Source organism: Pseudoalteromonas sp. SR43-7, from assembly GCF_014163785.1.
GTDB lineage: Bacteria > Pseudomonadota > Gammaproteobacteria > Enterobacterales > Alteromonadaceae > Pseudoalteromonas > Pseudoalteromonas distincta.
The window spans coordinates 57672-114558 of sequence record NZ_JACJDY010000002.1; the positions used below are offsets into that span (position 1 = coordinate 57672).

A 56887-nucleotide genomic window follows, 5' to 3' on the forward strand; every position below is an offset into this window, starting at 1 on the left:
AGGTAATGTAATATCAGCGAGCGCCGCATTAGCAGCTAAACTTTGCAGCTCGCTTGCAAGCGTTTCACTTTCGAACTGCCACGATCCCGCAAGTGCTTTTAACGTCACGCCTTGCGTATTTGTAAAACTAGGAGCTGGGTTTTTAGTCGTATCTTGATAACGTGAATCACGCATTTTTTCTGCGCTTGGCATGTTTATCCAAATTTGAAAGCCATGCAGACCATCTATAGCATCAGCGAGTGGCATTTCACTGTGCATGACGCCGCGCCCTGTGCTCATCCATTGCACATCGCCTGCTTTAATTGCTTCTTTGTTACCCATTTGGTCACGATGTTCAAAGCCACCTTTTAGAATATAAGTAAACGTTTCAATTCCTCGGTGCGGATGCTCAGGAAAGCCTCCCATATAATCTTTTTTGTCATCTGACTTAAGTTCATCAATCATCAAAAATGGATCTAAATATTTACCATCAAACCCAGGTATACGGCTAATGTTCACGCCATCGCCATCTTGAGTTGCATAAGCTGTAAGTATTTTTGATATTTTCATTTTTTAATTCACTCTAAAGAATAAGTTTATGAGGCTATTAAATCATTCATTAAACAAAACAACTATGTCTTTAAATCGAGCTTAATGTTCTAAAAAATAGAACGACATTGATTCATTGGTTACATTTTCAACCTTATAATTACTATGGTTATTTGGAGTGAATTTGGCTACAATTGTTATTGCAAAATACGAAACTAAGGAATGGTTATTTTTACTTATTCTCTCAAACATCAGCTTTATCGTTTGCTTATATTGCTAAGTATTCCGGGCACCGCTGTAATTATTTTTACTCTGCTGCTTGAACGCCACCACTCTATTGAGCAAAGTGAAAAAAAAGTAGAAAACATTGCTAAGCAATTAATTTTACAGCAAAAGCACTTAGTCGATGATATTGACCGTTTAGCGCGTTATTTGGCTAAAGAGGAAAGTAAGAAAGAAAATTTAGCAACGTCCTGCCCTTATTATTTTAATCAATTTAGAGCTATTTATGCCCATGTTGCCAATATCGGGATTATAGATCCAAATGGCATTGTTATGTGTACAACAAGCGGATTAGCCAAAACAATAAGTATTGCAGATCGTGCGTATTTTCAAAATGCCTTAAAAAGTAACCAATTGTCAGTAGGTTATTTTCAGCACGATAGAAACTTGCAAAAAAACACCCTTAACTTTGCGTTACCTATCATTAATAAAAAAAATGTAATTCAGGGCGTTGTAGTTATAGTTGTTGCGCTTGACTGGTGGAACAATGCTTTTAATAATATTGAACTGCCGGCTGGCTCTATTGCTGCAATCGCTGATTCTAATGGAAAAATTTTAGCGCGTTACCCACCAACAACTGCAGCCCTTGGCGATAATATTGCAAAGACTTTATTAGCAACTGATTCTTCGATTGATAATAAGGCATCAACAAAAATAAAATCTATTGAGGGTGAAGATCGAATGCTTCATCACTCTATTATTTATAAAGATCCAAGTAATAACAGCTTAAATATACATATTGCACTTCCTATTACGCATGCTTTAAAGCAAATAAATAATAATTTTTTTATAGCGATTGGTGTGTTTATTTTATCACTGCTAGTGCTATGTTTAATTGCACGTAAGCTGCTTAAAACCAGCATTATCGACCCAATTAATAATCTAACAAATGCAACAAACGTGTTGGCTAAGGGCGAAATGCCGTCACAAAAAATACAGCCAAATAATCCAGAGCTAAATACTCTCTATCAGCGCTTTAAATCAATGGCGCAAACCAGGTTAACAGCCGAGGCTAATTTAAAAAACAAGCACGATGAGCTTACCAGCTTGCTTAATACTCTACCCGACAGTTACGTTAGAATTAACATCCATGGCGATATTCTCAACATAACGGGGCAATTTAAGCCTCAAGTAAACCCAAACAGCACTGCAGCACCTCATTTATCATCAATACTTTCTCACAACAATGTGCAGCTTTTGTTATCGCAGTTATCTAAGCTTGATGTTTCGAGTAATTTAGAATTTACACTTGAAAAATCAGATCCTAAACGTAGCTTTGAAGCACGTATTAGTGCAATGCAAAGTAAAAATGAATACGTTGTTGTGCTAAGGGATATAACACAACGAAAAATAAATGAAGAAGCACTCCACCTTGCCTTGCTAGTGTATAACAACAGTAGTGAAGGCATGGCAATCACCGATCCAGCGGGTATAATATTTGATGTAAACCCTGCGTTTTGCAAAACGACTTTATATAGTAAAGAAGAAGTTATTGGGCGCTCCTCTTCAATTCTTTCATCAGGAAAACATGATAAGAATTTTTACAATAAAATGTGGTCTGAATTACAGCAAACAGGCCGCTGGCAAGGCGAGGTTATTAACCGTAAAAAGAACGGGCAGCTTTACTCTGAGTGGCTCACAATCGATACGGTTTATGATACAAACAACGCACCTATTCGTCGAATCGCGATATTTACAGACCTCACTGAGAAAAAACAAGCCGATGAAACAATTTGGCGACAAGCCCACTATGATCACCTAACTGACTTACCAAATCGTTTAGAGTTAAAGGAGCGATTAAATCAACGATTTTCAAATGTTGTTACTCCCGACAATCAATTGGTTGTCATGCTTTTAGATATTGATCACTTTAAAGATATTAATGACACATTAGGCCATCACTATGGTGATAACTTATTAAAACTCGTATCGCAACGCATAGTTCAGTCGGCAAAAAATGCTGAGTTTGTGGCACGTATTGGTGGTGATGAGTTTGTTATTGTATTTAATCGTATAAAAAGTACGCGTCATATTAATCAAATTGCCAGTAATATTTTGCTTAGCCTATCGTCGGCTTTGCATCTTGAAAACGAAGAGTTATTTATTAGCGCCAGCATGGGCATAGCATGCGCCCCTAATGATGGTGAAAATACTGAACAGCTTTTAAAAGCAGCCGATCAGGCTATGTATAAAGCAAAAAGTAATGGTCGTAACTGTTTTGAGTTTTTCTCTGCTGACATGCGCGAATATGCACACGCACGCATGGTGCTATTAAAAGACTTACGAAGTGCCATAGAACTTGAGCAGTTTGAGTTGTTTTATCAGCCCATTGTTGCTTTGAATGATTTACATATTCATAAAGCTGAAGCACTTATTCGTTGGCAACATCCCGAAAAAGGCCTAATTAGCCCTGTCGTATTTATTTCACTTGCTGAAGAAACCAGGCAAATAAATGCAATTGGCCAATTTGTATTTGCTCAAACCTTGCAAACGCTTAAAGATATAAAAACCCTAACCGATGACACTTTTCAAATAAGTGTAAACGTGTCGCCAGTGCAGTTATCCACGCCAGAGAGTGGTATAGATGAATGGTACGATATGCTAAAAGCTGCAAAATTACCTGCATCCTCAATTGTGGCAGAAATAACTGAAGGCCTAATGATTAACCCCGAAGCATTAACGCAACGTCGCTTAAAAGAAATAGTAAAATCAGGTATGCAGCTTGCCCTTGATGATTTTGGTACAGGATATTCGTCACTCGCTTACTTACAAGAAATGGATACCGATTATTTAAAAATAGATAAACGTTTTGTTGATAATATCCAAGTAGGCAGTCAAGAACTTGCACTGTGTGAAGCAATAATTGTTATGGCGCATCAACTGGGCTTAAAAGTAATCGCCGAAGGAATTGAAACTGAATTACAAATGCAGCTATTACTTGAAGCCGGATGTGATTACGGACAAGGTTATTTATTTTCAAGACCTTTAAATAAAAGCAGCTTTATGGCACTTCTAGCTGATAAAAAAGTCGCTTTATTAAAATAAATAAACAAAAAATCACTGTTACGCAATAAATAATGCGTCTGCGCGGTCAAGTTAAGCAATCAGATATAAGTAGTAACAGGATTTTAAAATGGCAAAAGCAACATTAGAGCAATGGCGAATGTTTAAAGCGGTTGTGGATCACGGCGGATTTGCAGGCGCAAGTGCGGCTGTACATAAAAGTCAGTCAACCGTACACCATGCTGTTCAAAAACTTGAAGCCGCCTTGCAAATTAAGTTGCTTGAAGTAAAAGGTCGTAAAGCATTTTTAACCGATAGCGGTAAACTAATTTTACGCAGAGCTGAATTTTTAATTGAAGAAGCAACTAAAATAGAATCGGTAGCGAGCACACTAAGCGAAGGCGTAGAAAGCACATTAAAAATAGCTGTTGATGAAGTTTTCCCACACACCATTTTATACCAGGCACTTGCTAAAACGAGTGAACTTTACCCGCTTTTAAAGATTGATTTAGTAGAAAGCGTGCTAACCGGTGCAAACGAATTACTACATAACTCAGTGGTTGATTTAGCCATTTCATCAATTCCTATCTATGGAATTAGTTGCAGTACGTTATGCGATATAGAGTTTATAGCCGTTGCGCATAAAGACCATGTATTACACCAACAAACTGAACAACTCAACTTTCGCGATTTAAAGCTACACCGGCAAATAGTAGTTCGCGACTCAGCAACCCACACCAGTCACAATGATGGCTGGTTAGGTGCTGATATGCGCTGGACAGTCAGCCATTTACGCAACTCTATTGATATGGTTAGTCAAAATTTGGGTTACGCTTGGCTGCCAAAAACACAAATAGCACATTTAATTGAAGATAAAACGCTCATCCCACTTAATTTAGACCAAGGTACAACCCGTACCCTTAATTTATATTTAATGTGCAACGACAACGACAGGCTTGGTCCTGCAGCACAAGAGTTTAAAGAGCAGCTTACGGCTCTCACTAACTTAGCTAGCTATTCGTTTTTTACATCGAGGTGATCTGCCACATAGGCGCCTCGCTGCCCACGCTCTTTAGCTGGGCCTATAGTACTGTCTTTACCTGTTTGCTGTTCAGTTGCAGCATTAATAACAGCACCTAATGTGATTATATAAGCGCTGATGTACAACCACATCAACATGATCACTACACCACCTAGTGAGCCGTAAGTTTCGTTGTAACTAGAAAAACGCGATACATAAAAAGAAAAACCTATAGATGCCAAAATCCAAAGCACAGTAGCAATAGACGAACCCATCGTGATCCAACGCCATTTGGCCGGTTTACGGTGTGGGGCATAACGATATAAAAGTACCAATGCAAAATTAAAGGTAAAAGCTAATAATGGCCAAGAAATGAGTTTAATTAATAAATCGATACTTTCTTTTAGCCCCACTAAATTAAGCACAATAGGTAAAATACCAATAATTAATAACGCAAAAATTGCGACAACAATCGCCCCTACTGAAAATAAAAAGCGTACTAATTGAGCTTTAAAAAATGAACGCTTTTCATATTCACGATAACTAATATTACACGCAGTAATAAGTGCTTGGCTGCCCTTAGAACTACTCCAAATGGTAAGTATAAGCGTACCAATTGCACTTAAGCTCAAGCTGGCACTTGATGTTTTTGCAAGGCTAGAAACCTGAGATAAGATTAGTTCACTGGTACTTGGTGGGAGCAAAGTAACTATTTTACTTAAGTGATCACTAATATCTGCGGGGGATGAAAAGTACGCATACACAGATACCATCGCCGCAATGGCCGGAAAAATAGCAAGTAACGCATAAAATGCCACACCCGCTGCCACTATAGATAAGTTATCTTCACTCATTTGCTTAAAAATGCGCTTAACAATATCCCACCAACCTATAAAAGGGATATGACCAGGCTGCTCAGCTTGCTGTCCTCGTTTAGCTTCTTTCATTCTAAACCTCAATATTTGTATTACATTACTACAGCAAAATGTTTGCCAAGTTAAATAAAGTATTTGGTACTAAACTTGCTGTTACCTAATATTAACGATTATAAAAACCAAACACGGACGATAAGCCATGCCTAGTAGCCAATCAAACATTATAGCTTTAAACAATACGCTTCCCAGCACACAAAGTTTTCAAGGCGATGTGTTTACGTGGCAGTTTTTTCATGAACAAGCTGTGCAATTACTTCATGCAACAGCGCAAATATTACCCACACTATTACTCGGTATAATACTTTTAGCATTAAGCTATTTAATTGCAGGGCCACTTTCTCGATTGCTTATAAAGCCTATTGACTACATGACTGACAGTAAACTAGTTCATCTAGTTGTTAGGCGCAGTATAAGCACTTTAATTATTTTATTTGGCGTGTACTTATTCCTGCGCTTAGCAGGGCTTACCGAGTTTGCTGTTGCCATTATGAGTGGCACGGGACTAATAGGGCTTATATTAGGTTTTGCCTTTAGAGACATAGCTGAGAACTTTATCGCTAGTTTATTACTGAGCATACAAAGGCCTTTTAAAATCGACGATGTAATTGAAGTAGACAATCGTTTAGGTGTTGTTAAAAAAGTAACCGCAAGAGCAACCACACTTGTTGATTACGATGGCAATCATATTCAAATACCCAATGCGACGGTATATAAAAATACTATTAAAAACCTGACTGCCAATCCAAAAATGCGCGGAAAAGTAGAAATTGGTATTGGCTATGATAACGATATACGCAGCGCACAAACCCTCGCCCTAGATATTGCCAATCAACAAAATGCGGTGCTTAGCGATCCACCTGCGCAGGTTTTAATAAAAAACTTAGGCTCATCTACTATTAATTTCGTTTTGTATTTTTGGGTTAATAGCGAGCAGCACAGTCCATTAAAAGTAGCTTCCCAGCTTATGCGCGAATTAGTCAATGAGTTCACAAAACAAAACATCAGCATGCCTGATGACGCACGAGAAAGAATTATACTCACCGACCCTAGTGAAAATGTTTCTAATTTAGAGGAAAAACAACCATCGCAAGTGCAAAGCGAAAAAAGTGAAACAGTTGATCAAACTAAAACACTTGATGATGTGAGCAGTGATACCGACGAAATACGTGAACAAGCAGAACAATCAAGAGACCCAGAACAAGGGAAAAATATTATTTAAAGATGCTTAAATTGTATTAACTAAAATTTAGACACAAAAAAGCCCGCAGCGTTAACTGCGGGCTTTTTATTGAATGAGTGAGTCAGCCTATAAGCCGGGTTTTGTCCTTTCCGAAGAAAGTGATAATCATTCGTCTAGGCCATAAATCGCTCTATGGCTCAAGCAACCTACCCGGTTCTCACGTGGGCCACGCGTTCATTATTTAAAATGATAGAACCCTATTTGGTCTTGCTCCGAGTGGAGTTTACCTTGCAACCGACTATTACTAGCGGCCCGGTGCGCTCTTACCGCACCCTTTCACCCTTACCAATCGAGATTGGCGGTCTCCTCTCTGCTGCACTTGTCGTGGGCTCACGCCCCCCAGCCGTTAGCTGGCACTCTGCCCTATGGAGCCCGGACTTTCCTCCCCCTGATCATTTTCGTCACAGGCAGCGATCATCTTGGCTGACTCGGCGCGCAGTATACATGAGGCTAATACCAAGCGCAGTAAAATTTACTCTTTTTCTTCAATAATTGTTTTATATAAAGCGTTTTTCTTCATACCAAAGTATTCGGCTACAACGCCACAGGCTTTTTTCATTGGCATTTCACTCTCAAGCAGTGCCAACATTTTGCGCGCTTCAGGCGGAACATCGTCTATTTGCTTTGGTTTGCCCGCAAGCATCAGCACTATTTCGCCGCGCTGCTTGGTAGGATCATCTGTTAAAAACTGTTTAAGCTCACTTACACTACCATTAAAAAATGTTTCAAAGGTTTTGGTTAGCTCTTTAGCAAACACGACTTGCTGCTCATCACCAAGGGCTAGTGCTAAATCATCAAGGCTTGCCATAATACGGTGCGTACTTTCGTACATTATGCTGGTAATGCCTGAGTTAACAGCTTCGGTAAAAAAGTCTTGGCGAGCTTTGCTTTTAGCTGGCGTGAAACCAATAAACTGAAAGCGGTCAGTTGGTAAGCCTGAACAACATACGGCTGTAATTGCAGCACATGCACCTGGAACAGGTGTAACATGAGCGCCTTGTTCGCGACATAGATTTACCACAGCGTAGCCTGGATCACTAATTAGCGGTGTACCAGCGTCAGATACTAAAGCAATATTTAAACCTTGATTAAGTTGATCAATAATTTGCTGTGCTTTTTGCTTTTCGTTGTGGTCGTGTAATGCAAACGTTTTTGCCTTAATTCCAAAGTGGCTAAGTAGCTTACCGGTATGGCGAGTGTCTTCAGCAGCTATTAAGTCAACTTGCGATAATGTCGCAATGGCACGGTGACTTAAGTCGTCATAATTGCCAATTGGGGTGGCAACAATGTAAAGAGTGCCAATTTTCTGTGAATTCTCCTCATTTAACATTGAGGTCTCCTGCGTCAGTCAGTAATATAAGCAAATCGCGTTAACGTATTGGGAAATCATTGTGCGACTTAAACTAGTTAGTCTATTAATTATATTGTCAGGGTTATCGGCGTGTAGCACAACCGAAAAACCAACTAAAAACAGCGATAACGTAAGTAACCGCACTAATGCACCGCAAAATCAGGCAACCAGTGCGCAATCTATCTACCAATTGGCGCAAAACCGCCAAGGTGCCGATAAAATACAGTTATTGTATAGCGCCCGTGATGCCGCAATTAGTGAGCAAAACTGGCCTTTGTTAGAGAAAATAGGTAATAAGCTTGAATTAACCGCAAGTGTTGATCAAATCCAAAACCGTCTTTATATAGCATTTGCACAAAAACAACAGAATAAGAATGATCAAGCTTTGGTGATTTTACAATCGCTAGACGGACAACTTACTCAACCTGAGCATTTTGCTTGGCATCAGTTTTTAACAGCCAGTATTTATGCATCGCAAAATTTTCCAAAAAAAGCTGCCCCTTATTTCTTTAGAGCTTCTGAAACAGCCACAAAAAATAATATAGAAATCCCTCAGCTCAATCAAAATTTGTGGGATAACTTAAAACAGCTCTCTTCATATGCGCTTGAACGTTTTAACCGTGGTTCGGTTATCCAGCAAGGCTGGGTAAACCTTGGTCTATACTATCAAGTATATGCAAGTAGTGGCGTGGAGCTAGACCAAGCAATTAATAATTGGCGCAGGCGCTATATTGGGCATCCGGCTTCTTCTGTATTACCTGAACAAGACGAAATGCTTACTGAGCTCGCCCCTATTAATATAGAGCGTTTAGTTGTGTTGTTTCCACAATCAGGCCCTAACGAACGCTTAGGTGATGCGCTTAAAGCCGGTGTGTTAGCTGCACTTGATACGCAAACTATCAACGACACTATTTTTATTGATGAAAACCTAAGCACTGAGGAAATCGCAGCGCAACTTGAAGAAATAAAGCCTGATTTTGTAATTGGTCCTCTACTTAAAGCAAATATTGATAAACTAGCCAATGCACAAACTCTTATTGATACTCCAGTACTGCATTTAAACACATTTGATGGTGAGCGAATTTCGCTTCAGCATTATTACTTTGCATTGAACCCTGAGCACGAAGTACAGCAAGCTCTGGAACACTTTTTAACTAAGGGCTATCAAAAGCCTATGCTGCTTGCGCCAAATAATGCAAATGGCCAACGTTTAGTTGATTATTTTAACCTACAGTGGCAACGCTACAGCGAAACCAAGCCACAAATCGGTTTTTATAATGATAAAAAAGATATGCCGAACACAATTACCAGCTTATTAGAAGTTGATAAGTCAAAAGATCGCATACAAACAGTTAAAGCATTATTTAAGCAAGAAGTAGAAAACGAAACGCGTTCACGCAGTGATATAGACGTTATTTATATTTTGGGTGATGCCATAGAAACTCGCCTAATTAAACCTTACCTTGATGTAAACGTCAGTACATTTGCTGATCGTATCCCACTTTATGCAAGCTCTAAAAGTCATAGTAAACAAATTGACAGTACAGACAAAGGTGACTTAGACGGCCTATACTTCACTGAATTACCGTGGATGCTTGATTTACAAATTAAACAACATAATTTACGCCAGCAGTACAACTCTCTATGGCCTGAGCAAATTGATATTAGCCAACGCTTATTTGCAATGGCGTACGATGCAGTATCAATATTACATGACATTAGACAGTTAAGCGTAATGCCAGGCAACCAATATAGTGGTTTAAGCGGTAAGCTATCTGTTAATACCAGCGGCCATATAGAACGTATGCTCGACTGGGCTCAATATACAAACCGTCGCATTAAGCCTGTGCAATTAGAAACACAACGCCCGGTACCATTGTTTATGCAATCAGCGGGTGATATACAAACTATAAATTAAACTTTATTAAGTTAAGGGGGCGGCATGTCGTGGTTTAAAGAGCTGTGGCACAATAGTCGCGAAAAAGGCCAGTATTATGAGCTTGAAGCGCAAAAATACTTAGTTACTCAGGGCTTAACACCCATTGAACGTAATTATTACTGCCCCTTTGGCGAGCTTGATGTCATTATGAAAGAAGGCGACACCCTTGTATTCATTGAGGTCAAGTTTCGCAAAAATAATGCCCGTGGTGGTGCCAACTATGCACTTAGCCCACAAAAACAAGCTCGATTAAAACGTAGTATTTATCATTACTTAGCAGCTAAAAATTTAACTAACCAAGCACTAAGAATTGATTATGTAGCCATTACAGGAGAAGCATCTCCTAATATTAATTGGCTTAAAAATGTATTTTAAACGCAAATACAAAGATAAATTATTGGTAGGCTATGCAAGACACAATTAAAGAAATTTTTACAGAAAGCATTCAAGTTCAAATCGCTGCTGGTGAAGTGCTACCTAGTGCGCTTGAGTCAGCTGCATTTACTATTGCACAAAGTCTGATCAACGGAAATAAACTCATTTGCTGCGGTACTGCAAATTGCCACATGCTCGCTCAGCATATGGCGGGTGTATTGGTTAATCATTATGAAACCGAGCGTCCTTGTTTACCTGCAATCGCTCTATCGCAAGAAAACGTTAATCTTGGGCAAAGTACTCAGGTAGACGATCACGATACATTTGCTCGTCAAGTCCGCGCTTTTGCTCAGCAAGGTGATTTATTGCTTGTACTGGCTATAAACGGTAACGAAAAACATGTTATTTCTGCCGTTGAAGCTGCACTAACTAAAGATATGAAGGTCATAGTTATGGTTGGTGATGATGGTGGCGAGTTGGTTGGCCTACTTGGCCCTAACGATGTTGAAATTAGATCGCCATCTAAACGCCCTAGCCGCATTATCGAATCCCATTTAGTTAACTTACATTGTTTAAGCGAACTTGTTGATTTAACGCTTTTCCCTCAGGATGAAAATTATGTTTAAACGCTCTCTTATTGTTTTAGGTACTGTTGTATTACTACAAGGCTGCGCAGCCGCTGTTGTTGCAGGTACAGCCAGTGCAGTAACTGCAGCGAACGATCGCCGTACCATTGGCTCTCAAATTGACGATAACAATATTGAAATAAAAGCGAGTATTGCACTTAGCGAAGTAGAACGCCTTGAAAAGTTCGCCAATATAAGCGCTGTAAGCGTTAACGGTATTGTTTTACTTGTAGGCCAAGTATCTAATGAAGAAATGAGAAACGAAGCACAGCGTACCATTGAGGGCGTTTCAGGTATTCGTAAGATACATAACCAAATTCGTATTGGCTCAAATATTGGTATTACTACACAAACGCATGACTCTTGGTTAACTTCTAAAGTAAAAGCTCAGTTACTAACAGCAAAAGACATTAGCAGTAATAATATTAAAGTAGTTACTGAAAACGCTGAAGTATTTTTAATGGGCTTAGTGTCTGACTCTGAATCTACTCAAGCTGTAAACATTGCCCGAAATGTATCTGGCGTAGAGCGTGTAATTAAAGTATTTGAATACTTGTAAACACAAAATACAGACATAAAAAAACCGCTTATTAAGCGGTTTTTTTTTCGCATTTACTTATTATTTAATAACGCGTAAATGAGAGCCTTTTTTCTTCTGTGGCTTCTCTGGTGGTGTTTCATCAATAAATTCAGCTGATGAATCAACACTTTCAAGCTCAGGCACAAAATCGTCTTCGTCCTCTAAAAACTCATCTGCAGTAAAGACTGTTCCTTCGCCATTTTCACGCGCGTATATTGCAAGCACAGCACCTAGAGGCACATACACTTGCATTGGCTGACCACCAAAGCGCGCATTGAAGCTAAGTTGGGTTAAGTCTAACGAAAACTGTGTGACCGCTGATGGACTTATGTTTAAAACAATTTGTCCATCTTGAACAAACTGTGTTGGCACTTGTACATTTGCAAACCCAGCGTCTACCACTAAATGCGGTGTACACTCGTTATCGACTATCCAATCAAAAAAAGCACGTAATAAATAAGGACGATTAGGCGTCATTATAAACGGATCTCACGCTCAGCTTCAGTTAAAGAGGCTTGGAATGACTCACGTTCAAATAAACGGATCATGTACTCTTTAAGCTCTTTAGAACCTGCACCATTAAGCTCAATACCAAACTCTGGTAAACGCCATAATAGTGGAGCTAAATAACAGTCTACTAAGCTAAACTCTTCACTCATAAAGTAAGGTGCTTCGCTAAAAATAGGTGCTACAGCGAGTAATGCTTCTGTTAGCTCTTTACGAGCTTGAGCAGCATCTGACGTGTTGTTACTGATTTTATCAGCTAGGCTGTACCAATCAGTATCAATACGATGCATCATTAAGCGACTACGACCACGCATTACCGGGTAAACAGGCATTAGTGGAGGATGAGGAAAACGCTCATCAAGGTATTCCATGATGATGTTTGCCTGGTATAAACCAAGCTCACGGTCAATCAGTGTTGGCACTGTGCCGTAAGGGTTAATTTCGTGAAGTGCTTCTGGCAAGTTATCTTTTTCAGCCAAATGAATATCTACACTTACACCTTTTTCCGCAAGTACAATACGTACTTGGTGGCTATACATACAGTTAGCACCAGAAAAAAGGGTCATTACAGGGCGCTTATTGGCAGCTACGGCCATGCCTATACCTCCATTAAATAACTAAAACAGCAAAAGGGGCTTAAGCCCCTATTGCAAAATTACCTTTAAAAATGTTCAACTTAATGAACATCTCTCCAGTATTCTTTCTTAAGCATAAATGCCAAGATAAATAGAATTATTAAGAATCCTATTACCTTAATACCTAGCGCTTCCGATTCAAGACGTGAAGGTTCACCCACGTACTCAAGGAAGTTTGTTAAATCACGAGCCGCTTGGTCGTATTCATCTACGCTTAATTCACCCGTACCATCAGTTTCAGTAGCAATAACTTTGGTCACAGTGTGGCCATGTTCTTCTACTTCTTTAGTGATAGGCGTTGGTAAACCTTGTAGTTCTTGAAGAACATGAGGCATACCTACCGATGGAAAAACAATATTGTTAACTCCAAACGGGCGAGATTCATCTTTATAAAACGATTTTAGGTACGTGTAAATATAATCTGGTGATTTTACACGTGCAATTAGAGTTAAATCCGGCGGAGCCGCACCAAACCATTTTGCTGCATCGTCTTTTGTAATTGCGTTGGTGATATGGCTACCTACTTTAGAGCCGTCAAAAATTAACTGCTCTAAACCAACTTCTGTTGGGATACCGATATCACGAAAAGTACGCTCATAACGTTGATACTGCATTTGGTGACAACCAAGACAGTAGTTCATGAACAACTTTGCACCGCGTTGTAAAGATGGTTGATCAGTAAGGTCGTTATTCGCTTCCATTAAAGGAACCGACGGACCTGCTGCCATAACCATGTTAGGCAACAAGTTTACTGATAAAGCAAATAAACCAATAATAAGCTTCTTCATCATTTCGTTAACCTCTCTGGCAATGGCTTAGTTTTTTCGTTCTTACTGTATACAAACAACAGTACGAAGAACATAAAGTAAGTCACAGTACAGATTTGAGAAATAATCGTTTTCATATCAGTTTGTGGAGTTGCACCCACCCAACCAAGAAGAACGAAAGTTACAACAAAGCCTGCAATGTTCCATTTATGGAAACCACAACGGTAACGAACCGATTTAACTCTACCACGGTCTATCCAAGGTAGTAATGCAAGTACTACAATCGATGCACCCATCGCCGCAACACCAATTAACTTATCAGGGATTGCACGTAAGATTGCATAGAATGGCGTAAAGTACCAAACCGGGAAAATATGCTCAGGTGTTTTAAGTGGGTTAGCTGCCTCGAAGTTTGGACCTTCTAAAAAGAAGCCATTCATCGCCGGCATAAAGAACACAACCCAACAAAACAGTATTAAGAAACCAACCACACCCACAATATCTTTAACTGTGTAGTAAGGGTGGAACGGTATCGCATCAACAATGTCTTTTTTGTTAGTGTAATACTCGTGGAATTTAAATTTAGGCTTATCTTCTTCAGCTACTGAGCCTTTCTTACGTTTAATCTCAATACCTTCAGGGTTATTTGAACCCACTTCGTGTAGAGCAACAATGTGTAAGAAAACTAAGATTACAATAACCAGTGGTAGTGCAATTACATGTAATGCAAAGAAGCGATTAAGCGTTGCACCTGATATTACGTAGTCACCACGGATCCAAAGTGTTAAGTCATCACCAATAACCGGAATGGCACCGAATAATGAAATGATTACTTGTGCGCCCCAGAACGACATTTGGCCCCATGGTAATAAGTATCCCATGAATGCTTCAGCCATTAGCGCTAAGAAAATGAACATACCAAATAACCACAGTAATTCACGCGGTTTTTGGTAAGAACCGTAGATCATGCCACGGAACATATGCATATATACAACGATGAAAAACGCTGATGCACCTGTTGAGTGCAAGTAACGTAGTAACCAGCCATATTCTACATCACGCATGATGTACTCTACCGAGGCAAAAGCACCTTCAGCAGACGGAACAAAGTTCATCGTTAACCAAATACCTGTTAGGATTTGGTTTACTAGTACTAACATGGCTAGTGAGCCAAAAAAGTACCAGAAGTTAAAGTTTTTAGGTGCTGGATACTGTGCAATGTGCATGTTCCAAACACGTGTCATTGGGATTCGGTCGTCTATCCAACCAATAATCTTACCAAACATTAGGCTACCCCTCTTTCTTCGCCCACTAAAATAGTGGTGTCATCTAGAAAAGTATAAGGTGGTATTTCTAAGTTTAATGGTGCAGGTACCGATTGAAATACTCGACCAGCCATATCAAATTTAGAACCGTGGCACGGGCAGTAGAAACCGTCATCAGTCCCTTCTACTTTCTCACCAAAATTACCTTGTAAAAAGCCTGGTGAACATCCTAAATGCGTACAAATACCTACAGCCAAAAATATTTCTGGACGTAATGAACGGTAATCATTTGTTGATGATTCTAATTGTTGTGGCTCTTGCGATTGCGGATCACGAAGTTGACCTTCATGTTCTTTCATCTGCTCAAGCATTTTTGGGGTACGTGATACAACCCATACAGGTTTACCACGCCACTCGACACGTATTAATTGTCCAGGCTCAAGTTTGCTGATATCTACTTCTACAGGCGCACCCGCAGATTTAGCTCGCTCACTTGGATTCCAAGACGCAATAAAAGGAACAGCAGCCCCAGCCGCACCAACACCACCTACAACAGAGGTAGCTATGGTTAAAAAGCGACGTCGGCCATTGTCTACAGGCGCATTGCTCATCCACTTATCTCCACTATGATTCTCAACACTTGCTATATTGAGAACATCAGTTACAGCAGGTTAATTATTCGAAATTTTTAAAATAGAAGCGATCATAATTAAAACCCTTGATTAAAACAAGGTTATTCAAAGCCCCATGCTCGAATAAACCTGACTTGATCAAAAATTTGATTAAGCTAGCTCGAGAATAAAGCCGAACGACTATAATAACGCTTCTGTAAAAACAATATACTGACCGAGATCAACACCACTAAGAGGAAACAGTAAAAACTGTACATAGTGTCGTTAAACTCACTCATTTTACTTCCACGCCAATTGTAGCAAAAAATTCCACCAATTAACTGATGGATTTAAACTAATTACGATAATTATTTAACTTTTTTGCAGCTATCTGAGTGTTTTTTAACTTTCGTTCGATTAATACGCAGTTATTGATAAATTTGATCATCATTAATTACAGCAATACCAAGTATGGCGACCGCTATAAACAAATTTAAATTAAGTAGCAAATGTAAACTTTTTGATTTGAAAACAAAAAACCCAGCATAAGCTGGGTTTTTGAATTCTTGATAACGTATAGATTAACGTTTTGAGAACTGTGGACGCTTACGCGCTTTCTTAAGACCCACTTTCTTACGTTCAACTTTACGTGCATCACGTGTAACAAAACCTGCTTTACGAAGTTGTGGACGTAGTGACTCGTCAAACTCCATAAGTGCACGAGTGATACCGTGACGGATAGCACCAGCTTGACCAGTTGTACCACCACCAGAAACGGTGATGTAAAGGTCAAATTTTTCAGTCATATCAACTAGCTCAAGAGCTTGATGAACAACCATGCGTGCTGTTTCGCGACCAAAATACTCTTCTAGAGAGCGTTTGTTGATTACGATGTTACCAGTGCCTGGGCGTAAGAATACGCGAGCACTTGAACTTTTACGACGACCTGTACCGTAGTATTGATTTGCCATGATGGTGCTCCTTAAATGTCTAGAACCTGAGGCTGTTGTGCAGCATGGTTATGCTCAGTACCTGCGTAAACTTTAAGTTTACGGTACATAGCGCGGCCTAAAGGACCACGTGGCAACATGCCTTTTACAGCTTTCTCGATGATCATTTCAGGCTTTGCAGCTTGAAGTTTATCAAAAGTAGTAGACTTAAGGCCACCTGGAAAACCAGAGTGAGCGTAGTACACTTTATCTTTGAATTTGTTACCAGTTACAGTAACTTTTTCAGCGTTGATAACGATGATGTAATCACCAGTATCTACGTGAGGAGTGTATTCAGCTTTATGCTTACCGCGTAGGCGGTGAGCGATTTCAGTAGCGATGCGACCTAAAGTTTTACCTTCAGCGTCAACTACGTACCAGTCACGTTTTACTGTTTCTGGTTTAGCAACAAACGTTTTCATTTATAAAAATCCAATGTTTTTCAATTAAAACCACAAGTAGTTAATATTAACTACTGCTCTAAGTTTGCTATAACCCCTTCGAGTTTTAGACTTTTGCGCCGCTCACAAGTGGCTAGACTATATGAGGACATAGAACGCAACGTGGCAGACGCGGGAGTATACCAGCACTTAAAACACATTGCTACTCGCCGGTTGTTTTTTCCACAAGAAATTTCAGAAATAAGAAGTACTATATATGTACCTCTTTTTTTATAGTTGCCCTATTACACATTTACTTACTTATTTAAACTAAATGCTCTCTAGCTAAATATTCTAAGGATTGCATTTCTTGTAAACGACTAATACAACGCTTAAATTCAAAGTTTAAATTACCTTGGGTATAAAGGTCGGTAATAGGTTTTTCAGCCGATATAATTAAAGTTACGTGGCGCTCGTAAAATTCATCCACTAAAGCAATAAAGCGTCTAGCAGCATCATCATTAGTTTGCCCTAGCTGTTTTACGTTAGAAATAATCACCGTATTGTATAAGCGGCTAATCTCCATGTAATCGACCTGGCTACGTGCTGTTTCGCACAATTCACTAAACTCAAACATCACAACGCATTTAGCTACTTTACGCGTTTTGATTAAACGACCCTCTATCTCTATCGGCTCATCTAATTGTCCTGGCTCTGGCGATAACTTATCGAAGTACTCAAATAGATTCTTATCCGCATCTTCATCTAACGGACTATGAAAAATTTCGGCTTGCTCTAAAGTACGTAAGCGGTAATCAATACCTGAATCTACATTAACTATCTCGGTATTTTTTTTAACAAGCTCGATTGCTGGCATAAAACGCGCTCGCTGTAAGCCATTTCTATAAAGTTCATCAGGCACTATATTAGAGGTTGCTACAAGTACTATGCCCCGTGCAAATAGCGCTTCCATTAAGCCACCTAATAGCATGGCATCAGTAATATCTTGTACAAAAAACTCATCAAAGCAAATAATGTCTGTTTCAGCTTTAAAAGTGTCAGCAATTTTTTCTAATGGATTAGCCGTATTATTTAGCTTTTTAAGCTCGTTATGCACTCGGTGCATAAATCGATGAAAGTGCACACGCATTTTACGTGTGCCCGGTAATGATTCGTAAAAAGTGTCAACTAAATAAGTTTTACCACGCCCTACTCCCCCCCAAAAGTACAAACCTTTTACAGGCGCAGGTTCTTCTTTACTAAATAACTTAGCAAAAAAGCCTTTTTGTTTTGGCTTTGTCTGAGTTAGGTCATCGTATAGACGTTGTAAATGGCGCACAGCATTTTCTTGTGCTGCGTCGTGTACAAAGTCATCTCGCTTTAAGTCTTGTTGGTATGTTTGCCAAGGAGTCATATCTATTTACAGTTAAAACGCAGTTTAATTTGCAAAGCATATTAACACGCATCATAACTCGGGGTATATTACACTTAGTATGATTTATAATTGAATCGGCATTCGTTAGTTATTTTCCCAAAGGGGTAGTTTTTATGGGCACAGTTATGTGGGTAGGTTTGATTGTTATTGTTGCTGTTGTAGCATTTTTTATTGGCGCATTTGTTACTAAAAAACAGTTCAAACAAGATGAATTAAAAGAGCAAGCAGAGCAAGCTGAAAATGCGTTAGAGCAGTATCGTCAAGATGTAGCTGATCATTTAGCGAATACTGGTAAGCTCGTAAATAAAATGAAAGAAAACTATGATCAACTGCTTAGTCACGTTGAAGAAACAAACCAGCTTCTTCTAGAAGATAGAAATAAAGCACCAGCTGAACCATTCTTTTCAAAAGAAACAACAGAACAACTGCAGGCTTCATTAAAAGAGCGTCAATGCGATCGTTCTACAGCGGCAGCACAACCAGCTGATTATGTTTCAGGTGAATCAGGTTTATTTGCTGGTCAAAATAAAGTTTCAGAACATTCTAAAGCATCTTGATGAACTTTTTTTTGACCCCATAGTCTTTAGATATAACAGCTTTGTTGTTTTATCTTAATAAACCGAAAAGGGCTGCTGTAAAGTAGCCCTTTTTGTTTTGCTTTATCTTAAGTGGAGTTACCCCTGACTATGAAAATGAAATTATCACTTATCAGCGCAGCTATTCTATCTACAAGCTTGTTAATGAGCCCAGTAGCGTCTTATGCAAAAATGCCAATTGCAGTAAATGGTCAACAACTACCAACTCTTGCCCCCATGCTAGAGAAAATATCTCCAGGTGTTGTAAGTATCCAAGTTTCAGGCTCAAAAGAAGTACGCCGCCGTGCGGATCCGCTTGAATACTTTTTTGGACAGCAACAGCCTCGCAGTCAAAAGCGTCAATTTAGTGGATTAGGCTCTGGGGTGATTATTGATGCTGATGAGGGTTATGTAGTCACTAATAATCACGTAATCCAAGATGCCGAAAAAATGGTAGTAACCCTCGAAGATGGCCGTGAATTTGAAGCAACTAAAATTGGTACTGATACAGAATCAGACATCGCTCTTTTACAAATAGACGCTGATGACTTAACTGAAATAAAACTCGCAAATTCAGATAGTTTACGAGTGGGCGACTTTGCTGTCGCTATTGGTAACCCATTTGGACTTAGCCACACAGTTACATCTGGTATTGTTAGTGCTCTTGGCCGTAGTGGTTTAAATATTGAGGGCTACGAAGATTTCATTCAAACCGATGCTGCTATTAACCAAGGCAACTCTGGTGGTGCATTAGTTAACTTAAACGGTGAATTGATTGGTATTAACACTGCTATTTTAGGTGCTTCTGGCGGTAACGTGGGTATTGGTTTTGCCATTCCATCAAACATGATGAAAAACTTAGTTGATCAAATTGTTGAACACGGTGAAGTACGCCGTGGCTCGCTAGGTATTTCTGGCCGCCCACTTGATGCAGGCCTTGCTAAAGCGCAGCAACTTGACGTCAAACAAGGTGCTTATGTAATGCAAGTAATGGACGACACTGCCGCAAGTAAAGCAGGTATAAAAGCAGGTGACGTAATTGTTAGCATTAATGGCGGCGATATTAGTGGTTTCCACGAGCTGCGCAGCAAAATTGCTACGCTAGGTGAAGGCCGCGAAATAAAACTAGGCATTTACCGCGATGGTAAAATTAAAACTGTAAAAGTAACTCTTGATGGTGCATCAGGTGTTACAGCGACAGGCGAAGAGCTGCATCCTGCCTTCCAAGGCGCGACACTTGAAAACGTGCAAAAAAATAGTAATAAAGGTATTGAGGTTACGTCTGTAGACCCTCGCTCACCTTCTGCCCGTGTTGGCCTTGAAGAAGGTGATATTATTATGCAAGTGAATCGTCAACGAGTAGAGACTATTCGTGATATGAATAAGATTATCGAAAACACCAAAGGTAATATCGTACTTGGCGTGCAACGTGGTCGTGAGTCTATATTTATTTTAATTCAGTAATAAATAGCACTATTAATGTAATAAAAATAACAGTGGCACTTGCCGCTGTTATTTTTTTTATGTCATCATAAAGAGATTGCTCACTTACATAATAAGAAAACTGTGCTGAAATTAATAAAATTTATTCTTCCCCCTTTATTTGCAGGTCTAAGTATTGCTTTTTTAGTGGTTTTTTTCAGCCCTAATATGCGAGCCGCCTTACTTCCTAATGTTCCCCTTCCAAGCGCGATGAGTGCGAGTCACTTGAGTTTTTCTGATGCAGTTAAACGAGCAGCTCCTTCTGTAGTTACTATTTTTTCAGAAAGCATTTCCAAAGAGCCTCGTTATAAAAGAAAAAACACGGTACAAGAGCTAGGCTCTGGCGTCATTATGTCGCAAGACGGTTATATTCTTACTAACTACCATGTTGTGAATAATGCAGACCAAATTATGGTTATCTTAACCGATGGCCGACGCTTTTTTGATGTGCAACTAATTGGTTTTGATACCATTACTGATTTAGCCTTACTTAAAATCAATGCAGATCACCTCCCGGTAATTCCCGTAAACGATAGCTATGTATCAAATGTAGGCGATGTTGTACTTGCTATAGGCAACCCGCTTAACTTAGGGCAAACAATCACTCAAGGCATTATTAGTGCAACCGGTAAGCAAAAAATTACAGATAGCCCTTACAATAACTTATTGCAAATGGATGCAGCTATTAACGTGGGCAACTCCGGCGGCGCATTAGTTAACTCCAATGGTGATTTAGTCGGCATTACTTCTGCACAATTTAAAACGCGTGAGAACCTGAATATTCAAGGAATATTTTTTGCGGTTCCTTACTCACTTGCTAAAAAAGTGATGGGTAAACTCATTCGTCACGGTCGGGTTGTGCGCGGCTATTTAGGCTTTGAAGGCACAGCAGTAGATAGTACGGGTAAAGAAGTAAACGACAGCCTAACGCCGGTTACCGGCATGCGTATTACTAATTTAGACCCTTTGGGGCCAGCATGGCAAGCGGGTATTGAAGAGCAAGATATCGTCATTAAAATTGCAGGGCTTTCGGTAGCAAACCCACAAAAAGTGCTTGAAAAAATAGGTAATACGGAGCCCGGTAAAGAAATAGAATTTGAGCTATACAGAGATGGGAAAATAGAAAAAATCATGGTGGTGGTAGCTGAACTTGAAACAAAGCTTTAATAAATAGTAATACCAATCGTCAATAAAAAAGTCGGATAGCAATTTGCATATCCGACCTTTTTAAAATAGCTTAACTAGTTATCTACTTAGCTACTTCTACGTTTAATGTTTGCACCCAACGCACTTAGCTTATCTTCAATGCGCTGATAGCCTCTATCAACGTGATAAATACGGTCAACAACCGTTTCACCCTGTGCCACTATACCCGTTAAGATTAAGCTAGCTGAAGCGCGTAAATCGGTTGCCATCACTTGCGCGCCCGTTAAGCTTTCAGTCTCACCACAAATTGCGGTATGCCCTTCTAAACGAATATTAGCGCCCATACGCTGCAACTCTGGTACATGCATAAAACGGTTTTCAAAAATCGTTTCTGTGATCGTTGCACTACCATTTGCTACTACATTTAATGCTGTAAACTGAGCTTGCATATCCGTAGGAAAACCTGGGTGTGGAGCTGTTTTAATATTCACGGCTTTAAGTTCTCGGCCGCGCATATCAAGATAAATACTATCGTTATGTACTTCTAGGTGCGCATTCGTAGCACGTAGCTTTTCAATCACAGGCTCAAGAGAATGAAAATCAGTATTTTTACAAAGTACTTCACCGCCAGCCATTGCTGCTGCGACTAAAAACGTCCCAGTTTCAATTCGGTCAGGTAAAATACTGTGCTCGCAACCCGCTAAACGCTCAACGCCCTCAACTTCAATGCGGCTAGTACCTGCACCTGTGATTTTAGCGCCCATAGCAATTAGGCAGTTAGCTAAATCAATTATTTCAGGCTCGCGTGCCGCATTATCAAGTATGGTTTTACCATCAGCGAGGGCCGCTGCCATTAATAGGTTTTCGGTAGCGCCTACGCTTACCATTTCCATAAAAATTTCAGCGCCTTTTAAGCGACCATTTACCTTGGCATTAATATAACCATTTTCAACGTTTATTTGTGCGCCCATGCGCTCCAAACCTTGAATATGAATATCAACCGGGCGAGCACCAATAGCGCACCCACCAGGTAAAGACACTTGAGCTTCACCAAAACGAGCCACTAGAGGGCCTAACGCAAGCACAGATGCGCGCATTTGCTTTACTAAGTCGTAAGGCGCTAATGTTTTATCAACCGTTGCACCGTCAATTACTAGCGTATCGCCATGCCAATTAACATCTGCACCTAAAGTTTTTAATAAGGCTTCAGTGGTCACTATGTCGCGAAGACGCGGTACATTAGTAAATATACTTTTACCATCAGCTAATAGTGAAGCAAATAAAATAGGAAGTGCGGCATTTTTAGCGCCCGAAATAGTCACTTCACCAGCAAGTGAAGTGCCACCTTGAATTACAAATTGATCCATTAGGAGGCCCTAGTTATTGCGGTAAAATGAATTTTTGTTCACGCTTCCACTCTACAGGAGTAAATGCACGAATAGATACTGCGTGAATTGTCCCATCTGAAATTGTATTCATTAATGGACCATAAACTAGCTGCTGCTTTTTAACTCGGCTTAAACCGTCAAAGCATTCGCCTACTGCAACAACTTCATAATGACTACCATTGGCTTTTACATGTACTTCAGCTAATTGAAGTTCTTCGCGTAATAATGTTTCGACTTGGCTAGTTTCCATAACTCTCACTCAAATAGGGTTGTAACCTGACCCAATTGCATTAAATTTTGCAATTGCTCAGGTAGGTTTTGCAATTCAAGGCGAATGCCTTGCTGCTTTAATTCTGCAAAAGAGTGAATTAACCAAGCTAAGCCTGCTGTGTCAACCCTTGATACCCCACTTAGGTCGAAATAGATGGTTTTATGCTTAGTTAATAACTTATTGTTCAGAAGCTGTTCATCGCCAATTGAATTTCGAGTAAGCTCACCGCTTACTCCAAAATGTTGTCCATCAACTTGGCTTATTGCCAATTTAGTCATTCGAGTTACTGCCTCTAAACTGAACTGGTAGCTGACTCTTTTGCTCTAAAAGGTTACTTACATTATCAATACCTTGCTGACGCAAAATACCTTGCAGCTCACTTTGCTTTGCATCTAGTAAGCTAATACCTTCGGCAATCATATCGTACGCGCGCCATTCACCGTCGCGGTCTTCGCGTACTTTAAAATCGATTCTGATATCAGGTTTACCGCCTTCAATAATTTTAGTCTTAACAACAACGACGTCTTTACCTTTAAACGCTTGCTCTGGACCAAACTCAACTTTCTGGTTTGTGTATTGAGTAAATACACCTGCATAAGTAGCAACTAAGTACTCTCTAAATACACCAATAAAGCGTTGAATTTCTTTAATTGCTTTGGCCTTTTCAGCCTCGTCGGTAATTGCACGAACTTTAGATACTTCACTACCAAGTACACGAAGTGCTGCATATTTATAGTCGATATAAGGCATTAATTCTTCTTCGACTATTACACGAAGGTACTCTTGATCTTTAACAATTAATGGCTGATCTTTTTTGATGCGCGCAAATGTATTGTCGGCAACTTGGCGTACCATTTTATTAGGATCGATTAATTTTACATCTGCTGCACTTACGCTTTGAGTTAGCGTCATTGTGCCTATTGCTACAATAGCTAAAAACTTTTTCAACATAACAATTACTCACTACCTTGGTTGAATAAAAACTGCCCGATTAATTCTTCAAGTACAATGGCAGACTTAGTATCAGTGATTGAATCGCCATCACCTAGTGCTTTACTTTCCACACCAAATAAATCGTCAATTGCTTCATCTTGCTTGTTTTCTGTCACTGTTTCGCCTAAACAACGTTGCTTAGCAGAATCTGGAGAAATTACAGGGTGAATACCTAAGTACTGCTCACCTAAAATACCCGACGTTAAAATAGAGATTGAGCTTGTGTCTGAAAAACGACATAAGTACTGTGCGTCAATGGTCATATTAACGACTGGTAAAAATTCTTGTGGGTGAACATAAATTGATTCAACACGACCAATTACAACACCACCTACTTTTACTGGCGCACGCGCTTTTAACGAGCCGATATTTTCAAACTTGGCATTAAGCGTATATGTTTCGCCAGAGCCACTAATACCTGAATTGGCAACTTTAAGTGCAAGCATCGCAAAAGCTAAAATGCCAAGTGCTACAAAAAAACCAACTAAAATTTCTAATTTCCGTGAATTCATTATCTATACCCTATTAGCTGGTAAACATTACCGCTGTCAAAATAAAGTCAAAACCTAAAACTGCTAATGACGAATGAACAACCGTTTCGGTGGTTGCTTTGCTGATCCCTTCTGAGGTCGGCACACAGTCATATCCTTTATAAAGCGCAATCCAGGTCACCACTATGGCAAATACAAAGCTTTTAATAATACCGTTTAGTATGTCTTGCTGAAACGACACTTGCGATTGCATGATTGACCAAAAACTACCTGTGTCAACCCCCAGCCAATCTACGCCCACTAAATGAGCGCCTATAATTGCTACAGCTGAAAATATCAATGCAAGCAATGGCATGCTTATAAAACCCGCCCAAAAGCGCGGTGCAATAATACGTTTTAGCGGATCGATTGCCATCATCTCAAGTGATGAAAGTTGCTCTGTTGCTTTCATTAAGCCAATTTCAGCTGTCAAAGCGCTACCTGCACGTCCTGCAAATAGTAATGCAGTAACAACCGGGCCCAACTCTCGCAATAAACTCAGTGCCACTAACGGCCCTAAACTATCCTCAGCGCCATAACCAACCAATACGGTGTAACCTTGTAAAGCCAACACCATACCGATAAACAAACCCGACACCATAATAATGAGTAACGATTGCGAACCAACCATATAAAGCTGGCGAACAAGTAACGGTGTGCCTTTTTTAAAATTAGGAACATGCGCTAATGCACTAAACAGCATATAAGCAGAACGACCAAGGGCCGCAAAGCGTCCTAGCGTTTTATGTCCTAGCTTTTGAAATAAATCCAACATTATGCTTTTTCTCCAAGTAGTTCGTCTGCATAAGCCTGAGCCGGAAAATGAAATGGTACAGGACCATCCGACAAGCCTTTTAAAAACTGTTGAACTAAAGGAGATTCATGATTACGCATTTCATCTGGAGTACCAGAACCAATTACCCCTTGATCGGCGATAATTATAACGTGTTCGGCAATACTCATTACCTCTGTTACATCGTGCGTCACGATTAAAGACGATAAACCTAATACTTCGTTAAGCGATTTAATTAGCTTAACCAATACGCCCATCGAAATAGGATCTTGTCCTGCAAATGGTTCATCGTACATGATTAGCTCTGGATCAAGTGCTATAGCGCGTGCAAGTGCGGCACGTCTTGCCATACCGCCGGATAACTCAGAGGGCATTAAATCTTTAGCACCACGTAGTCCAACCGCTTGCAATTTCATTAACACAACTAATCGAATCAGGTCTTCACTTAGCTTTGTGTGCTCTCTTATAGGAAACGCGATATTGTCAAATACCGACATATCAGTAAACAACGCACCACTTTGAAAAAGCATACTCATTTTAGTACGTGCTTCGTATAACTCTTTACGAGACATTTTAGGAATGCTGCCACCTTCAAATAAAATATCACCTGAATCTGGTTTAAGCTGACCACCAATTAAACGCAACATAGTGGTTTTGCCAATTCCGCTTGGCCCCATAATCGCAGTAATTTTACCTTTAGGAACGCTAAAACTCATATTTTTATATATGGTTCTATTGCCTCTCGAAAAGCTAACATCCTTGACTTCTACTATTGATTGCGACAAGTCGCTCTCCATAAAAATGTTCACTAGTGCCCCTATTTTAAAGCTTTTTTGTCAAAGATGGAAAAAACAATTCGTAAGATTTTGTAATACACCCATGAAAAGGATTATAAGACTCGCTCAAAACAGCTTAACCCCGGCTTAAATTTTTAAATTAGCTGTTTAAAAGCAACATTGTTACCTAGTTGACCTTACTCTTTTATTTATACTTTCATCTTGGCTTTTGTTACTATTCGCGCCATCCGTATTTTGTATAACTGGCTTAACACAATGGTTACCTCGTTTGTTATTTTAATTCTTGGTTTTGCAGCTCTTGTTTGGAGTGCCGATAGGTTTGTTTATGGGGCTGCGGCTCTTGCTAAAAACTTTGGTGTACCTACACTTATTGTTGGTTTGACCGTTGTAGCCATGGGCTCTTCAGCCCCTGAAATGATGGTTTCAGCCTCTGCCGCTCTGGCTAACAAAACCGACACAGCGGTTGGCAATGCTGTTGGCTCTAATATTACAAACATTTTACTTGTGTTAGGTATCACTGCTCTATTTCGCCCTCTTTCAGTTTCATCTAGTACGTTAAAACGTGAAATGCCATTAGTTATGCTCGTATCTTTAGCTACTTGGTATGTGTTCTCAGATAACTACTTTTCATTTAGTGAAGGTGTTGCGCTTTTAGTTGGCTTTATCGTATTCATCGGTGGGTTAATTATTGTATCTATGCGTGCAAAAAACCAAGATGACCCATTTGTCTCAGAAGCCTGCGACGATGTACCAAACGATGTACCTACTAAAAAAGCGGTATTTTGGTTAATTGTCGGCATGATACTCCTGCCGGTTAGTTCTCATTTTTTAATCGGCTCAGCTGTTGATATTGCTAAATACTTCGGCTTAAGCGACTTAGTCATTGGTTTGACAATTATTGCCATTGGTACTAGCTTGCCGGAACTTGCCGCCTCGGTTGCAGGTGTACTTAAAAATGAAGATGATTTAGCACTAGGTAATATTGTTGGATCAAACATATTTAATATTTTAGCTGTATTACCTCTAGCAGGTATTATTAATCCTTCAGCAATTGATCCATCGTTAGTAAGCCGAGATATATTAATTATGATTGGTGCAACACTTGCTCTTATTATTATGTCATTGAACTTTAGAGGCACCCAGCGTATCAATAGGGTAGAAGGCGGCTTATTGCTAATAGCGTTTTTGGGTTACCAAGGGTATATTTTTAGTCAAGTAGGGTAAATGATGGCAACGCTAAACTTTATTGAACAAGGCCTTCGCGTTTTAGATGTTGAGCGCCAAGCACTTAGTGATATTGCACAATATGTAGATGAAAATTTTCATAACGCGTGCCAATTAATGTACGACTGTGAAGGCCGTATTATTGTTATTGGCATGGGAAAATCAGGCCATATTGGCAATAAAATAGCGGCAACCCTTGCAAGCACTGGCAGCCCTGCGTTTTTTGTTCACCCTGGTGAAGCAAGTCATGGTGATTTAGGTATGATCACTAAAAATGACGTGGTTATGCTTATTTCTAATTCAGGGGAAACCAGCGAAGTTTTAAATATCATTCCGGTTTTAAAACGACTTGGTGCCAAAATGATAGCGATGACTGGCAATACACAATCAACAATGGCAACCCTTGCTAATGTACATGTGTGCATTAAAGTAGAAAAAGAAGCTTGTTCATTGGGTCTAGCCCCTACATCAAGTACCACTGCAACGCTTGCGATGGGCGATGCCATGGCAGTTGCATTATTAGAAGCTCGCGGCTTTACAGCTGATGACTTCGCGCTATCTCACCCAGGTGGTAGTTTAGGCAAGCGCTTATTACTTACTTTAAAAGATGTTATGCACAGCGGCGCAAATACACCTATTATTGATGTTTCACAAACAGTTAAAGATGCTCTAATAGAAATGTCAGCTAAAGGATTAGGTATGACAGCCATTGTTGATGAAAATCAGCAACTCGTAGGGTTATTTACCGATGGTGACTTACGTCGCATTTTAGAACAAAGAATTGATATTCATACAACACAAATAGATGTTGTTATGACTAAGTCATGCACTACAGCTACGCAAGATATTTTAGCCGCTGAAGCGCTCAATATTATGGAACGTAAACGTATAAATGGCCTAATCGTCGTCAATGAGAAAAACCAACCTATTGGCGCATTAAATATGCAAGACCTATTAAAAGCAGGAGTGTTATAAATGCAATTTGAAGAACTCTATCAACCGCTGAGCGATGATGCAAAAGCACGCGCTAAAAAAGTAAAACTACTTATATGCGATATTGATGGTGTATTTTCTGATGGCCGTATTTACCTTGGCAATCAAGGTGAAGAGCTAAAAGCATTTAATACAAAAGATGGTTTTGGCATTAAAGCACTTATAAACAGTGGCTTTGAAGTAGCTGTTATTACTGGTCGTCATTCACAGATAGTACAACAACGTATGAGCAGCTTAACCGTACAGCATATTTATCAAGGCCAAGAAAATAAGCTCATTGCCTATCAAGAATTAAAAGATAAACTCAACCTTAGCGATGAACAAATTGCTTATATTGGTGATGACGGTCCTGACATGCCTGTTATGGAGTTAGTAGGCTTTGCCGTTGCAGTAAATGATGCCCACCCACTTATTAAGCGTTTGTCACATTATGTAACGCAAATGCCTGGTGGTTTTGGTGCAGTGAGAGAACTCACCGATTTGCTCATGCTTGAAAATGGTAAAGCATTGACTACACAAGGCACTAGTTCATGAATGCAGCGCGCATAATATTAAGCGTTTTATTCATTAGCTGTATGGTTTGGCTTTGGTACCCTTATTTTACACAAACAAATATTGTGCCTCAGGCTGAGCCTGAAGTTGTTGCTAAGCCTGATTACATAGCTATTGAGCTCAAACAGACAGCCTATGATGAGCAAGGTAAAATTAGCCACAAAGTCACTGCGGCTAAAATGGAGCTATACCAGCAATTAGGTTTCACGTTTTTCGAAAAACCCATTTTTACTTTATATAACGAACAACAAACGTGGCAAATAAATGCAGACGAAGCAACATTATACGAAGATAAACAATTAATTTTAGAAGGTAATGTGGTTGCCAAAAATTTAACCGATAACGCCATGATAGACAAAATCAATGCTGATAATATTCAGGTTGATATAAAGTTATTAACAATGCGTTCGGAGCAACCCGTCATTATCACTGGACCCAATTTAAAAATCACCGGTAAAGGCCTAGAAGCCGACTTAAAAACCGAAGTGATAAAACTAATTAACCATACGCGAACCATATATTATGACCAATAAAATATTAAAATCACTTATAATTCCTACACTTATACTAGCGTTTAATAGTAGTGCTGCAGAACAAAACACGCAACCTGCTGCCAATCAAATTTCAATAAGTGCCGACAAGCAAGAAGGTCAATTAAAAGCTAATGTCGGGATTTTTGAGAAAAACGTTGAGATTATTCACGGTAATCGCCGCATTACAGCCGATCGCCTCGAAGTGCACAAACGTGATGAACTTGGTGATAATAAACAATTATTAATTGCCACAGGTAGCCCTGCGCACTTTGAAGAAAAGCAATCAGACGGCACGACTATGAGCGCCAGTGCTGACGAAGTACGTTATGATGTATCTAAGCGTTTTTTAACGCTTGTTGGTAATGCACAAGTATCGCAAGCCGGACAAAAAATAAATGCTAAAAGCATTACCTACGACATAGAGCAGCAGCTCATCAGTGCCGAAAAAGATGAAAACTCAACTGACCGCGTTCACACAATTTTAGTACCGATCGAAACTAAAAAAAGTAAAAAAGGCGATAAAGGTCAACCATGAGCACATTAAAAGCAGAACTATTGGCAAAAAGCTATAAAGGTCGTGAAGTTGTAAAAAACGTCGGCCTTGAAGTACAAGCTGGCAGTATAGTTGGCTTACTTGGCCCTAACGGTGCTGGTAAAACAACGACTTTTTATATGATTGTAGGGCTTGTTCCTAGCGACAAAGGTAAAATATCTATTGATGATAACGATATTACTCTTTTACCTATGCATAGTCGTGCTAGATTAGGCATAGGCTACTTACCGCAAGAGTCATCAATTTTTAGAAAGCTGACTGTTTATCAAAACTTAATGGCCATTTTAGAAACGCGCAAAGAACTAAATAAACAAGCCAGAGAAGACACGCTCAATAACTTATTAGATGAATTTAGCATACAACACATTCGTGATAGCCAAGGTATGGCATTATCGGGTGGAGAACGTCGTCGTGTAGAAATAGCACGAGCGCTGGCAGCAGATCCTAAATTTATACTACTGGATGAACCGTTTGCCGGTGTTGACCCTATTTCGGTATTAGATATAAAGAAAATAATAGAACATCTTAAAAATCGTGGGATTGGTGTATTAATTACCGACCATAACGTAAGAGAGACCCTTGATGTTTGTGAAAAAGCCTACATTGTTTCTCATGGGGAGCTGATTGCATCAGGTACTCCAGAACACGTATTAAATGATAAAACTGTACGCGATGTTTACTTAGGCGAGCAATTTAGGCTGTAACATTTACGCCATGTCTTTAAGCATCTGCTAGTATTAATTATAACAACATAAAAGGATTGTTAGAGATACATGAGGCAATCACTACAGCTGCGCATGGGCCAGCAACTTACAATGACTCCACAGTTGCAACAAGCTATTCGTTTGTTGCAACTCAGTACATTGGATCTCCAGCAAGAAATACAAGAAGCTCTCGACAGTAATCCACTTTTAGAGGTTGAAGAGGCAGACTATTCTGAAGACGCTGCTGGTAAAAACGAGCAAAAAGCTGATACCGATGACATAACTGTTAGCGCATCTGCTGATGATGCTCCGAGCGAATATGAACAAGATACTGGTGAAGCACTTGCAAAAGACACGCTAAGTGACGACATGGCTATGGATGTTAGTTGGGATGAGTACATGAGTGCCGCTCCTGCAGCATCATCAGGTCCAATGCCTGAAGACGAATCAATATACCAAGGCGCCTCTACTGAAACGCTCCATGAGTATTTAATGTGGCAATTACAACTAACGCCATTTAGCCCTACCGATGAAGCCATCGCTATTGCGATTGTAGAGGCCGTCGATGATTCAGGTATTTTAACTCTCAGTTGCGAAGAAATTTTAGAAAGCTTTAATCAAGAAAACGAAGATGATAACGAAGTTGAACTTGATGAAATTGAAGCGGTATTAAAACGCATCCAACTGTTTGATCCTGTTGGTATTGCTGCACGTAGTTTACAAGAGTGTTTGTGTATTCAGCTTAATCAATTTGATAAAGAAACACCTTACATTAATGAAACGAAAATGATTTTAACCGAGCATATTGATCTATTAGCAGCTCGCGACTATCGTACATTAATGAAAAAAACTAAGCTTAAAGAAGAAGAGCTTAAAGAAGTAATGACACTAATACATACTCTCAACCCAAAACCTGCTGATACTATTGTAAGGGAAGAATCTGAGTATGTTATTCCTGATGTGTCAGTTAAAAAAATTAAAGGCCGCTGGGTTGTCGAATTAAACCCAGATAGCATGCCTAAAATTCGTGTTAATAGCCAATACGCGGCAATGTCTCGCACTGTAAAATCAAGTGGCGACAGCCAGTTTATTCGCTCACATTTACAAGAAGCTAAGTGGTTTATTAAAAGCTTAGAAAGTAGAAACGACACGCTATTAAAAGTTACTAATTGTATTGTTAAGCAACAACAAGGCTTTTTTGAACATGGTCCTGAAGCCATGAAACCAATGGTTTTAAATGATGTCGCTGAAATGGTAGAAATGCACGAATCGACAATTTCGCGCGTGACTACTCAAAAGTACATGCATACACCCCGTGGTATATTTGAGCTTAAATACTTTTTCTCAAGCCATGTAAGTACTGAAAACGGTGGTGAATGTTCATCTACAGCAATACGTGCGCTTATCCGAAAATTAATCGCAGCAGAAAACTCAGCAAAACCATTGAGTGATAGCAAAATAGCGGATATATTGGCTGAGCAAGGAATTAAAGTAGCGAGACGTACAATCGCAAAATACCGCGAATCTCTTGCTATTCCACCGTCAAATCAGCGTAAAAGTCTGATTTAAGACGCTAAACTAAGAGGGTAATGCTTATGCAACTAAACTTAACTGGTCGTCACGTAGAATTAACCGATTCACTAAGAGACTATATTAATACTAAATTTGCGAAGCTTGAAAGACACTCTGATCATATTAATAATGTTCATGTCATTCTCGATGTAGAAAAATTAAATCAAAAAGCAGAAGCCACAATACACGTAAGCGGTGCTGAGCTATTTGCCTCTACAGAACATCAAGATATGTATGCCGCTATTGACTCGTTGATCGACAAGCTCGATCGCCAAGTAATCAAACACAAAGAGAAGCTTGCTCGCCACTAATATGATGAAATTAAGTTCACTTATATGCCAGGACTGCAGCAAAGCTGCGGTCCTTTTTAATAGCAAAAAAAGAATTTTAGAGTTCATTAGCGAACTTGCTCACGACAAACTTCCGTATTTACCGCAACAAGATATTCTTAATGCTTTAATGAGCAGAGAGAAATTAGGTAGTACAGGTATAGGGCGTGGCATTGCTATTCCTCATGGAAGAATGAGCGGTGCAGAAGAGCCTTTGGCTTTAGTGCTCGTTAGCGAAACTCCAATAAACTTTGATGCAATCGATAACCGCCCTGTTGATATTTTTGTCGCACTCATCGTACCAGATGGCGATAACCAGCAGCACTTAAAGACTCTAGCAACCATTGCTGATAAACTAAACAACAAAGATTTTTGTAAACAGTTACGCAGTGCAAAATCTGATACTGAGCTTTACCAAGTTATTGTCGAACAATCATAGTTTTATAAAGGGTGTTAAATGGAGTTAATTATCATAAGCGGCCGTTCTGGTTCTGGAAAGTCGGTTGCTTTGCGCGTTGTAGAAGATTTAGGTTATTATTGCGTTGATAATATTCCAGTAAACCTACTACCTTCATTAGTTCGCAGTGTGTCTGATAGCTACGATAAAATTGCTGTTAGCATAGATGTGCGCAACATCCCTAAAGAACAAGATGAATTTAACGATATTCTTGAATACTTACCAGGCTTTGCAAACCCTACGTTATTTTATTTAGATAGCGACGATCAGACATTGATCAAACGCTTTTCTGAAACACGCAGATTACACCCACTATCAATAGACTCATTGCCGCTTGATTTAGCCATCAAAAAAGAAAAAGAATTACTTGATGTATTAACCACTCGCGCCGACTTTATGATAGATACGACTGATTTAAGTGTTCATCAACTCGCTGAATCTATTCGTGAAAAGATTTTAGGTAAAAAAGATAAGCAACTGATTGTCACATTTGAATCATTTGGTTATAAACACGGTATACCAAAAGAAGCAGACTACGTATTTGATGCACGCTTTTTACCAAATCCACACTGGGAACCAGAGTTAAAGGCTTTAAATGGGTTAGATCAACCGGTTAAAGACTATTTAGCTAATCACAGCATAGTGCAAAAATTCACATGGCAAATTCAAACATTTGTACAAACGTGGTTACCGCATTTAGAACGAAATAACCGCAGTTATTTAACCATTGCTATTGGGTGTACAGGCGGGCAACATCGTTCTGTGTATTTAGCGCAAACTATCGGTGAAAGTTTTGCAATGACACATCCCAATGTAAAAATTCGCCATCGCGAACAAGAAAAATAATATAGCTGAATAATCACCTGTTCAGCTTAGGTAGAGTAAGTTATGCATTGTGAAGATACCTTTTTAATAAAAAACAAATTAGGCTTGCACGCCAGAGCAGCTACTGTGCTTGCGCAATTAGCAGTACAATTTGATGCGACAATCACATTATTCCAAGATGACAAAGAAGCAGCAGGCGATAGCGTACTTGCACTAATGTTACTTGAAAGTAGCCAAGGAAAAGAAGTTAAAGTTGTTTGTAAAGGCCCTGATTCTGAGCAAGCTTTACACGCTGTTGGAGAATTAATAGCACAACGCTTTAATGAACAAGAATAACCTGTTTTATAAAAACAATATTCGCATTACTAATGCTTCAATTAAAACAGGTATATAAAATAAATAGGTTAGTAACGCCAGTTAACTCACCTCCCCCCATAAAGTAATATAACAATTTATAAAGGACGCCAATGCCTGAAGCTTTTGAACAAGATTACCCACTACAGCAACTAAAACAGGTGACGAAGTCACTCAATAGTGGTCAATTTGTTCAAGTTAGGCGCATGCTCGCAAAAACGGCTCCTTGTGATACCGCATTATTATTAGAATCATCACCGCATAAAATTCGCCGACTGCTTTGGCAATTGGTCGATCCTGATGTGCAGGGTGATGTTCTTGAAGAGTTATCTGAAGATGTTCGTTTAGGTATTATTGCCCAAATGGAACCTAAGCACATTGCCGCCGCAACTGAAGATATGGGCCACGATGACTTAGGTGAAGTATTACGTAGCCTGCCAGATACCGTCTATAAAGACGTTGTTAGCGCGATGGACATTCAAGACCGTGAACGTGCCACGCAAGCACTGTCATATCAAGAGCGTTCAGCTGGTGCGCTAATGAACACCGATACGGTGACCATTCGCCCTGATGTGACGCTCGATGTTGTACTTCGTTATATTAGACTGCGTGGTGAGCTACCAGAAGGTACAGATGATTTATATGTTGTTGATAAACATAACTGCTTTATAGGCGCTTTATCGCTAAGTACATTATTAACTAATCCACCAGAAAAAATTGTCCGCGATTTAATGGATGAAGATTGTGAGTCTATCCCAATCTCAATGGATGAAAGTGAAGTAGCGCAATTATTTGAGCGTCATAATTGGATATCGGCCCCTGTGGTGGACGATAACGACCAACTCCTCGGTCGTGTTACTATCGATGACATCGTTGATGTAATCCGAGAAGATGCCGAGCATAGCTTATTAAGCCTAGCCGGTCTTGATGATGAAGAGGATACATTCGCGCCTGTACTAAAAAGCTCTAAAAAACGTTCAGTTTGGCTAGGAGTTAATTTACTAACCGCACTTGCAGCTGCTTTTGTAGCTAGCTTTTTTGAAGGCACTTTAGATGTGCTCCCTATTTTGGCTGTGCTTAACGGTATTGTCCCTTCTATGGGTGGTGTTGCTGGTAGCCAATCATTAACACTTGTTATCCGTGGTATTGCTGTAGGTCATATAAACCAAACAAACCAACGTTTCTTGATGATGAAAGAACTAGCCATTGGCGCGCTAAACGGTATTTTGTGGTCACTATTAATTGCGGGTGTTATTGCGCTATGGCAGTGGGACTTTATGCTTGGTGGCGTACTCGCCTTCGCTATGTTTATGAACTTAGTGGTGGCAGGTGTTGCTGGTGCAAGTATTCCAATAATTCTTAAAAGAATGAATATAGACCCTGCTCTTGCAGGGAGTGTGGTGCTAACCACGGTGACTGATATTGTTGGTATATTCGCCTTTTTAGGTACTGCTACATGGTTGCTGATATAAATTAAACGCTTTAAATGTAAAAAACTACAACAAAAATACTTAGGGTAAATCAGTAGCTATGGCAACGGATACCAAACATAAAAATGACATACCTAAAAAAACGCTAAAACAAAAAAGCGTATCCATATTAAAAAGTGTACTGGTATATAGCTCTATATTTTTCGTCATTTATACCGCCGTCAATTGGTGGCGGCAACCTGTCATGCCAGCAAATCCTCAATTACAATTAATCGACTATAAAGGGCAAAACATTGATTTAGCAGCAATGAGCCAAGATAAACCCACGCTTGTGTATTTTTGGGGAACTTGGTGTCCTATTTGTACTATTACCTCCCCTGCCATAAACGAACTCGCAAACGAGAATAAATACCCTGTTGTGAGCATCGCGATAAAATCAGGCTCTGATCAAGAGCTGCATGATTATTTAAATGAGCAAGGCTACAGCTTCAGTACTGTTAACGATCAACACGGGGAGATATTTTCCAATTGGCAGGGACAAGTCACGCCATCTTATATAATCTTAAAAGATAATAAAATGACGCAAGGACTCACCGGCATTCAGCCGTTATGGTCACTTAAATTGCGTTTGTGGTTATCATCAATACTTTAAAAAAAAGCTAAACTTAGCACAGGATATCTAAAGAGAGGGGCTCTAAAACCTCACCCTATATCACCTACAATAATATAGGTAATAAAGAGCAAGGCTTACTTAATTTACGTATGAAAAAGCGCGTACCGCAATTAGCCTTATCTATTAGCAAATAAAATTACTAACGTGTACTTTGACGATTACCGCCTACTTTTGGCTTAGTGTTTGCCTTTTTAAATTGGCTAAAACCAGTATGTCGCGTTAGTGCCGGACGCCCACTTTTTTTACCACCTTTACCTGCTTTTTCATCGCGCCCTTCTTCTGGCACTAAACAGTTAGGCCCTTTACCAATTAAATTAGCTTTACCCATTTTACGTAGAGCTTCACGTATCATTGGCCAACCAGCTGCATCGTGGTAGCGTAAAATAGCTTTATGTAATCTACGTTGGCGTGCGCCTTTAGGTACAGGAACAACTTCTGAGTTGTTTTTTATATTACGCAAAGAGTTCATCTCTGTATGGTAAATAGTCGTCGCATTAGCCATAGGTGATGGGTAAAAATTTTGTACCTGATCAAGCTTAAAGTCGTTTGATTTAAGCCATAAAGCCATGTTTACCATGTCTTCATCTTTTGTACCTGGGTGAGCAGATATAAAGTAAGGAATTAAATACTGCTTTTTACCAGCTTCTTTAGAGTACTTATCAAATAGTTCTTTAAATTGATCGTACGCTCCCATACCTGGTTTCATCATTTTTGATAATGGACCATCCTCTGTATGCTCTGGCGCTATTTTTAAGTAACCGCCTACATGGTGTGTTACTAATTCTTTAACGTAACGCGGGTCGCGTACAGCTAAATCGTAACGTACACCTGAAGCAATCAATACCTTTTTAATACCCTTAACTTCACGTGCTTTTTTATACAAATCTATTGTTGGCGTATGATCTGTATCCATGTGTTTACAAATATCTGGATACACACATGATAAGCGTCTACAGGTACTCTCGGCCTTTTTACTAGTACAGCGCAGCTTATACATATTCGCCGTTGGGCCACCTAAATCAGAAATAACACCAGTAAAGCCGGGAACTTTATCTCTAATTTGTTCAATTTCTTCAATAATAGATTCTTGCGAACGACTTTGAATAATGCGCCCCTCATGCTCTGTAATTGAGCAAAACGAACAGCCACCAAAACAGCCACGCATAATATTAACTGACGTTTTAATCATATCGTAAGCAGGTATTTTAGCATCACCATAACTTGGGTGAGGAATACGCTGATACGGCAAACCAAATACAGCATCCATTTCATGTGTTTCTAATGGATATGCTGGCGGGTTTACCCAAATAGAGCGATCGCCATGTCGTTGGTAAAGCGCTCTTGCACAACCAGGGTTTGTTTCTTGATGTAAAATTCGCGAGGCATGGGCGTATAAAGGTTTGTTAACACTTACTTGCTCATAAGCAGGTAACTTAACATAGGTTTTTTCCCACGGCTTAGGACGTGCAGGCTGAACCATGATTGGTTTTGCCGCTTCTGCTTTTAAATCAATACCCGCTTGTTTAAATTCAGATTTACTACAGCCAACATCATCCGCGCCATATGGGTTTGGAATAGGGTCTATTTTACCAATTTTATCAATAGCGGTAGAATCACTGCCACGCCAACCAGGTAGAGGCTCTTTTCGAATAACAGCCGTGCCGCGAATATCCTGAATCGTATCCATCGTTTCACCCGCCGCAATACGGTGTGCAACTTCAACTAGCGGGCGCTCTGCGTTACCGTAAATTAAAATATCGGCTTTTGCATCAAACAAAATACTACGACGTACTTTTTCCTGCCAATAGTCGTAATGAGCAATACGGCGAAGGCTGGCTTCAATACCGCCAATAACAATTGGGATACCTTTGTATGCTTCACGGCATTTTTGCGAGTAAATCATCACGGCGCGATCTGGGCGCTTACCGCCAACGTTATTAGGCGTGTAAGCATCATCGTGGCGCATGCGTTTTTCCGCTGTATAGCGGTTGATCATCGAATCCATGTTGCCGGCTGTTACACCAAAAAATAAATTCGGTCTGCCGAGCTCCATAAATGCATCTTTAGAGTCCCATGCAGGTTGGGCAATAATCCCCACTCTAAAGCCTTGCGCTTCAAGTACACGGCCAATTACAGCCATACCAAAACTAGGATGGTCAACATACGCATCGCCACTAATTATTATTATGTCGCAGCTATCCCAGCCAAGTGCATCCATTTCTTCACGTGTAGTTGGTAAAAATGGCGCGGTGCCATAACATTCAGCCCAGTATTTCGGGTATGAAAATAAGGCGCGCTTAGCTTTGAGTGTGCTCATAATTGTGGCCGTAGAATAACAAAAGGCGCGAATTATACCCTACTAAATTCTTTATATATACAAAGTAGTCAAAGCATATCGCGCTTTAAATTCTAAATCGTTCATTAGCTTAAATAATAAGTTAATCTTTTTTAGCGTTTATTTATAAATTCTATCAATTCATGCTCAGGCATTGGTTTAGCATACATAAAACCTTGTACCTCATCACAGCCTAAGTTTTTTAAGAACTGAGCTTGTTCTTGTGTTTCAACGCCTTCAGCAATCGTTTTTAAACCCAACTTAGCACCAAGAGAAATAACTAAGGCAGCAATAGCGCCAGTGTCATCATTTGGCAGATCCTTAATAAATGCACGATCTATTTTCAACCTATCCAAGGGTAAACTTTGTATATAACTAAGCGATGAAAAGCCAGTCCCAAAGTCATCAATAGCAACCTCAATCCCTAACTCTTGAAGCTCTCTAAGTGTATTAATAACAGTTTCGAGTTCATCCATTACTACGCTTTCTGTGACTTCTAACTCTATGTTTTTTGGCTTAACACCATATTTTAATAATGTATTTTTAACGTTTTGAGCATAACCTTTTACTTTAAACTGCGGAACAGACACATTAACCGCAATACAAATTTCGGTGCCCATATTTTCTAGGCGCTTTTGTTGTTGGCAAGCTTGCTCTAAAACCCACTGCCCTATATCAACAATCAAGCCCGCATCTTCTGCAAGTGGAACAAATACCGCTGGCGATATATACGACCCATTACCGGTAGGCCACCTAAGTAATGCCTCACACCCAATTAAAGACAAGTCATCTAATGAAAGTTGAGGTTGATACCATACCTCTAACTTGTTTCGAGCAAAATCATGACGTAATTGTCTAATAATTCCTATGCGCCAAGCCATTTTATCTTGCATGTCTACACTGTAATAAATTCCCTCTTTGTGTTTTGTTTTTTTAGCTTGATTAAGTGCAATATAAGCAACTTTAAGTGTATCAATCCCGCTACTTTGAAAGTCTTGCTGTTGGCATAAACCCAATCTAAAATCGATAGGCAATGTATGCTCTTCTGCGCAAAATGGAACACCTAACTGCTCATTCAATTTTTTTAAGTCGAGTTCATCACGGCGAATAATAAAACCAAAAACATCAGCACCAATACGAGATAGTAACTTAGCTGTTGGGTAGTTTTCTTTTAACCTTTGCACAATGCCAATTAATACTTTATTGCCGACCTCTTGCCCTAAGCCATTATTAATATCTGCAAAATTAACTATATCAAGTAGTACAAATACATAATCATTCACGTGCGGCTTTTGATAACGCTCTACCCGTTCAATAAAATTTGTACGATTTGAAATACCTGTAAGCACATCTTTATAAGCTGCATCTCTTAACTTTACAAACAGCCTTATATTATCCAGGGCAACACTCACATTTGTTAAGAAGATTTCAGCAAACTGCAATTGTGCTTGCAAAGGAACATGGTCACATTCTATATATAAAGCCGCTTTTCTATGCTTACTTTTTAATACAAATGTTGCACTTGAGTCTGTATGTTGATGCTTTGATAAATCAAAACACGACTCAACTTGTTTAAATACTTTGCTATCAACATTAATTAATTTTTCACCAAAGTAGTTTTCGTAATGCCCACAACCACCTAATACTTGAATAAAGTCATCGCCGTCTAATTTGCTGCACACAAGCCCTCGAGGTGAACACTTTAAAATAATACTCATGTGCTTGATGATTTCTTTGCATAGTTGCTTAATATCAGTAAGCCCTAAAATAGACTTTGATGCAGAAACAATCGTGTTCATTGCATCACTTTGATATTCAAGCTGGCATACCTGCTCGTAAGAGCGAATAGCGGTTATGAGCGATGTTACTAATTTAGAGCGAGTGAGTTCTGTTTTAGTTTTATAATCATTTATATCGTATTCACGTATTACTTCTTCTTCTGGTATATTACCAGCTTGCCCTGTTCTTAAAATAATTCTTACATGTTGATTATTTAATTCGTCACGCACCCTTTTTACAACCTGCAAGCCAGCATCGTCAGTTTCCATAATAACGTCTAAAAAAATAACTGAAATATTGTTATTTTTAGCTAAAATCTCTATTGCTTCTGCTCCCGAATAGGCATCATGAAATCGCAAGCCTGCCCCCAAAAACTCAACCCCAGACAAAGCTAACTTTGTTACAGAGTGGATCTCAGGTTCGTCATCAACAATTAAAATATCCCAAAACTTAGTCGGCTCAATTACTGCATCATCTTCATAGTCTTGTTCAAAAAATAAAAAATCGTTTTGATCTGACGACATTCGCTCTCCTAGGTAGCAATTTATAAATTATTTTTGGTTTATAATCTAATTCATACTATAGTCGATTAATAAAAAGTTGTTGTATTTCAACTCAAAAAACTAATAAAAGGTGTGCTTATTAAACCATTAAAAATATTGATCAAAGGCGTACTGTTATTGCTATTGGTATTAGTACTGGTAGGGCTGATACTTCCTCAAAGTTATAGTGTAAATAAAACAATAGAAATTAATGCAAACATTGACGCAGTAAAACCGCTTATTACTGACTTTAATCAATGGCAAAAATGGTCTCCTTGGGAAAAAGTAGACCCCAGTATACGTTTTACCTTGGGCGAACCTAGCTCTGGCCTAGGTGCTCATCAGTCTTGGAAGGGAAAATGGGGGTATGGTGAAATGATCATAACTTCGGTGAGTCAAAATAAGGTCAGCTTTAATATACTTTTAAATGCTGAGCATATTATTAGAGGAACTTTTAATTTTAGTGAGCAAAACGGTATCGTCACTTTAATATGTAAGATTAACGGACAAACAACCGCTCCTTTAATATCTGGTTACACTGCAATTTTGAGCGAATATGTGCTCCGTAATACAGTTTCATTGGGGTTAAATAACCTTAAAACTGTTGCTCAGCTTAGCCATTCACAAAGGACAATGCACAGCCATGACAGTCAAGACAGCACAAGCGAGAATTAACCTTGCTAACATTATCGAATCCTTACTTGGTTACCCTATAACAAAAGTTGGCAGTAACGGAATATTGCCTACCTCTGAACAAAGTTATGATATTAAAGGCCAAGTTAAGCCGCTTTATCATATTAACAGTGAAAACTCTGTTTTAGCTCGTGCCCAAAAGCGCCAAGATTTACTTCTAATAAAACAACAACAAAATATAGAGTCAATTTTGGCGATGGCTATGGGGTTTTGCCCCGATGTAGCAAGTAGTAAACAACCTGATGTTGATTGGGTAGAGCATTTTATCGCACTGTGCGAAGATACTTCAAATGCGTCAATGCAAACTTTATGGGCGAAAATTTTAACGGGAGAAACACTCAACCCTGGTACGTTTTCAATTAAAAGCTTGCAAACGTTAAAGCATATGACACAGCGAGAAGCTGACTCTTTGCAAAAATGTGTGTCGCTCTCAGGCTATAACGAAAAAGACGACAGCCACTTTATTCTACTAGGCTTTTACAAAAAACCGTCATTGTTTGATTTGCTACGAAAAGGCAATAAAGTGTCTCTAAATCTAGGAAAAACAGGTATTAGTTTTCCTGACATTTTAACACTTATGGATCTTAATTTACTGTATAGAAAAGAAATTGAATCTGCAGTGCTTAAAGCGGGACAAGAACTTACCCTTTCATTTTTATCGCAAAAAGTAACGTTAAAAGCAAAAAGCAGTGACTTGGTATTAAGCTATTATAAATTCACGCAAACAGGTGATGAGTTATCTAAACTCATTAATTTTCCTGTAAATAAAATTTATAAGCAGTTAATTAATAATGCGCTGGAGGGAGAGTTTGATTTAGCGTGGCACGCAATAAAATAATATGCCACGCTTTGTTTAATTAGAAAATACTAATTAAAAGTGAACCTGAATACCCGCAAATGGGCCAGATGCATCAATATCAGTAGTAATATCATCTACATCATCAAGTTCTAATATCATAGAGCGGTAACCTGCTTTAACAGCAACATCTACTGCTAGGTTATCAATAAGTTCCCACGCTACGCCTACTTGGTAATCTTGTACTTTGCTATCGTCAATAGCCAAAAAGCTACCTTCAAAAAATACACTTAAGCCAGTAAAAGGTAAGCCTGCTTCAGCACGGCCATACGCAAGAGGAACAAAACCAGAGAAATCTTTTGTTTCGGTAAAGTTAGTACCACCATTTTGAGTAGTACCATTTACAATAATATCACCATCAAACTGCTTAGCATTTAAACCTAAGTCAATTGAGATTAAATCGTTATCAAAAATCTCATAATAAAAAATGTAATCGATGTGTGTTAAATCACTTATCGTATTTACCGTAGAGCCTACAACATAATCAGAGCCATTAAAGCTAAATGTATCTGTAAGTAGCGCAGAACCATTTAACTCAAGCTCGGTATACTTTAATTTAATATTTGGAACTAATGGTACAGGGTGCTCAAGTGCCGCGTAGTAACTTACAAAAGTCTCATCTTCAAAATTAAAATCTTGAGATGCATTATTTTTATAAGAAAATTGACCATCGTTATCTGACTTCCACCCATCAACACCTACGTATAAACCTAGTAGAGTGTCAGCTTGCGCTGCTGGTGCTAAACATGCCATTGAAAGGGCTGCTGCTAAACAATACTTTTTCATTTTTTATCCTTGAGCTAGTAGTTCGCTGAGTTCGATTAAAGCCGCATTGGCTCTAGAAATATAATTTGCCATAACTAAAGAATGGTTTGCCACATAGCCAAAACCATTGCCGTTTAAAATAAGTGGGCTCCATACTGTTTCTTGAGTGGCCTCAAGTTCACGTATGATTTGTTGTAAGCTTACACGTGCATTTTTCTTTTCAAGCACGTCATTAAAGTCATACTCTATCGCTTGTAAAAAATGCAGTAATGCCCAAGTTGCACCGCGCGACTCGTAAAACACATCGTCGATTTCTAACCATGGTGTTCTTACTTGCTGCTGCAGTGGCGCAAGAGTTGCTTGTTTATTAGATGAATTACCCGCTAAATCGGTGTTCACTTTTTCCTGGCCTACACTGGCACTTAAACGTTGGCTTAAGCTACCTAAACGTTTTTCAGCTTCTTTAAGCCAACTACGTAAGTTATCTGCTCGTGCGTAAAATTGGCTATCGCGCTCATGCTCGTTAGCAATTTGTCCACGATATACCATTAAGTAGTCAATACCTTTTTGGTACTCACCTTCGGCACTTGGCCAGGCCCATGCCTCAGAGCTTATATTAAACTGCGGCTGCGCCTTTTTAAGGGCTTCATGTTCCGTTGATTGTGATTGAGAACGGCTAAAATCTTTTCGCATAGAAAGCGATAAATCACGTACCATTTCTAGTGCGCCATATTCCCACGCTGGCATATCATCCATAATAATACTTGGTGGTATTACATCATTTGATAAGTAGCCACCCGGTTTATCTAGTAAGGTATTGGCTACCGTAATTAATGTAGAAGTAGTTACATAACCCGTTACTATTTTTTCATTACGAAGCTGCGCTTGCTCTTTCGCGTTTGCGACAACGTCAAAACGTGAAGGTTCTGTGCTCCAATAAACAGCAATTGCGTAAAAAATGATAAGCAGTAAAACAATTATTCCTGCTATTTTTCCTTTATGTTGCGACATGTGTACTCCTAATGATGAACGTGTTGAGTAGATGGTTTTGACTGCTTAGCTTGCGCTTCAAGCGACACCACTTGAGCATTAGTAAATAAGCGATTACCGTCACTAAAATATAGTGTGAGTTTACGTTCTTGTCCTACTTTTAATGGCTCTTGTGGTTCAAATGCCATTAAATGATAACCGCCAGGCTGAAAGCTGACGCTTTCGTGCGCCTTAATTTCAACCGATTCAACTTGTTGCATTTTCATCATGCCGTCTACATGTGAATGCTCGTGTATTTCAACACGCCCTAAGCCATCAATAGTTGCCTTAGTTAAAGTTGCTGCGGCTCCACTGTGATTAATAAGGGTTAAATAACCTACAGTTGAAGTACTGCCAGGTAAAAACTCTCTAACTTGCGCGTTAGTTACTTCGAGCACAGCCACATCAGAACCATGATCGTGCCCTGAGTGCGCCGCCAACGATGACGAAAAAAAACTAAATATTAATGCAGAAGCCATCGAAAAACATAGTTTCGTCATCATTCTTATCCTTATGAAAACTTTAAATTACAGGCTAAATTTAACATAGTTAACCTATAATAGTCAGTCAAATTAAGGATTAAGAGGCTACTTTTTTGTTATCGGCAACAAGCCAACACAACACTGCAACAAATAGTAACGGCCATGCAATCATTATAGATCCGAATAAAAGCGCTAAAACAGTCCCTGCTAATGCCACTACACCCGCACCAACTAATCCCATAGTAATTAAAGCCACTACCGCAACTACAGCAATAATTGCGGCCAAAGCACCTACAAGCTCGAGCCCAGCCCAACTAATATCAGCAATCCATAACGGCAACTGCCAAGAATCAATCTGCACAAACGTTATTAAATCAGTAAACAGTAATAAATAGATAATTACACATACTGCCAAAGCTTTCATAGTAATTCTCCTTATACCAACCGGCTTATATATAAGGTCTATTTAACGATAAGAAAATTGCGCTATAACTAGGCAAAATTTTTATACCTAGTTGTTCTAAATAAAAATTTATAACAACGTTATAGGGTGATTTAATTCGTTAAATTGTTCAAATATTTATTCCTGTTGGTATTAATACTCTTTATTTTCAAGGCAGCAATGCGCTATAAAATAACCAAGTGCAATTGCAAACGGAAAACTCAAAAACAACAAAATAGTAACTACGCGTGTTGCCCATACCGGAAAGTCCAATCTATGGGCTAAACCACTACAAACACCCGATATTTTTTTATTCAGAGTATCTTTATACCAACCTCGTTGACGATTAAAGCTGTTCATAGCAATCTCCTAAGCAGTGTGTTTTAAATTAGTATTTAAGTTCGCTTTTAAGCGATCCAACTCAGCATCAATTTTTTCATTTTTAACTAACGACTCAATTTTGGCACTGGTAGAGCTTGCTGTATCAGTCAGCTCATAAGCCTCTACTTGAGCTTCAATACCTTCAACACGCTGCTCTATTTGTTCAAAACGAGACAACGTATGAGCTACTTTATCGCTTTGTAGTTGCGTACTTATTCGCCCTCTAGCAATAGCAACATTATGGCGTTGCATTAACTGAGCTTGCTTAGTTTTAGCCATAGCCATTTTTTGCTGCAAGCGTTCACAATCAGACTTAATTTTTGCAATAGACTCTTGCAAAGTTTCTAGTTGAGTTTGCTTATTTTCAATGCTTTCGTTAACGCGTTGCTTCTCAAGTAAAGCTGATTTAGCAAGATCATCATTGCCCTTCTCAACCGCACGTTCTGCTTTCATTTGCCAAGCTGCTAGTTCTGTTTTTTTAGTATCAATTTGGCGATTAATTGCTTTCTCTTCACACAATAAAGCGGCTGCTGTACTACGACACTCATTCAATGCATCTTGCATCTCGGTAAGCATCAGGTTTAAAAGTTTTTCTGGATCTTCTGCTTTATCAAGCATGGCGACAATGTTTGATTGAATTACATCATTTACGCGGTTAAATATTCCCATGGTATTCTCCTGTTGATTTTTAATTAATTTCAACAAGAAGATTCCAAGAGTTGTGCCAAGTCCATCAAAACGAAAATAAAGCATTTAAAATCATAACATTAAATAAAAACCACTCTAAATTTCAGTGACTTTAAGCTGAACAACATAGAGTGTAATTAGCCAATAAATTATGATTTTGACTAATTTTTAGGATCAAAAAAGCCACTCGAAAGTGGCTTAAATTTAGAATTTTTAAAGCTTAGTTTTATTCTGGTACAAAGCTTAATGCTTTATCCATTACCGATAAATCAGCTTGCTTACCGTGACCACTTTCAGAAAGGTGGCGTCTAAAACCTCGCGCACCAGGCTGCCCCTGAAAAATACCGAGCATGTGACGTGCAATATGCCAAAAATTAGCACCCAAACGCATTTCTTCTTCAATGTAGTCATACATTGAACGCACTACGTCGTGGCGTGACTGCGTATTTGCAGCATCACCATAAATTTTCTCATCAACGTCATTGAGCATAAATGGGTTGCTATAAGCCTCACGCCCAATCATTACACCATCAATATGTTGCAAATGTTCTAGGCTCTGCTCAATTGTTTTAACACCGCCATTTAGGCTTAAATCTAGCTGCGGATAATCTTTTTTAAGTTGATAAACACGTGGGTAATCAAGTGGCGGAACCTCACGATTTTCTTTCGGGCTTAAACCATTAAGCCATGCTTTACGAGCATGAATAATAAAATCATCGCACCCAACTTTATGCGACGCCTCAATAAGCGCACACAAAAACTCATACGAATCTTGCTCATCAATACCAATACGCGTTTTAACGGTAACAGGAATGTTTACTTCGTTTTTCATTGCTGCAACACAGTCCGCAACTAATTGAGGCTCAGCCATTAAACATGCGCCAAATCGACCATTTTGAACTCTGTCTGACGGGCAACCTACATTTAAATTTATTTCGTCATAGCCACGCTCACCTGCGAGCTTTGCACATTGCGCAAGCGCTTTAGGATCAGAGCCACCAAGCTGCAGCGCAACTGGGCCTTCGTGTTTATTAAAATGTAAGTAGTCGCCTCGACCAAATAAAATAGCCCCTGTGGTTATCATTTCAGTATAAAGCACAGTATGTTTAGTCATTTTGCGATGAAAAGTACGACAATGGCGATCAGTCCAATCAAGCATGGGGGCCACAGAAAAGCGTCTATCCAAAGTACATTTATTCAAAGCAAACCTCAGGGTATAAAGTTATTAAGCACAGCTTAAAAGGCGCTGCATTTTACACAAAAGCCTAGCGAGCATCAATGTTAAGAGAAAACCTGCAAGCCAAAATAATGGGCTATGCCATTTAAAATATTGGTAACCGCAACCGAGCTTAAAATAAGCCCCATAATTCTACTTATTATACTTGCACCACTATCACCAATTAATTTATGTACATGTGTTGCAAGCAGTAACAAAACCAGTACAACCGCTAATACAGCAAGCATCATCGAAGACTTTAGTAACTGCTCAACCCAGGTATATTCTTCATTACGAGTCATTAATACGGCGCCTAACATAGCGCCAGGGCTCGCGATAGAGGGAATCGCAAGCGGAAAAATAGCGGTTTCAGTGCTGTCGCGTACACTTTTAATTTCGGCTTCTGGTTTACTTTCACCAAATATCATTGAGAGCGCGAAAATAAGTAATATGATACCGCCGGCTATTTGAAAAGCCGAAAGTGGAATTTCAATTGCGTTAAGTAATTGCTCACCTGCAAGTACAAAAAATAAGAGCACTAATGCAGATACGCCTACCGCTTTATATATAACTTTGCGTTTAAATTTCTCATCATCACCACGTGTGACTGCAATAAATACAGGTACAGTACCAATGGGGTCAATAACCGCAAAAAAGAAAATAAATATAGCTAATAGTTCGTGCATTACTGGGTTTCCTAGGTAAAAAGCGCTTAATAAAAACGCTGCAACTACAACACAGTATGTTAGTATATCACGGTAGCATAAGGATAAGAGTAATGATGAATATAGAATCACTCGTAAGTAAAGCAAAACAAGTTTGTGACAACCGTGGTGCGCGTTTTACGCCTATCCGCGAGAAAGTATTTCGCCTATTAGCCAGCGCACAAGGTGGTGTTGGTGCATACGATTTGCTTGAGCAATTAAAAATAACTGAAACGGGTGCTAAACCTGCAACTATTTATCGTGCATTAGACTTTTTAGCTGAGCTAGGTTTTATTCATAAAATTGAAAGCACAAATGCATTTATGCTGTGTCATCATTTTGATCATATACACCCAGTACAATTGTTAATTTGCGATACCTGTGGTTTTGTCAAAGAATTACACTCGAGTGTAATTTCGCATGAGCTAAATAATTTAGCTGCCGAAGGTGGCTTTGTTGTATCAGGGCAGACAATAGAAGCACATGGTAAATGTGAATCTTGCAGAGCATCATAATCCTTCAAAGTTATCCTTAGTGACTATACTCAAACTATATAGTCATTTCACAGAACAAATTTAAGAGTAGCCACTATGAATGTAGAATTCATCAATCCTTTTTTATCTTCTTTAATCAATGTTTTGAGCACTATGGCTCAAACTCAATTGAAGCCAGGTAAACCTCGCATTAAAACTGATGAGATAGCCTGTGGTGATGTATCAGGTTTGATTGGTATGGTTGGCCCGCAAACGCGAGGATCATTTTCAATTACATTTGATGAAGAACTAGCATTAACCATCATGGAGCGTATGCTTGGCGAACGCCCTGATGCTATAGATGAAGAAGTTACTGATATGGTTGGCGAAATAACCAACATGGTAACAGGTGGTGCTAAAAATTTACTTGGCGAGAAAGGCTTCGACTTTGATATGGCAACGCCTATTGTGGTATCTGGTAAGGGTCATACAATTACTCACAAAAGCCAAGGTAAAAAAATCATCATGCCATTTAGCTGTGATGCTGGTAATGCAAACATTGAAGTTAGTTTCGATAAATTATGAGTTGGCAGCAAAAGCAAATTACATTAAAGCCTCGCCCGCGAGGTTTTCATATAATAGATGACGAAATATTGTCTCAGCTTCCAGAACTGGCGAGTTACAAAATAGGCTTGTTGCACTTATTTATTCAGCATACCTCAGCGAGCCTTACAATAAACGAAAATGCAGACCCCACTGTTCGTATGGACATGGAGAGCCATTTCAATAAATTCGTTCCTGAGCGTCAACCTTATTATCGCCACGATTATGAAGGTGACGACGACATGCCTGCACACATAAAAACCAGTACGTTAGGCTGCGAGTTAAGTATTCCTATTTCAAATGGTTATTTAGCGTTAGGTACATGGCAAGGTATTTATTTAGGTGAACATCGCGATTCTGGTGGCTCTAGAGGAGTTATAGCAACTATTCAGGGTGAGCTATTTTAATAAAAGCTCTCGGTTTCAAAGTATTGACTCCTCTGTACCTCACTCATACCTCATAACTTCAAAGTACAACAGCTTTATTGTAGGCGCATAGCTCGCGCGAGAAACCATAGCTTCTAACAACCAAAACTTTAATGCTGAATATTGCACATAGAATAAAGTAGATAAGAGAGATTTTAAATTATAATTTTATTTATGATTTTTAATACAGAGAATTTTGAAAGGATATAAAAAGATTGGAGCGGTACACGAGGCTCGAACTCGTGACCTCGACCTTGGCAAGGTCGCGCTCTACCAACTGAGCTAGTACCGCATTTTACTTCTTTCAATCACTACAATTTCTTTTGGTTAGAAATTGGAGCGGTACACGAGGCTCGAACTCGTGACCTCGACCTTGGCAAGGTCGCGCTCTACCAACTGAGCTAGTACCGCATTTTTACTTCTTTTAATCACTCAATTTCTTTTGGTTAGAAATTGGAGCGGTACACGAGGCTCGAACTCGTGACCTCGACCTTGGCAAGGTCGCGCTCTACCAACTGAGCTAGTACCGCATTTTTTATTTCTTCAGTTATTTTACGTTGGTGCGCGACGGGTCGCGTTCAACATTCTAGCAACTGAGCTAGTACCGCATTTTTTATTTCTTCAGTTATTTTACGTTGGTGCGCGACGGGTCGCGTTCAACATTCTAGCAACTGAGCTAGTACCGCATTTTTATTTCTTCAGTTATTTTACGCTTAAGCGCGACAGGTCGCGTTCAACATTCTAGCAACTGAGCTAGTACCATATTTATTGATGGTAATTCAATCACTCAAACACACTAACCCCGCGTGGGTTATCGTCTTGAGCGGGGCAGGATTCTACAATAATCCGATGTGTTTGCAAGTGTTTTTTACAAATTAAAGAAATTTTCTCTATAGACTTTTAATTCCATAATCGAATCCTTAATGTCATCCAAAGCAAGGTGCGAACCTTTTTTGTTCACTTTTGCAAGAACTTCAGGTTTCCAGCGACGTGCTAATTCTTTAATGGTACTCACGTCAAGATTGCGGTAATGAAAAAAATCTTCAAGTTCACGCATGTATTTATTCATAAAGCGGCGGTCTTGCCCAATTGAATTACCACACATTGGTGATACGCCTGCAGGCACCCACTGTTTTAAAAAGTCTAACGTTTGTGCCACGGCATACTCTTCATCGAATGTACTTGCTTTACAGCGCGCTGTTAAACCCGACTTACCATGCTGCGTAGTACACCACTCGTCCATACCATTTAGTAATTCATCACTTTGATGAATAGCTATGGTTGGCCCTTCAGCTAATATATTCAGGTCTGCGTCAGTGACAACCGTCGCAATTTCGAGTATTTTATCGGTCTCTGGTTCGAGTCCTGTCATTTCAAGATCGAGCCAAATTAAATTTGATTTATTAATAGTCATAATTACCTAAGCGGTGCTTTCCTTTAGATCCAACGCATTTCGATATATCATATTAGCATCAACCGTCGAGCTAAAGCTTTTTTTAGGAAAAGCGACATTTAACTAAGGTTATAGGCCTCCAGTGGCAAAACAGAAAAAATTAAGTAAAGGCCAATCGCGTCAGATCAAGGCCAACCACCAAAAGCGCATTAATAGCGCAGACTCAAGACCAGCTAAAAAAGGCGCGCAAGAGTGGCAAACCGATAATTTAGGTCAGGTCGAGAGCGCAATTGTGATCAGTCGTTTTGGCCAACACGCCGATGTCGAAACTGAAAATGGCGATGTACTTCGTTGTAATATACGACGTACCGTGTCAAATTTAGTGTGTGGTGATGAGGTATTGTTTCGCCGTGCCAAAGTAAGTGAAGGTGATTTAGCCGGAGTAATTGAAGCCACGCAAGAGCGTCGCTCGCAACTTACCCGCCCTGACTTTTACGACGGCGTAAAAGTTATTGCGGCTAACATTGATCAAATACTCATGGTATCGGCGGTATTACCTGAGTTTACCCCAAGTATTATCGACCGCTATTTAATAGCCTGTGAAGATATGGGTATTGAGCCAATTTTAGTACTCAATAAAATAGATTTAATTGATGACGCAGGTCTTAGCGAAATACAAAAAGTTCTCGATATCTATCGTAAACTTGATTACCAAGTACTCCTTGTTAGTAATATATCGGGCAATGGTATTGATGAATTAAAAGAAGTACTTGTTGGTAAAAATAACATTTTTGTTGGCCAAAGTGGTGTGGGTAAATCCACCCTCGTTAATACTGTATTACCTAACGCTGAAATATTAACTAAAGAAGTATCTGAAAACAGCGGCCTAGGCCAGCACACAACAACTGTTTCACGCCTTCACCATTTACCAAGTGGCGGTAACCTAATCGACTCGCCAGGAATTCGTGAGTTTGGTTTATGGCATTTAGATGTTGAGCGTGTAACCTGGTGCTTTAAAGAGTTTAGAGAATTTATAGGCGGGTGCCGCTTTAGAGACTGTAAACATTTAAACGATCCGGGCTGTATAGTTAAAGAAGCTGTAGCAGATGGCAAAATTTCTCAATTGCGCTTTGACAGCTACCACCGAATTTTAGAAACAATGGCCGATGGCCGTGCAGGCGCCCGTGCGCCTCGCGTATAATTTAGGATAAATACTGTGAGTTTAGACAAATTTAAAATCGCAATGCAGTACGCAATGCCAAAACATTTTATTTCACGCGTAGTGGGTAAATTAGCCGCAGCTAAAGCAGGCGCTTTAACAACGACTTTAATTAAACTATTTATTAAGCAATATAAAGTAGATATGAGCGAAGCCCAATACCCAGATCCTGCTCATTATAAAAGCTTTAATGAATTTTTTACTCGCCCTTTAAAAGACGGCATGCGCCCAATGGTAGAAGATAGCGATATCATCATTCATCCAGTGGATGGCGCAATCAGCCAGCTAGGCGATATTGTTGACGGACAGCTAATACAAGCTAAAGGTCACGATTACAGCTTACAAGCGCTACTAGGCGGCTCACAAGATGATACAACACCATTTTTAGGCGGTAAGTTTGCCACTATTTATTTAGCGCCTAAAGATTACCACCGTATTCATATGCCAATTGATGGCACACTAAGCAAAATGATTTACGTGCCAGGTGATTTATTTTCAGTAAACCCACTTACCGCGCAAAACGTGCCTAACTTGTTTGCGCGTAATGAACGAGTAGTCGCAATTTTTGAAACTGAGATTGGTCCGCTTGCTATGGTACTTGTTGGCGCAACAATTGTAGCCAGCATAGAAACTATTTGGGCAGGTACTGTCACGCCACCAGCAGGTAGCGATGTATTTAGTTGGAAATACCCAACCACTGGCGATAACGCCATCACGCTTAAAAAGGGTGAAGAAATGGGTCGCTTTAAATTAGGCTCTACTGTGGTACTAGCATGGGGTGCTGATAAAGCTGAAATACTGGACAATCAACTACCAGAAGTGGTTACTCGCTTAGGTACTGCGTTTGCAAAAATTAACGACTAAAATTAATCGTTAATTAGAAATTAAAAAAACCGCGTTTAATTAACGCGGTTTTTTATTTTTGTAGGCGTGAAGCTTGCTCACGCGAAAAGCGCAGATTTTAGTTTCTTAAAGCCACATGTAGTAACAGGCACAAGCCCCTTCAAAACCTATTTTCCACACTCTTTACACTCTGAATCTTTAATCACTTTAAAGTGCTGCTGCTTTAAAGTAAGCGCATCAAAGGTTATAAATTCCCCCCCCTCTGAATGCCCCAGTAATAAGTTGAGCGTAAGTTGCGCCTGCATAGAGCCTATTACACCAAGTAACGGGCTAATCACTCCTGCGTTACTGCAATTGATAACTGGTGTAGCTTCGCTTTGTGGAAAAACGCAGCCATAGCACGGGCTATCACTTTGCCTAAAATCAAAGCCCATTAACTGCCCTTTGGTTGCGAGTGCAGCACCAGAAATTAACGGTGTTTTATTAGCAATACAATAACGATTAACACTATAGCGAGTGCTAAAGTTATCAGAGCAATCAAGTATGATGTCAGCATCTTTTAGCATGTTAGTTGCGTTACTCTCATCTAGCTTTTGGCAATGCGTTACTATGTTTATTTGATTATTCAGGCTCGCTAATACTTTACCCGCTGCAGCGACCTTGTTTTGTCCTAAGTGATTTATTTTATAAAGCACTTGGCGCTGTAAGTTTGAAAGCTCAACCTCATCATTATCAATTAAAATAAGCGTTCCAACACCCGCAGCGGCTAAATATAAAAGTGCGGGGCTACCTAAACCACCAGCCCCCACAACTGCAACCGTTGAGGATTTAAGTGTTAATTGCCCTTCAAGCCCAACTTCTTCAAGCAATAAATGGCGGCTGTAACGCAGGGTTTCTTTATCGCTTAGCTCATTCACGTTTACCGGCCTTGTTATTATTACCCTTGTTAGTTTTAATTGGCACTGCTTATGGCCACTTGCAGAGCGCTTATAGCCTCTACGTAATTATCAGCTTCGGTAATCGCACGCACTACAGCAACACTGCCTACGCCAGTTTTCGCTACCTGCTCAGCACGGCTTAAATCAATCCCGCCTATTGCTATTGTTGGGTAGCTTTGCATCAGTGGTACAAACTTAATCAGCTTTTCAAGGCCTTGTATTTGACCTGTCATATCTTTTGTTGTGGTTGGGTAAATAGCGCCAAATGCCATATAACTAGGGCGATAATTATGCGCACGCAACATTTCATAAAAACCATGAGTAGAAAGCCCAAGCCTTAACCCTGCGTCTTTAATTGCCGCTAAATTAGCAATGTCTAAATCCTCTTGCCCTAAATGCACGCCATATGCACCGTGCTTAATAGCTAACTGCCAGTAGTCGTTTATAAATACCTGTGCGTTGTATTGCTTGCCCAGCTCAACAGCTTGCTTAATGAGCCCATCAAGCTCGTCTTGCGTTTTATTTTTAACGCGTAACTGCGCTGTTTTAATGCCTTGTTGTAAGCACTTTTCTAACCAATCTATACTATCTACAACTGCATACAAGCCAAGCGATTTACTTTCACAAGGTGCAAAATCAGCAGCCATATTAAAATCAAGCGGCACATCAAAATCTAGTTCATCACCCAGCCAGCTCCCCGGCTCAATCACTTGTGGGTAGTCAGCTAAATTAGTGGGGAACGATGTATGAGCAACCGGTCCAATCCCTTCGCCATAACGTACCGACTGTTTTAGCCCTTGGTTTATATATGCCTTAGCTAAAATAAAGGCATCTTTTAATGGATAGTCTTTAGCTAAACATGCAGCAATTACCGAAGCCATGCTACATCCGGTGCCGTGGTTATGCGGTGTTTGTATTTTTTGATTACCTAACCAATATTCTTCGCCATTTTGTGTATTACTATCAATACAATAATCAATGCAGTAGCCACTTGGGTAATCCCAATGTCCGCCTTTAATAACAACGGCTTTTGCACCCCAGCTTAATAGCTTATTAGCCGCTTCTTTTATTGCAGCTGGACCAATTAAATACACACCGGTTAATAACTGTGTTTCGTGGGTGTTTGGGGTTATTACATCCACCAGCGGCAGTAAACATTCTTTTATTGCGCTTACTGTGTCTTCTTCTGTTAGTAAGTCACCGCTTGAGGCAATAGCAACAGGGTCATATACAATAACGGGAGGCACCGGCCACTTAGCTTTATAGTGACTTATATGTTCGCTGATCAACTGAATTTGCTGCACATTGGCTAACATGCCAATTTTTATTACTTTGGCTTTCATGTCTTTTTCAAGCGCTAGTAACTGCGATTCAATAATATCGGTAGACACCGCATTAATAGCTTCTACGCCTAAACTATTTTGTGCAGTAAGCGCCGTAATTGCCGTGCAGCCATGTACACCAAAACTTTGCATTGCTTTTATATCAGCTTGAATACCTGCACCGCCGCCCGAATCAGAACCGGCAATTGTCCACACTACGTTATTCATATTCTTTCCTTCACTGCTGATGCCAAAATGGCATACCCATTGTTGGGGTTGATGGGGCTGCAACGTCTTTTTCAGGCATTGCTTTTGCTTGATATGCAAAGCGCCCAGCTTCAACTGCGGCTTTAAATGCGCGGCTCATAGTAATTGGGCAGCCCGCCCCTGCAATGGCTGAATTTAATAATACCGCATCATACCCCATTTCGAGTGCTTGGCAGGCATGCGATGGCAAACCTAAACCAGCATCTACTATTAATGTGGTATCGGGTAAACGCTCTCGAATAGTTTTTAAATTATAGCTATTTAACAAGCCTTTACCTGTGCCTATTGGCGCCCCCCACGGCATAAGCACCTCACACCCTAGCTCATTTAAGCGCTGACAAAGTACTAAGTCATCGGTGCAATAAGGTAATACTTTAAAGCCATCATTAATTAATATTTTTGTCGCTTCAAGTAACGCAAAAGGGTCAGGCTGTAAATTGTAATCATCGCCAATCAGCTCTAGCTTAATCCAGTCGGTGGCAAATACCTCACGGCACATTTTTGCAAGCGTTATGGCCTCTTTAACACTGTGGCACCCTGCGGTATTAGGGAGTATTTTTAAACCTGTATTTTTTATTAACTGCCAAAAGTCATCACCGGCTGCTGCACTTTGTTGGCGCCTAAGCGACACGGTAACAATTTCAGCCCCAGAGGCAACTATTGATTGGGTCATAATATCAGGCGACGGATAAAGTGCAGAGCCTATTAATAAACGGCTATTTATTTGCTCTCCATAAATAGTTAAACAGTCTTTAGTTTGCATGAGCTTTATCCGCCTTGAATGGGTGACAGCAACTCAACACTGTTGCCTTCATTAAGTACATAGTTATCGTGCTGACTTTGTGGAATA

Annotated in this window: 63 protein-coding genes, 3 tRNA genes and 1 other RNA gene (2 of these 67 only partly in view); 30 read left to right on the plus strand and 37 right to left on the minus strand. The window is 39.6% G+C overall.

Features of this window, described 5'->3' with window-relative positions; all coding sequences use genetic code 11:
• A protein-coding gene (locus H5087_RS01565) for a pirin family protein (RefSeq protein WP_182670936.1) crosses the window boundary here: on the minus strand, nt 1-549 show its 5' portion. It extends 294 nt beyond the left edge of the window; 549 of the gene's 843 nt are visible here — the first part of the coding sequence; its start codon is at nt 547-549; its stop codon lies off the left edge, out of view.
• Between the two features lie 201 nt (nt 550-750).
• Here H5087_RS01565 and H5087_RS01570 point away from each other — a divergent pair, with 201 nt between their 5' ends.
• On the plus strand, nt 751-3855 hold the full coding sequence (locus tag H5087_RS01570; RefSeq protein ID WP_182670937.1) for an EAL domain-containing protein: 3105 nt from the start codon (nt 751-753) through the stop codon (nt 3853-3855).
• An 88-nt stretch (nt 3856-3943) separates the two neighbouring features.
• The gene (locus H5087_RS01575; RefSeq protein ID WP_182670938.1) at nt 3944-4852 is read left to right on the plus strand and encodes a LysR family transcriptional regulator; all 909 of its coding nucleotides are present in this window, start codon (nt 3944-3946) and stop codon (nt 4850-4852) included.
• On the opposite strand, the gene H5087_RS01580 is transcribed toward H5087_RS01575, so the two are convergent.
• A complete protein-coding gene (locus H5087_RS01580) occupies nt 4828-5781 on the minus strand; it encodes a YihY/virulence factor BrkB family protein (protein ID WP_182670939.1) in 954 nt (317 codons plus the stop codon). The two genes, H5087_RS01575 and H5087_RS01580, sit on opposite strands and share 25 nt — an antisense overlap.
• Nucleotides 5782-5908: 127 nt before the next feature.
• Between H5087_RS01580 and H5087_RS01585 the strand changes: the two genes are divergently transcribed.
• Nucleotides 5909-6988, plus strand: coding sequence for a mechanosensitive ion channel family protein (locus H5087_RS01585; RefSeq protein WP_182670940.1), 1080 nt, complete (start codon nt 5909-5911; stop codon nt 6986-6988).
• Nucleotides 6989-7062: 74 nt separating this feature from the next.
• Here the strand turns inward: H5087_RS01585 and rnpB are convergent.
• Both rnpB and rsmI read right to left on the minus strand, forming a co-directional pair.
• Nucleotides 7063-7440, minus strand: an RNA gene (gene rnpB / locus H5087_RS01590) — RNase P RNA component class A.
• A 41-nt stretch (nt 7441-7481) separates the two neighbouring features.
• Nucleotides 7482-8339, minus strand: a complete 858-nt coding sequence (gene rsmI / locus H5087_RS01595) for a 16S rRNA (cytidine(1402)-2'-O)-methyltransferase (protein ID WP_024595588.1) — start codon at nt 8337-8339, stop codon at nt 7482-7484.
• 61 nt (nt 8340-8400) lie between these two features.
• Here rsmI and H5087_RS01600 point away from each other — a divergent pair, with 61 nt between their 5' ends.
• The 4 genes from H5087_RS01600 to dolP are packed head-to-tail and all read left to right on the plus strand — an operon-like array spanning nt 8401 to nt 11859.
• Nucleotides 8401-10278, plus strand: a complete 1878-nt coding sequence (locus tag H5087_RS01600; protein WP_182670941.1) for a penicillin-binding protein activator — start codon at nt 8401-8403, stop codon at nt 10276-10278.
• Between the two features lie 24 nt (nt 10279-10302).
• The gene (locus H5087_RS01605) at nt 10303-10674 is read left to right on the plus strand and encodes a YraN family protein (RefSeq protein ID WP_002957970.1); all 372 of its coding nucleotides are present in this window, start codon (nt 10303-10305) and stop codon (nt 10672-10674) included.
• Nucleotides 10675-10706: 32 nt separating this feature from the next.
• Complete coding sequence (locus H5087_RS01610; RefSeq protein WP_002957968.1) at nt 10707-11300, plus strand: SIS domain-containing protein; 594 nt, start codon at nt 10707-10709, stop codon at nt 11298-11300.
• Entirely contained in the window at nt 11293-11859 is a 567-nt protein-coding gene (dolP, locus tag H5087_RS01615; RefSeq protein WP_002957967.1) for a division/outer membrane stress-associated lipid-binding lipoprotein, read from the plus strand. Before H5087_RS01610 ends, dolP begins: the two co-directional genes overlap by 8 nt.
• 60 nt (nt 11860-11919) lie before the next feature.
• On the opposite strand, the gene H5087_RS01620 is transcribed toward dolP, so the two are convergent.
• The 8 genes from H5087_RS01620 to zapE form a co-directional block, all read right to left on the minus strand.
• Entirely contained in the window at nt 11920-12357 is a 438-nt protein-coding gene (locus H5087_RS01620; protein ID WP_002957966.1) for a ClpXP protease specificity-enhancing factor, read from the minus strand.
• Complete coding sequence (gene sspA / locus H5087_RS01625; protein WP_002957965.1) at nt 12357-12983, minus strand: stringent starvation protein SspA; 627 nt, start codon at nt 12981-12983, stop codon at nt 12357-12359. Before sspA ends, H5087_RS01620 begins: the two co-directional genes overlap by 1 nt.
• Before the next feature lie 80 nt (nt 12984-13063).
• Complete coding sequence (locus H5087_RS01630) at nt 13064-13813, minus strand: cytochrome c1 (protein ID WP_002957964.1); 750 nt, start codon at nt 13811-13813, stop codon at nt 13064-13066.
• Entirely contained in the window at nt 13810-15075 is a 1266-nt protein-coding gene (locus H5087_RS01635; protein ID WP_002957963.1) for a cytochrome b N-terminal domain-containing protein, read from the minus strand. The genes H5087_RS01630 and H5087_RS01635 overlap by 4 nt, the downstream gene beginning before the upstream one ends.
• Nucleotides 15075-15665, minus strand: a complete 591-nt coding sequence (gene petA, locus H5087_RS01640; protein WP_002957962.1) for a ubiquinol-cytochrome c reductase iron-sulfur subunit — start codon at nt 15663-15665, stop codon at nt 15075-15077. Before petA ends, H5087_RS01635 begins: the two co-directional genes overlap by 1 nt.
• A gap of 581 nt (nt 15666-16246) precedes the next feature.
• Nucleotides 16247-16639: a 30S ribosomal protein S9 gene (gene rpsI / locus H5087_RS01645; RefSeq protein WP_024595789.1), complete on the minus strand. Its 393-nt coding sequence runs from the start codon at nt 16637-16639 to the stop codon at nt 16247-16249.
• An 8-nt stretch (nt 16640-16647) separates the two neighbouring features.
• Nucleotides 16648-17076 (minus strand): 50S ribosomal protein L13, encoded by a 429-nt coding sequence (rplM, locus tag H5087_RS01650; RefSeq protein ID WP_002957960.1) that lies wholly within the window; start codon nt 17074-17076, stop codon nt 16648-16650.
• Nucleotides 17077-17359: 283 nt separating this feature from the next.
• Entirely contained in the window at nt 17360-18448 is a 1089-nt protein-coding gene (gene zapE / locus H5087_RS01655; protein WP_182670942.1) for a cell division protein ZapE, read from the minus strand.
• Nucleotides 18449-18582: 134 nt separating this feature from the next.
• Here zapE and H5087_RS01660 point away from each other — a divergent pair, with 134 nt between their 5' ends.
• The 3 genes from H5087_RS01660 to H5087_RS01670 all read left to right on the plus strand — a co-directional run bounded on the left by H5087_RS01660 (nt 18583) and on the right by H5087_RS01670 (nt 21693).
• Nucleotides 18583-19026 carry a YhcB family protein gene (locus H5087_RS01660; protein WP_002957957.1) on the plus strand — a complete coding sequence of 148 codons (444 nt, stop codon included), beginning with the start codon at nt 18583-18585 and terminating at the stop codon, nt 19024-19026.
• Between the two features lie 129 nt (nt 19027-19155).
• Complete coding sequence (locus H5087_RS01665; RefSeq protein ID WP_182670943.1) at nt 19156-20508, plus strand: Do family serine endopeptidase; 1353 nt, start codon at nt 19156-19158, stop codon at nt 20506-20508.
• Nucleotides 20509-20610: 102 nt separating this feature from the next.
• Nucleotides 20611-21693, plus strand: a complete 1083-nt coding sequence (locus tag H5087_RS01670; RefSeq protein ID WP_024595792.1) for a trypsin-like peptidase domain-containing protein — start codon at nt 20611-20613, stop codon at nt 21691-21693.
• A gap of 86 nt (nt 21694-21779) precedes the next feature.
• On the opposite strand, the gene murA is transcribed toward H5087_RS01670, so the two are convergent.
• The 7 genes from murA to H5087_RS01705 are packed head-to-tail and all read right to left on the minus strand — an operon-like array spanning nt 21780 to nt 26444.
• Nucleotides 21780-23039, minus strand: a complete 1260-nt coding sequence (gene murA, locus H5087_RS01675) for a UDP-N-acetylglucosamine 1-carboxyvinyltransferase (RefSeq protein ID WP_182670944.1) — start codon at nt 23037-23039, stop codon at nt 21780-21782.
• A 13-nt stretch (nt 23040-23052) separates the two neighbouring features.
• Nucleotides 23053-23310, minus strand: coding sequence for a BolA family protein (locus tag H5087_RS01680; protein ID WP_002957953.1), 258 nt, complete (start codon nt 23308-23310; stop codon nt 23053-23055).
• A gap of 5 nt (nt 23311-23315) precedes the next feature.
• Nucleotides 23316-23609, minus strand: a complete 294-nt coding sequence (locus tag H5087_RS01685; protein ID WP_149593489.1) for a lipid asymmetry maintenance protein MlaB — start codon at nt 23607-23609, stop codon at nt 23316-23318.
• Complete coding sequence (locus tag H5087_RS01690; protein ID WP_182670945.1) at nt 23602-24282, minus strand: phospholipid-binding protein MlaC; 681 nt, start codon at nt 24280-24282, stop codon at nt 23602-23604. The genes H5087_RS01685 and H5087_RS01690 overlap by 8 nt, the downstream gene beginning before the upstream one ends.
• A gap of 5 nt (nt 24283-24287) precedes the next feature.
• Nucleotides 24288-24836, minus strand: coding sequence for an outer membrane lipid asymmetry maintenance protein MlaD (gene mlaD / locus H5087_RS01695; protein WP_002957950.1), 549 nt, complete (start codon nt 24834-24836; stop codon nt 24288-24290).
• Nucleotides 24837-24849: 13 nt separating this feature from the next.
• Nucleotides 24850-25629, minus strand: coding sequence for a lipid asymmetry maintenance ABC transporter permease subunit MlaE (gene mlaE, locus H5087_RS01700; RefSeq protein WP_002957949.1), 780 nt, complete (start codon nt 25627-25629; stop codon nt 24850-24852).
• Nucleotides 25629-26444, minus strand: a complete 816-nt coding sequence (locus tag H5087_RS01705; protein WP_080945050.1) for an ATP-binding cassette domain-containing protein — start codon at nt 26442-26444, stop codon at nt 25629-25631. Before H5087_RS01705 ends, mlaE begins: the two co-directional genes overlap by 1 nt.
• A 255-nt stretch (nt 26445-26699) precedes the next feature.
• Between H5087_RS01705 and H5087_RS01710 the strand changes: the two genes are divergently transcribed.
• The 13 genes from H5087_RS01710 (at nt 26700) to H5087_RS01770 (ending at nt 36622) form a co-directional block, all read left to right on the plus strand.
• Nucleotides 26700-27668, plus strand: coding sequence for a calcium/sodium antiporter (locus H5087_RS01710; RefSeq protein WP_002957947.1), 969 nt, complete (start codon nt 26700-26702; stop codon nt 27666-27668).
• A 3-nt stretch (nt 27669-27671) separates the two neighbouring features.
• Nucleotides 27672-28643 carry a KpsF/GutQ family sugar-phosphate isomerase gene (locus H5087_RS01715; RefSeq protein WP_002957946.1) on the plus strand — a complete coding sequence of 324 codons (972 nt, stop codon included), beginning with the start codon at nt 27672-27674 and terminating at the stop codon, nt 28641-28643.
• Nucleotides 28644-29195, plus strand: a complete 552-nt coding sequence (gene kdsC, locus H5087_RS01720; RefSeq protein WP_007580311.1) for a 3-deoxy-manno-octulosonate-8-phosphatase KdsC — start codon at nt 28644-28646, stop codon at nt 29193-29195.
• On the plus strand, nt 29192-29746 hold the full coding sequence (gene lptC, locus H5087_RS01725) for an LPS export ABC transporter periplasmic protein LptC (protein WP_002957944.1): 555 nt from the start codon (nt 29192-29194) through the stop codon (nt 29744-29746). Before kdsC ends, lptC begins: the two co-directional genes overlap by 4 nt.
• On the plus strand, nt 29736-30281 hold the full coding sequence (lptA, locus tag H5087_RS01730; RefSeq protein WP_002957943.1) for a lipopolysaccharide transport periplasmic protein LptA: 546 nt from the start codon (nt 29736-29738) through the stop codon (nt 30279-30281). Before lptC ends, lptA begins: the two co-directional genes overlap by 11 nt.
• A complete protein-coding gene (lptB, locus tag H5087_RS01735) occupies nt 30278-31003 on the plus strand; it encodes an LPS export ABC transporter ATP-binding protein (RefSeq protein WP_002957942.1) in 726 nt (241 codons plus the stop codon). Before lptA ends, lptB begins: the two co-directional genes overlap by 4 nt.
• Nucleotides 31004-31072: 69 nt before the next feature.
• A complete protein-coding gene (locus tag H5087_RS01740; RefSeq protein ID WP_002957941.1) occupies nt 31073-32572 on the plus strand; it encodes an RNA polymerase factor sigma-54 in 1500 nt (499 codons plus the stop codon).
• A gap of 26 nt (nt 32573-32598) precedes the next feature.
• Nucleotides 32599-32886 (plus strand): ribosome hibernation promoting factor, encoded by a 288-nt coding sequence (gene hpf, locus H5087_RS01745; protein WP_007580301.1) that lies wholly within the window; start codon nt 32599-32601, stop codon nt 32884-32886.
• A 4-nt stretch (nt 32887-32890) separates the two neighbouring features.
• On the plus strand, nt 32891-33343 hold the full coding sequence (gene ptsN, locus H5087_RS01750) for a PTS IIA-like nitrogen regulatory protein PtsN (protein ID WP_182671057.1): 453 nt from the start codon (nt 32891-32893) through the stop codon (nt 33341-33343).
• Nucleotides 33344-33361: 18 nt separating this feature from the next.
• Nucleotides 33362-34207, plus strand: coding sequence for an RNase adapter RapZ (gene rapZ, locus H5087_RS01755; protein WP_182670946.1), 846 nt, complete (start codon nt 33362-33364; stop codon nt 34205-34207).
• Nucleotides 34208-34249: 42 nt separating this feature from the next.
• The gene (locus tag H5087_RS01760) at nt 34250-34522 is read left to right on the plus strand and encodes an HPr family phosphocarrier protein (RefSeq protein ID WP_002957937.1); all 273 of its coding nucleotides are present in this window, start codon (nt 34250-34252) and stop codon (nt 34520-34522) included.
• A gap of 131 nt (nt 34523-34653) precedes the next feature.
• On the plus strand, nt 34654-36012 hold the full coding sequence (gene mgtE / locus H5087_RS01765) for a magnesium transporter (protein WP_002957935.1): 1359 nt from the start codon (nt 34654-34656) through the stop codon (nt 36010-36012).
• Between the two features lie 202 nt (nt 36013-36214).
• Nucleotides 36215-36622, plus strand: a complete 408-nt coding sequence (locus H5087_RS01770; protein WP_259397720.1) for a protein disulfide oxidoreductase — start codon at nt 36215-36217, stop codon at nt 36620-36622.
• Between the two features lie 160 nt (nt 36623-36782).
• Here the strand turns inward: H5087_RS01770 and H5087_RS01775 are convergent, their stop codons facing one another.
• On the minus strand, nt 36783-38960 hold the full coding sequence (locus H5087_RS01775; protein WP_149602129.1) for a YgiQ family radical SAM protein: 2178 nt from the start codon (nt 38958-38960) through the stop codon (nt 36783-36785).
• Between the two features lie 131 nt (nt 38961-39091).
• The gene (locus H5087_RS01780) at nt 39092-41281 is read right to left on the minus strand and encodes an EAL domain-containing protein (protein ID WP_182670948.1); all 2190 of its coding nucleotides are present in this window, start codon (nt 41279-41281) and stop codon (nt 39092-39094) included.
• A 111-nt stretch (nt 41282-41392) separates the two neighbouring features.
• On the opposite strand from H5087_RS01780, the gene H5087_RS01785 reads away from it, so the two are divergent.
• On the plus strand, nt 41393-41974 hold the full coding sequence (locus H5087_RS01785) for an SRPBCC family protein (protein ID WP_182670949.1): 582 nt from the start codon (nt 41393-41395) through the stop codon (nt 41972-41974).
• Nucleotides 41943-42830, plus strand: a complete 888-nt coding sequence (locus H5087_RS01790; protein WP_182670950.1) for a TIGR03899 family protein — start codon at nt 41943-41945, stop codon at nt 42828-42830. Before H5087_RS01785 ends, H5087_RS01790 begins: the two co-directional genes overlap by 32 nt.
• A 33-nt stretch (nt 42831-42863) precedes the next feature.
• On the opposite strand, the gene H5087_RS01795 is transcribed toward H5087_RS01790, so the two are convergent.
• From H5087_RS01795 to H5087_RS01830, 8 genes are all read right to left on the minus strand, one after another.
• Nucleotides 42864-43634: a TIGR04219 family outer membrane beta-barrel protein gene (locus tag H5087_RS01795; protein WP_182670951.1), complete on the minus strand. Its 771-nt coding sequence runs from the start codon at nt 43632-43634 to the stop codon at nt 42864-42866.
• Nucleotides 43635-43637: 3 nt separating this feature from the next.
• Nucleotides 43638-44624, minus strand: a complete 987-nt coding sequence (locus tag H5087_RS01800) for a DUF2333 family protein (protein WP_024603343.1) — start codon at nt 44622-44624, stop codon at nt 43638-43640.
• A gap of 8 nt (nt 44625-44632) precedes the next feature.
• Complete coding sequence (locus tag H5087_RS01805; protein ID WP_404936091.1) at nt 44633-45142, minus strand: copper chaperone PCu(A)C; 510 nt, start codon at nt 45140-45142, stop codon at nt 44633-44635.
• Nucleotides 45143-45221: 79 nt separating this feature from the next.
• Nucleotides 45222-45548 carry a hypothetical protein gene (locus H5087_RS01810; protein ID WP_002957925.1) on the minus strand — a complete coding sequence of 109 codons (327 nt, stop codon included), beginning with the start codon at nt 45546-45548 and terminating at the stop codon, nt 45222-45224.
• A gap of 171 nt (nt 45549-45719) precedes the next feature.
• On the minus strand, nt 45720-45926 hold the full coding sequence (locus tag H5087_RS01815; RefSeq protein WP_008172691.1) for a PspC domain-containing protein: 207 nt from the start codon (nt 45924-45926) through the stop codon (nt 45720-45722).
• 9 nt (nt 45927-45935) lie between these two features.
• A complete protein-coding gene (locus tag H5087_RS01820) occupies nt 45936-46616 on the minus strand; it encodes a PspA/IM30 family protein (protein ID WP_182670953.1) in 681 nt (226 codons plus the stop codon).
• Between the two features lie 244 nt (nt 46617-46860).
• Nucleotides 46861-47793, minus strand: a complete 933-nt coding sequence (gene dusA, locus H5087_RS01825) for a tRNA dihydrouridine(20/20a) synthase DusA (RefSeq protein ID WP_033018168.1) — start codon at nt 47791-47793, stop codon at nt 46861-46863.
• 122 nt (nt 47794-47915) lie between these two features.
• Nucleotides 47916-48536, minus strand: coding sequence for a MarC family protein (locus H5087_RS01830; RefSeq protein ID WP_182670954.1), 621 nt, complete (start codon nt 48534-48536; stop codon nt 47916-47918).
• A gap of 95 nt (nt 48537-48631) precedes the next feature.
• On the opposite strand from H5087_RS01830, the gene H5087_RS01835 reads away from it, so the two are divergent.
• From H5087_RS01835 to H5087_RS01845, 3 genes are all read left to right on the plus strand, one after another.
• A complete protein-coding gene (locus H5087_RS01835; RefSeq protein WP_002957918.1) occupies nt 48632-49069 on the plus strand; it encodes a transcriptional repressor in 438 nt (145 codons plus the stop codon).
• A gap of 75 nt (nt 49070-49144) precedes the next feature.
• A complete protein-coding gene (locus tag H5087_RS01840; protein WP_024595807.1) occupies nt 49145-49612 on the plus strand; it encodes a chemotaxis protein CheX in 468 nt (155 codons plus the stop codon).
• Nucleotides 49609-50037 (plus strand): secondary thiamine-phosphate synthase enzyme YjbQ, encoded by a 429-nt coding sequence (locus H5087_RS01845; protein WP_182670955.1) that lies wholly within the window; start codon nt 49609-49611, stop codon nt 50035-50037. Before H5087_RS01840 ends, H5087_RS01845 begins: the two co-directional genes overlap by 4 nt.
• Before the next feature lie 234 nt (nt 50038-50271).
• On the opposite strand, the gene H5087_RS01850 is transcribed toward H5087_RS01845, so the two are convergent.
• The 4 genes from H5087_RS01850 to orn all read right to left on the minus strand — a co-directional run bounded on the left by H5087_RS01850 (nt 50272) and on the right by orn (nt 51469).
• Nucleotides 50272-50347: transfer RNA gene (locus H5087_RS01850), tRNA-Gly, on the minus strand.
• Nucleotides 50348-50390: 43 nt separating this feature from the next.
• Nucleotides 50391-50466 (minus strand) — tRNA-Gly (locus tag H5087_RS01855).
• 43 nt (nt 50467-50509) lie between these two features.
• Nucleotides 50510-50585: transfer RNA gene (locus H5087_RS01860), tRNA-Gly, on the minus strand.
• Between the two features lie 338 nt (nt 50586-50923).
• On the minus strand, nt 50924-51469 hold the full coding sequence (orn, locus tag H5087_RS01865; protein WP_004336052.1) for an oligoribonuclease: 546 nt from the start codon (nt 51467-51469) through the stop codon (nt 50924-50926).
• 121 nt (nt 51470-51590) lie between these two features.
• Between orn and rsgA the strand changes: the two genes are divergently transcribed.
• A complete protein-coding gene (gene rsgA / locus H5087_RS01870) occupies nt 51591-52649 on the plus strand; it encodes a small ribosomal subunit biogenesis GTPase RsgA (protein WP_004336055.1) in 1059 nt (352 codons plus the stop codon).
• Nucleotides 52650-52664: 15 nt separating this feature from the next.
• Nucleotides 52665-53531 carry an archaetidylserine decarboxylase gene (asd, locus tag H5087_RS01875; RefSeq protein ID WP_182670956.1) on the plus strand — a complete coding sequence of 289 codons (867 nt, stop codon included), beginning with the start codon at nt 52665-52667 and terminating at the stop codon, nt 53529-53531.
• A gap of 146 nt (nt 53532-53677) precedes the next feature.
• Here the strand turns inward: asd and H5087_RS01880 are convergent, their stop codons facing one another.
• The 4 genes in view from H5087_RS01880 to thiS are tightly spaced (at most 35 nt apart) and all read right to left on the minus strand, a layout consistent with a single transcriptional unit that may run on beyond the window.
• Nucleotides 53678-54427, minus strand: coding sequence for a HesA/MoeB/ThiF family protein (locus H5087_RS01880; RefSeq protein WP_182670957.1), 750 nt, complete (start codon nt 54425-54427; stop codon nt 53678-53680).
• A gap of 35 nt (nt 54428-54462) precedes the next feature.
• A complete protein-coding gene (thiE, locus tag H5087_RS01885; protein ID WP_182670958.1) occupies nt 54463-55998 on the minus strand; it encodes a thiamine phosphate synthase in 1536 nt (511 codons plus the stop codon).
• Between the two features lie 10 nt (nt 55999-56008).
• Entirely contained in the window at nt 56009-56800 is a 792-nt protein-coding gene (locus tag H5087_RS01890) for a thiazole synthase (protein WP_182670959.1), read from the minus strand.
• A gap of 5 nt (nt 56801-56805) precedes the next feature.
• A protein-coding gene (gene thiS, locus H5087_RS01895; protein ID WP_182670960.1) for a sulfur carrier protein ThiS crosses the window boundary here: on the minus strand, nt 56806-56887 show its 3' end. The gene runs 113 nt beyond the window's last position; the window shows 82 of its 195 coding nt (coding positions 114-195); the start codon falls outside the window, past its right edge; the stop codon is at nt 56806-56808.

Coding starts and splice junctions, on each gene's coding strand:
- H5087_RS01845 (WP_182670955.1), top strand. CDS start 49,609: ATGAGTTGGCAGCAAAAGCAAATTACATTAAAGCCTCGCCCGCGAGGT.
- mlaD (WP_002957950.1), bottom strand. CDS start 24,836: ATGAATTCACGGAAATTAGAAATTTTAGTTGGTTTTTTTGTAGCACTT.
- dolP (WP_002957967.1), top strand. CDS start 11,293: ATGTTTAAACGCTCTCTTATTGTTTTAGGTACTGTTGTATTACTACAA.
- zapE (WP_182670942.1), bottom strand. CDS start 18,448: ATGACTCCTTGGCAAACATACCAACAAGACTTAAAGCGAGATGACTTT.
- H5087_RS01780 (WP_182670948.1), bottom strand. CDS start 41,281: ATGTCGTCAGATCAAAACGATTTTTTATTTTTTGAACAAGACTATGAA.
- rsmI (WP_024595588.1), bottom strand. CDS start 8,339: ATGTTAAATGAGGAGAATTCACAGAAAATTGGCACTCTTTACATTGTT.
- lptC (WP_002957944.1), top strand. CDS start 29,192: ATGAATGCAGCGCGCATAATATTAAGCGTTTTATTCATTAGCTGTATG.
- kdsC (WP_007580311.1), top strand. CDS start 28,644: ATGCAATTTGAAGAACTCTATCAACCGCTGAGCGATGATGCAAAAGCA.
- H5087_RS01660 (WP_002957957.1), top strand. CDS start 18,583: ATGGGCACAGTTATGTGGGTAGGTTTGATTGTTATTGTTGCTGTTGTA.
- H5087_RS01770 (WP_259397720.1), top strand. CDS start 36,215: ATGCCAGCAAATCCTCAATTACAATTAATCGACTATAAAGGGCAAAAC.
- orn (WP_004336052.1), bottom strand. CDS start 51,469: ATGACTATTAATAAATCAAATTTAATTTGGCTCGATCTTGAAATGACA.
- H5087_RS01690 (WP_182670945.1), bottom strand. CDS start 24,282: ATGTTGAAAAAGTTTTTAGCTATTGTAGCAATAGGCACAATGACGCTA.
- H5087_RS01575 (WP_182670938.1), top strand. CDS start 3,944: ATGGCAAAAGCAACATTAGAGCAATGGCGAATGTTTAAAGCGGTTGTG.
- H5087_RS01585 (WP_182670940.1), top strand. CDS start 5,909: ATGCCTAGTAGCCAATCAAACATTATAGCTTTAAACAATACGCTTCCC.
- rapZ (WP_182670946.1), top strand. CDS start 33,362: ATGGAGTTAATTATCATAAGCGGCCGTTCTGGTTCTGGAAAGTCGGTT.
- ptsN (WP_182671057.1), top strand. CDS start 32,891: ATGAAATTAAGTTCACTTATATGCCAGGACTGCAGCAAAGCTGCGGTC.
- lptA (WP_002957943.1), top strand. CDS start 29,736: ATGACCAATAAAATATTAAAATCACTTATAATTCCTACACTTATACTA.
- H5087_RS01620 (WP_002957966.1), bottom strand. CDS start 12,357: ATGACGCCTAATCGTCCTTATTTATTACGTGCTTTTTTTGATTGGATA.
- H5087_RS01685 (WP_149593489.1), bottom strand. CDS start 23,609: ATGACTAAATTGGCAATAAGCCAAGTTGATGGACAACATTTTGGAGTA.
- H5087_RS01840 (WP_024595807.1), top strand. CDS start 49,145: ATGAATGTAGAATTCATCAATCCTTTTTTATCTTCTTTAATCAATGTT.
- H5087_RS01820 (WP_182670953.1), bottom strand. CDS start 46,616: ATGGGAATATTTAACCGCGTAAATGATGTAATTCAATCAAACATTGTC.
- sspA (WP_002957965.1), bottom strand. CDS start 12,983: ATGGCCGTAGCTGCCAATAAGCGCCCTGTAATGACCCTTTTTTCTGGT.
- rplM (WP_002957960.1), bottom strand. CDS start 17,076: ATGAAAACGTTTGTTGCTAAACCAGAAACAGTAAAACGTGACTGGTAC.
- H5087_RS01835 (WP_002957918.1), top strand. CDS start 48,632: ATGAATATAGAATCACTCGTAAGTAAAGCAAAACAAGTTTGTGACAAC.
- H5087_RS01635 (WP_002957963.1), bottom strand. CDS start 15,075: ATGTTTGGTAAGATTATTGGTTGGATAGACGACCGAATCCCAATGACA.
- H5087_RS01830 (WP_182670954.1), bottom strand. CDS start 48,536: ATGCACGAACTATTAGCTATATTTATTTTCTTTTTTGCGGTTATTGAC.
- mgtE (WP_002957935.1), top strand. CDS start 34,654: ATGCCTGAAGCTTTTGAACAAGATTACCCACTACAGCAACTAAAACAG.
- H5087_RS01760 (WP_002957937.1), top strand. CDS start 34,250: ATGCATTGTGAAGATACCTTTTTAATAAAAAACAAATTAGGCTTGCAC.
- H5087_RS01605 (WP_002957970.1), top strand. CDS start 10,303: ATGTCGTGGTTTAAAGAGCTGTGGCACAATAGTCGCGAAAAAGGCCAG.
- hpf (WP_007580301.1), top strand. CDS start 32,599: ATGCAACTAAACTTAACTGGTCGTCACGTAGAATTAACCGATTCACTA.
- thiE (WP_182670958.1), bottom strand. CDS start 55,998: ATGAATAACGTAGTGTGGACAATTGCCGGTTCTGATTCGGGCGGCGGT.
- H5087_RS01775 (WP_149602129.1), bottom strand. CDS start 38,960: ATGAGCACACTCAAAGCTAAGCGCGCCTTATTTTCATACCCGAAATAC.
- H5087_RS01630 (WP_002957964.1), bottom strand. CDS start 13,813: ATGATGAAGAAGCTTATTATTGGTTTATTTGCTTTATCAGTAAACTTG.
- H5087_RS01890 (WP_182670959.1), bottom strand. CDS start 56,800: ATGCAAACTAAAGACTGTTTAACTATTTATGGAGAGCAAATAAATAGC.
- lptB (WP_002957942.1), top strand. CDS start 30,278: ATGAGCACATTAAAAGCAGAACTATTGGCAAAAAGCTATAAAGGTCGT.
- H5087_RS01805 (WP_404936091.1), bottom strand. CDS start 45,142: ATGACGAAACTATGTTTTTCGATGGCTTCTGCATTAATATTTAGTTTT.
- H5087_RS01710 (WP_002957947.1), top strand. CDS start 26,700: ATGGTTACCTCGTTTGTTATTTTAATTCTTGGTTTTGCAGCTCTTGTT.
- H5087_RS01715 (WP_002957946.1), top strand. CDS start 27,672: ATGGCAACGCTAAACTTTATTGAACAAGGCCTTCGCGTTTTAGATGTT.
- H5087_RS01580 (WP_182670939.1), bottom strand. CDS start 5,781: ATGAAAGAAGCTAAACGAGGACAGCAAGCTGAGCAGCCTGGTCATATC.
- H5087_RS01790 (WP_182670950.1), top strand. CDS start 41,943: ATGACAGTCAAGACAGCACAAGCGAGAATTAACCTTGCTAACATTATC.
- H5087_RS01570 (WP_182670937.1), top strand. CDS start 751: ATGGTTATTTTTACTTATTCTCTCAAACATCAGCTTTATCGTTTGCTT.
- H5087_RS01680 (WP_002957953.1), bottom strand. CDS start 23,310: ATGGAAACTAGCCAAGTCGAAACATTATTACGCGAAGAACTTCAATTA.
- H5087_RS01795 (WP_182670951.1), bottom strand. CDS start 43,634: ATGAAAAAGTATTGTTTAGCAGCAGCCCTTTCAATGGCATGTTTAGCA.
- petA (WP_002957962.1), bottom strand. CDS start 15,665: ATGAGCAATGCGCCTGTAGACAATGGCCGACGTCGCTTTTTAACCATA.
- murA (WP_182670944.1), bottom strand. CDS start 23,039: ATGGATCAATTTGTAATTCAAGGTGGCACTTCACTTGCTGGTGAAGTG.
- dusA (WP_033018168.1), bottom strand. CDS start 47,793: ATGCTTGATTGGACTGATCGCCATTGTCGTACTTTTCATCGCAAAATG.
- H5087_RS01665 (WP_182670943.1), top strand. CDS start 19,156: ATGAAAATGAAATTATCACTTATCAGCGCAGCTATTCTATCTACAAGC.
- H5087_RS01810 (WP_002957925.1), bottom strand. CDS start 45,548: ATGAAAGCTTTGGCAGTATGTGTAATTATCTATTTATTACTGTTTACT.
- H5087_RS01610 (WP_002957968.1), top strand. CDS start 10,707: ATGCAAGACACAATTAAAGAAATTTTTACAGAAAGCATTCAAGTTCAA.
- H5087_RS01800 (WP_024603343.1), bottom strand. CDS start 44,624: ATGTCGCAACATAAAGGAAAAATAGCAGGAATAATTGTTTTACTGCTT.
- H5087_RS01815 (WP_008172691.1), bottom strand. CDS start 45,926: ATGAACAGCTTTAATCGTCAACGAGGTTGGTATAAAGATACTCTGAAT.
- H5087_RS01705 (WP_080945050.1), bottom strand. CDS start 26,444: ATGGAGAGCGACTTGTCGCAATCAATAGTAGAAGTCAAGGATGTTAGC.
- mlaE (WP_002957949.1), bottom strand. CDS start 25,629: ATGTTGGATTTATTTCAAAAGCTAGGACATAAAACGCTAGGACGCTTT.
- H5087_RS01740 (WP_002957941.1), top strand. CDS start 31,073: ATGAGGCAATCACTACAGCTGCGCATGGGCCAGCAACTTACAATGACT.